General features: G+C 63.0%; 56 protein-coding genes and 1 pseudogene (2 of these 57 only partly in view). 31 read left to right on the top strand and 26 right to left on the bottom strand.

Annotation, left to right across the window (positions count from 1 at the left end; genetic code table 11):
- From AQ611_RS22305 to AQ611_RS22235, 14 genes are all read left to right on the top strand, one after another.
- Nucleotides 1-128, top strand: the final stretch of a protein-coding gene (locus tag AQ611_RS22305; protein ID WP_069236089.1) for a phage structural protein. The gene continues 316 nt to the left of window position 1, outside the view; only the last 128 of its 444 coding nucleotides appear in the window; the start codon falls outside the window, past its left edge; its stop codon occupies nucleotides 126-128.
- Nucleotides 129-130: 2 nt separating this feature from the next.
- Nucleotides 131-604 (top strand): phage tail assembly chaperone, encoded by a 474-nt coding sequence (locus AQ611_RS22300; protein WP_069236088.1) that lies wholly within the window; start codon nucleotides 131-133, stop codon nucleotides 602-604.
- 14 nt (nucleotides 605-618) lie between these two features.
- Nucleotides 619-795, top strand: coding sequence for a DUF6889 family protein (locus AQ611_RS25905; protein WP_156789238.1), 177 nt, complete (start codon nucleotides 619-621; stop codon nucleotides 793-795).
- Entirely contained in the window at nucleotides 788-2509 is a 1722-nt protein-coding gene (locus AQ611_RS22295) for a lysozyme family protein (RefSeq protein WP_069236087.1), read from the top strand. The genes AQ611_RS25905 and AQ611_RS22295 overlap by 8 nt, the downstream gene beginning before the upstream one ends.
- Entirely contained in the window at nucleotides 2506-3381 is an 876-nt protein-coding gene (locus tag AQ611_RS26810; RefSeq protein ID WP_374755074.1) for a phage baseplate plug family protein, read from the top strand. Before AQ611_RS22295 ends, AQ611_RS26810 begins: the two co-directional genes overlap by 4 nt.
- A gap of 51 nt (nucleotides 3382-3432) precedes the next feature.
- The gene (locus tag AQ611_RS22280; RefSeq protein ID WP_059520153.1) at nucleotides 3433-4395 is read left to right on the top strand and encodes a phage protein; all 963 of its coding nucleotides are present in this window, start codon (nucleotides 3433-3435) and stop codon (nucleotides 4393-4395) included.
- 234 nt (nucleotides 4396-4629) lie between these two features.
- Nucleotides 4630-5337 (top strand): Gp138 family membrane-puncturing spike protein, encoded by a 708-nt coding sequence (locus tag AQ611_RS22275; RefSeq protein WP_059520154.1) that lies wholly within the window; start codon nucleotides 4630-4632, stop codon nucleotides 5335-5337.
- Nucleotides 5338-5345: 8 nt separating this feature from the next.
- A complete protein-coding gene (locus AQ611_RS22270) occupies nucleotides 5346-5699 on the top strand; it encodes a contractile injection system sheath initiator (protein WP_069236086.1) in 354 nt (117 codons plus the stop codon).
- Entirely contained in the window at nucleotides 5696-6877 is a 1182-nt protein-coding gene (locus AQ611_RS22265; protein WP_069236085.1) for a baseplate J/gp47 family protein, read from the top strand. Before AQ611_RS22270 ends, AQ611_RS22265 begins: the two co-directional genes overlap by 4 nt.
- Nucleotides 6877-7542 (top strand): DUF2612 domain-containing protein, encoded by a 666-nt coding sequence (locus tag AQ611_RS22260; protein ID WP_069236084.1) that lies wholly within the window; start codon nucleotides 6877-6879, stop codon nucleotides 7540-7542. The genes AQ611_RS22265 and AQ611_RS22260 overlap by 1 nt, the downstream gene beginning before the upstream one ends.
- 79 nt (nucleotides 7543-7621) lie before the next feature.
- A complete protein-coding gene (locus tag AQ611_RS26220) occupies nucleotides 7622-8587 on the top strand; it encodes a glycine-rich domain-containing protein (protein WP_069236083.1) in 966 nt (321 codons plus the stop codon).
- A 254-nt stretch (nucleotides 8588-8841) separates the two neighbouring features.
- Nucleotides 8842-9990 (top strand): acyltransferase family protein, encoded by a 1149-nt coding sequence (locus tag AQ611_RS22245; RefSeq protein WP_069236081.1) that lies wholly within the window; start codon nucleotides 8842-8844, stop codon nucleotides 9988-9990.
- Between the two features lie 70 nt (nucleotides 9991-10060).
- A complete protein-coding gene (locus AQ611_RS22240; RefSeq protein WP_059520159.1) occupies nucleotides 10061-10249 on the top strand; it encodes a hypothetical protein in 189 nt (62 codons plus the stop codon).
- Complete coding sequence (locus AQ611_RS22235) at nucleotides 10242-10739, top strand: lysozyme (protein WP_069236080.1); 498 nt, start codon at nucleotides 10242-10244, stop codon at nucleotides 10737-10739. The genes AQ611_RS22240 and AQ611_RS22235 overlap by 8 nt, the downstream gene beginning before the upstream one ends.
- Before the next feature lie 253 nt (nucleotides 10740-10992).
- Here the strand turns inward: AQ611_RS22235 and AQ611_RS22230 are convergent, their stop codons facing one another.
- On the bottom strand, nucleotides 10993-12117 hold the full coding sequence (locus AQ611_RS22230; protein ID WP_180978136.1) for an acyltransferase family protein: 1125 nt from the start codon (nucleotides 12115-12117) through the stop codon (nucleotides 10993-10995).
- Nucleotides 12118-12291: 174 nt separating this feature from the next.
- Between AQ611_RS22230 and AQ611_RS22225 the strand changes: the two are divergent.
- Nucleotides 12292-12779, top strand: a pseudogene (locus AQ611_RS22225) (DUF2514 family protein).
- Nucleotides 12780-12952: 173 nt separating this feature from the next.
- The gene (locus AQ611_RS22220) at nucleotides 12953-13312 is read left to right on the top strand and encodes an alginate lyase family protein (RefSeq protein WP_231936044.1); all 360 of its coding nucleotides are present in this window, start codon (nucleotides 12953-12955) and stop codon (nucleotides 13310-13312) included.
- A gap of 148 nt (nucleotides 13313-13460) precedes the next feature.
- Here the strand turns inward: AQ611_RS22220 and AQ611_RS22215 are convergent, their stop codons facing one another.
- The 4 genes from AQ611_RS22215 to AQ611_RS22200 all read right to left on the bottom strand — a co-directional run bounded on the left by AQ611_RS22215 (nucleotide 13461) and on the right by AQ611_RS22200 (nucleotide 17178).
- Complete coding sequence (locus AQ611_RS22215; protein ID WP_069236078.1) at nucleotides 13461-13916, bottom strand: carboxymuconolactone decarboxylase family protein; 456 nt, start codon at nucleotides 13914-13916, stop codon at nucleotides 13461-13463.
- Nucleotides 13917-14046: 130 nt separating this feature from the next.
- The gene (locus tag AQ611_RS25895; RefSeq protein WP_102720144.1) at nucleotides 14047-14331 is read right to left on the bottom strand and encodes a cupin domain-containing protein; all 285 of its coding nucleotides are present in this window, start codon (nucleotides 14329-14331) and stop codon (nucleotides 14047-14049) included.
- A 115-nt stretch (nucleotides 14332-14446) separates the two neighbouring features.
- Complete coding sequence (locus AQ611_RS22205; RefSeq protein WP_069236076.1) at nucleotides 14447-15835, bottom strand: nucleobase:cation symporter-2 family protein; 1389 nt, start codon at nucleotides 15833-15835, stop codon at nucleotides 14447-14449.
- 533 nt (nucleotides 15836-16368) lie between these two features.
- Nucleotides 16369-17178, bottom strand: coding sequence for a hypothetical protein (locus tag AQ611_RS22200; protein WP_059520165.1), 810 nt, complete (start codon nucleotides 17176-17178; stop codon nucleotides 16369-16371).
- A gap of 79 nt (nucleotides 17179-17257) precedes the next feature.
- Here AQ611_RS22200 and AQ611_RS22195 point away from each other — a divergent pair, with 79 nt between their 5' ends.
- Entirely contained in the window at nucleotides 17258-17608 is a 351-nt protein-coding gene (locus AQ611_RS22195) for a helix-turn-helix domain-containing protein (RefSeq protein WP_069236467.1), read from the top strand.
- Nucleotides 17609-17718: 110 nt separating this feature from the next.
- Here the strand turns inward: AQ611_RS22195 and AQ611_RS22190 are convergent, their stop codons facing one another.
- Both AQ611_RS22190 and speB read right to left on the bottom strand, forming a co-directional pair.
- The gene (locus AQ611_RS22190; protein WP_069236075.1) at nucleotides 17719-19206 is read right to left on the bottom strand and encodes a purine-cytosine permease family protein; all 1488 of its coding nucleotides are present in this window, start codon (nucleotides 19204-19206) and stop codon (nucleotides 17719-17721) included.
- An 80-nt stretch (nucleotides 19207-19286) separates the two neighbouring features.
- Nucleotides 19287-20246, bottom strand: coding sequence for an agmatinase (gene speB / locus AQ611_RS22185; protein ID WP_374755075.1), 960 nt, complete (start codon nucleotides 20244-20246; stop codon nucleotides 19287-19289).
- Nucleotides 20247-20393: 147 nt separating this feature from the next.
- Between speB and AQ611_RS22180 the strand changes: the two genes are divergently transcribed.
- The gene (locus AQ611_RS22180; RefSeq protein WP_069236074.1) at nucleotides 20394-21311 is read left to right on the top strand and encodes a LysR family transcriptional regulator; all 918 of its coding nucleotides are present in this window, start codon (nucleotides 20394-20396) and stop codon (nucleotides 21309-21311) included.
- Between the two features lie 56 nt (nucleotides 21312-21367).
- Nucleotides 21368-21646 carry a hypothetical protein gene (locus tag AQ611_RS22175; RefSeq protein WP_069236073.1) on the top strand — a complete coding sequence of 93 codons (279 nt, stop codon included), beginning with the start codon at nucleotides 21368-21370 and terminating at the stop codon, nucleotides 21644-21646.
- Here AQ611_RS22175 and AQ611_RS22170 read toward each other — a convergent pair.
- The 3 genes from AQ611_RS22170 to AQ611_RS22160 all read right to left on the bottom strand — a co-directional run bounded on the left by AQ611_RS22170 (nucleotide 21615) and on the right by AQ611_RS22160 (nucleotide 24724).
- Nucleotides 21615-22943, bottom strand: coding sequence for an NADH:flavin oxidoreductase/NADH oxidase family protein (locus AQ611_RS22170; RefSeq protein WP_069236072.1), 1329 nt, complete (start codon nucleotides 22941-22943; stop codon nucleotides 21615-21617). The genes AQ611_RS22175 and AQ611_RS22170 overlap by 32 nt on opposite strands.
- A 268-nt stretch (nucleotides 22944-23211) precedes the next feature.
- A complete protein-coding gene (locus AQ611_RS22165; protein ID WP_069236071.1) occupies nucleotides 23212-23850 on the bottom strand; it encodes an acyl-homoserine-lactone synthase in 639 nt (212 codons plus the stop codon).
- A 97-nt stretch (nucleotides 23851-23947) separates the two neighbouring features.
- Nucleotides 23948-24724, bottom strand: a complete 777-nt coding sequence (locus AQ611_RS22160) for a LuxR family transcriptional regulator (protein ID WP_269465977.1) — start codon at nucleotides 24722-24724, stop codon at nucleotides 23948-23950.
- Between the two features lie 494 nt (nucleotides 24725-25218).
- Between AQ611_RS22160 and AQ611_RS25890 the strand changes: the two genes are divergently transcribed.
- Together AQ611_RS25890 and AQ611_RS22150 are read left to right on the top strand one after the other, a co-directional pair.
- A complete protein-coding gene (locus AQ611_RS25890; protein ID WP_125910527.1) occupies nucleotides 25219-25797 on the top strand; it encodes a DUF6875 domain-containing protein in 579 nt (192 codons plus the stop codon).
- On the top strand, nucleotides 25794-26504 hold the full coding sequence (locus AQ611_RS22150; RefSeq protein ID WP_069236070.1) for an oxygen-binding di-iron domain-containing protein: 711 nt from the start codon (nucleotides 25794-25796) through the stop codon (nucleotides 26502-26504). The genes AQ611_RS25890 and AQ611_RS22150 overlap by 4 nt, the downstream gene beginning before the upstream one ends.
- 73 nt (nucleotides 26505-26577) lie before the next feature.
- Here the strand turns inward: AQ611_RS22150 and AQ611_RS22145 are convergent, their stop codons facing one another.
- From AQ611_RS22145 to AQ611_RS22120, 5 genes are all read right to left on the bottom strand, one after another.
- Nucleotides 26578-28161, bottom strand: a complete 1584-nt coding sequence (locus tag AQ611_RS22145) for an acyl-CoA ligase (AMP-forming), exosortase A system-associated (RefSeq protein ID WP_069236069.1) — start codon at nucleotides 28159-28161, stop codon at nucleotides 26578-26580.
- A gap of 283 nt (nucleotides 28162-28444) precedes the next feature.
- Nucleotides 28445-29182 (bottom strand): 2OG-Fe(II) oxygenase, encoded by a 738-nt coding sequence (locus tag AQ611_RS22140; RefSeq protein WP_069236465.1) that lies wholly within the window; start codon nucleotides 29180-29182, stop codon nucleotides 28445-28447.
- A gap of 134 nt (nucleotides 29183-29316) precedes the next feature.
- Nucleotides 29317-30906 carry an inorganic phosphate transporter gene (locus AQ611_RS22135; protein WP_069236068.1) on the bottom strand — a complete coding sequence of 530 codons (1590 nt, stop codon included), beginning with the start codon at nucleotides 30904-30906 and terminating at the stop codon, nucleotides 29317-29319.
- An 87-nt stretch (nucleotides 30907-30993) separates the two neighbouring features.
- Nucleotides 30994-31398, bottom strand: a complete 405-nt coding sequence (locus AQ611_RS22130; RefSeq protein WP_059520175.1) for an SRPBCC family protein — start codon at nucleotides 31396-31398, stop codon at nucleotides 30994-30996.
- A gap of 303 nt (nucleotides 31399-31701) precedes the next feature.
- On the bottom strand, nucleotides 31702-32169 hold the full coding sequence (locus tag AQ611_RS22120; protein ID WP_059520176.1) for an Lrp/AsnC family transcriptional regulator: 468 nt from the start codon (nucleotides 32167-32169) through the stop codon (nucleotides 31702-31704).
- 133 nt (nucleotides 32170-32302) lie between these two features.
- Here AQ611_RS22120 and AQ611_RS22115 point away from each other — a divergent pair, with 133 nt between their 5' ends.
- The 3 genes from AQ611_RS22115 (at nucleotide 32303) to AQ611_RS22105 (ending at nucleotide 36639) form a co-directional block, all read left to right on the top strand.
- Nucleotides 32303-32929, top strand: coding sequence for a LysE family translocator (locus tag AQ611_RS22115; RefSeq protein WP_069236066.1), 627 nt, complete (start codon nucleotides 32303-32305; stop codon nucleotides 32927-32929).
- Between the two features lie 198 nt (nucleotides 32930-33127).
- A complete protein-coding gene (locus AQ611_RS22110) occupies nucleotides 33128-34726 on the top strand; it encodes a S53 family peptidase (protein ID WP_069236065.1) in 1599 nt (532 codons plus the stop codon).
- 251 nt (nucleotides 34727-34977) lie between these two features.
- Nucleotides 34978-36639, top strand: coding sequence for a S10 family peptidase (locus tag AQ611_RS22105; RefSeq protein ID WP_069236064.1), 1662 nt, complete (start codon nucleotides 34978-34980; stop codon nucleotides 36637-36639).
- Nucleotides 36640-36831: 192 nt separating this feature from the next.
- On the opposite strand, the gene AQ611_RS22100 is transcribed toward AQ611_RS22105, so the two are convergent.
- Genes AQ611_RS22100 through AQ611_RS22090 form a run of 3 tightly spaced genes read right to left on the bottom strand, consistent with a single transcriptional unit; the run spans nucleotide 36832 to nucleotide 39378 of the window.
- Nucleotides 36832-37272, bottom strand: a complete 441-nt coding sequence (locus AQ611_RS22100; protein ID WP_069236063.1) for an SRPBCC family protein — start codon at nucleotides 37270-37272, stop codon at nucleotides 36832-36834.
- A gap of 31 nt (nucleotides 37273-37303) precedes the next feature.
- Nucleotides 37304-38146 (bottom strand): phosphoenolpyruvate hydrolase family protein, encoded by an 843-nt coding sequence (locus AQ611_RS22095; RefSeq protein ID WP_069236062.1) that lies wholly within the window; start codon nucleotides 38144-38146, stop codon nucleotides 37304-37306.
- Nucleotides 38147-38148: 2 nt separating this feature from the next.
- Nucleotides 38149-39378, bottom strand: coding sequence for a Tm-1-like ATP-binding domain-containing protein (locus AQ611_RS22090; protein ID WP_059520182.1), 1230 nt, complete (start codon nucleotides 39376-39378; stop codon nucleotides 38149-38151).
- Nucleotides 39379-39545: 167 nt separating this feature from the next.
- Here AQ611_RS22090 and AQ611_RS22085 point away from each other — a divergent pair, with 167 nt between their 5' ends.
- Nucleotides 39546-40361 (top strand): TetR/AcrR family transcriptional regulator, encoded by an 816-nt coding sequence (locus AQ611_RS22085; protein ID WP_231936043.1) that lies wholly within the window; start codon nucleotides 39546-39548, stop codon nucleotides 40359-40361.
- 97 nt (nucleotides 40362-40458) lie between these two features.
- Here AQ611_RS22085 and AQ611_RS22080 read toward each other — a convergent pair whose 3' ends face one another.
- From AQ611_RS22080 to AQ611_RS22070, 3 genes are all read right to left on the bottom strand, one after another.
- Nucleotides 40459-41088, bottom strand: coding sequence for a LysE family translocator (locus AQ611_RS22080; protein ID WP_069236061.1), 630 nt, complete (start codon nucleotides 41086-41088; stop codon nucleotides 40459-40461).
- 659 nt (nucleotides 41089-41747) lie between these two features.
- Nucleotides 41748-42620 (bottom strand): DMT family transporter, encoded by an 873-nt coding sequence (locus AQ611_RS22075; RefSeq protein ID WP_069236060.1) that lies wholly within the window; start codon nucleotides 42618-42620, stop codon nucleotides 41748-41750.
- A gap of 130 nt (nucleotides 42621-42750) precedes the next feature.
- Nucleotides 42751-42942, bottom strand: a complete 192-nt coding sequence (locus AQ611_RS22070; protein ID WP_059520185.1) for a hypothetical protein — start codon at nucleotides 42940-42942, stop codon at nucleotides 42751-42753.
- 232 nt (nucleotides 42943-43174) lie between these two features.
- Between AQ611_RS22070 and AQ611_RS22065 the strand changes: the two genes are divergently transcribed.
- Nucleotides 43175-43930, top strand: coding sequence for a DeoR/GlpR family DNA-binding transcription regulator (locus AQ611_RS22065; RefSeq protein ID WP_059520318.1), 756 nt, complete (start codon nucleotides 43175-43177; stop codon nucleotides 43928-43930).
- A 220-nt stretch (nucleotides 43931-44150) separates the two neighbouring features.
- The gene (locus tag AQ611_RS22060; protein WP_083237510.1) at nucleotides 44151-46031 is read left to right on the top strand and encodes a phospholipase D-like domain-containing protein; all 1881 of its coding nucleotides are present in this window, start codon (nucleotides 44151-44153) and stop codon (nucleotides 46029-46031) included.
- Here the strand turns inward: AQ611_RS22060 and AQ611_RS22055 are convergent.
- The 4 genes from AQ611_RS22055 to AQ611_RS22040 form a co-directional block, all read right to left on the bottom strand.
- Nucleotides 46005-46730 carry a TetR/AcrR family transcriptional regulator gene (locus AQ611_RS22055; RefSeq protein ID WP_059520186.1) on the bottom strand — a complete coding sequence of 242 codons (726 nt, stop codon included), beginning with the start codon at nucleotides 46728-46730 and terminating at the stop codon, nucleotides 46005-46007. The genes AQ611_RS22060 and AQ611_RS22055 overlap by 27 nt on opposite strands.
- Nucleotides 46731-46778: 48 nt before the next feature.
- A complete protein-coding gene (locus AQ611_RS22050; protein WP_069236059.1) occupies nucleotides 46779-48083 on the bottom strand; it encodes an NAD(P)/FAD-dependent oxidoreductase in 1305 nt (434 codons plus the stop codon).
- Nucleotides 48084-48378: 295 nt separating this feature from the next.
- A complete protein-coding gene (locus AQ611_RS25165) occupies nucleotides 48379-48690 on the bottom strand; it encodes a type II toxin-antitoxin system Phd/YefM family antitoxin (protein WP_083237509.1) in 312 nt (103 codons plus the stop codon).
- A gap of 101 nt (nucleotides 48691-48791) precedes the next feature.
- Nucleotides 48792-49700, bottom strand: coding sequence for a LysR substrate-binding domain-containing protein (locus AQ611_RS22040; RefSeq protein WP_059520188.1), 909 nt, complete (start codon nucleotides 49698-49700; stop codon nucleotides 48792-48794).
- A gap of 195 nt (nucleotides 49701-49895) precedes the next feature.
- Here AQ611_RS22040 and AQ611_RS22035 point away from each other — a divergent pair, with 195 nt between their 5' ends.
- From AQ611_RS22035 to amaB, 3 genes are all read left to right on the top strand, one after another.
- The gene (locus AQ611_RS22035; protein WP_069236058.1) at nucleotides 49896-50915 is read left to right on the top strand and encodes a DUF1338 domain-containing protein; all 1020 of its coding nucleotides are present in this window, start codon (nucleotides 49896-49898) and stop codon (nucleotides 50913-50915) included.
- Between the two features lie 110 nt (nucleotides 50916-51025).
- Entirely contained in the window at nucleotides 51026-52297 is a 1272-nt protein-coding gene (locus AQ611_RS22030) for an aminotransferase-like domain-containing protein (protein WP_374755078.1), read from the top strand.
- 167 nt (nucleotides 52298-52464) lie between these two features.
- On the top strand, nucleotides 52465-53976 hold the full coding sequence (amaB, locus tag AQ611_RS22025; protein ID WP_069236463.1) for an L-piperidine-6-carboxylate dehydrogenase: 1512 nt from the start codon (nucleotides 52465-52467) through the stop codon (nucleotides 53974-53976).
- A 446-nt stretch (nucleotides 53977-54422) separates the two neighbouring features.
- Here the strand turns inward: amaB and AQ611_RS22020 are convergent, their stop codons facing one another.
- The gene (locus AQ611_RS22020; protein ID WP_059520191.1) at nucleotides 54423-55424 is read right to left on the bottom strand and encodes a LacI family DNA-binding transcriptional regulator; all 1002 of its coding nucleotides are present in this window, start codon (nucleotides 55422-55424) and stop codon (nucleotides 54423-54425) included.
- A 234-nt stretch (nucleotides 55425-55658) separates the two neighbouring features.
- Between AQ611_RS22020 and ptsP the strand changes: the two genes are divergently transcribed.
- A protein-coding gene (ptsP, locus tag AQ611_RS22015; protein WP_069236057.1) for a phosphoenolpyruvate--protein phosphotransferase crosses the window boundary here: on the top strand, nucleotides 55659-56257 show its 5' portion. The gene runs 1915 nt beyond the window's last position; the window shows 599 of its 2514 coding nt (coding positions 1-599); the start codon lies at nucleotides 55659-55661; its stop codon lies off the right edge, out of view.

Below are 56257 nucleotides of genomic sequence, written 5' to 3'. Positions count from 1 at the left end.
GTGATGTCACGGCGTGCCGGAGCTGTGCGTTCAAGAAAAAGCCGGAGATCGGCTACAAGAAAGATGGCGACGTGGTGGAGTGGGTGTTCGATGTCGCGAAAATCGATTCGGTTCTCGGGAGCTATTGAAGATGACAACCGAAATTGAACTGAACGGGGCGCGATACGCGATCGGCAAGCTGAGCGCGATGCAGCAGTTCCACGTGTCGAGGCGCATCGCGCCGATCATCCCGCCGATGATCCCGGTGCTGCTGAAGCTCTGTGCGGACCTGGACGGCACAGAGTCGTCGTCGGCCGGAGAAAGGCAGGACGTGTTTGCGTTCGTGGAGTCGATCGCCCCGGCGCTTCAGCCGTTTGCTGATGCACTTGCCGGCCTGAAGGACGACGATGCGGAATATGTATTCGGCACTTGCCTGTCTTCCGTCGAGCGGCGGCAGGACTACGGTTGGGCGCGCATTTGGTCGTTGGGGCAGAAGGCGGCGATGTTCGACGACATCGGTATCGACGTCATGCTGCCGCTCGTGGTGCGCGTCGTAGTGGCGAACCTGGGGCCTTTTATCGGCGGTCTCCTTACCAGCCAAGCGAGCAGCACGGCGGAGACCTAAGTTGGGCTCGTACTTTGCCTGACGGTGAGGACTGGCTGCTCGCGCCAGTCCATGCACAAATGTGCCGCTATGAATCCCTGATCGACGGGACGCTCGGCTTGGCCGACATTGCGCTCATGAACGATTTCCTCGCCGTTCGGGCGGATAACGAAGCGGCCATGCGCCGCAAGCTGAGAAAAGAAAATGGTTGAATCCGCCGTCACTCGCCAAATGTTGACAGCATTCGGTTTTCATATCGACGAAAAAAACGCGAAGAGTTTCAGGGACAGTATCGAGAGTGTGGCCAAGAGCGTCGCCGACTTGATCGATACGGTTCACGGTGCGATGCAGAAAGCCGCTGCGGGCATCTTGGCCATCGCGTCCAAGTTCGAGCAACTTTATCTCGAGGCTCGGCGTACAAGCCCAGTCGAAACGGGGCTCGGATCGCCCGGATTGGCCGCTCTTAGCTTGGGCGTACCGTCCGAGCATGTGAGCGGCGTGGTCGAGAGCCTGATACGTAGGCTTCGGAACAACCCCGCAAGCGATGGCCTCCTTCGGAGGTCGGGCGTTCAGACGCGGAATGCCAGCGGTAACCTGCATGGTTCGTTCGATATGCTGATGGATTTCGGCGCTTGGCTTGCCAAGCTGGCGCAGCCGGAAGCGATCAAGCAAGCCGCAGTTTTCGGGATCGGCGAAGACTTGCTTTTTCCTATGCTCAATAGGGTCTTCCGGGCTAACGTTAAGCAACACCGTGACATACCGAGATCGATGGGGATGGACCGTGCTTCCGATAGCACTCGCGCGTTCACGATGCCGTTTCGTGAACTCGGAACGGCATCCAAGAAGCTCGGCATTCGTGCCGAGAACGCGATGCTCGACAAAATCGGCCTCCCACTCACTCATATGCGAAATTGGATGAACGAGCGCGGCGAAAAGATCGCCAATCGCGTCGCCGGCAGTGCGAATGCTTTTTGGGCGTCGGCCGCCGGTAAGACGGTTGGCGACGCGACGTTGCTGGGTCGGCTCTTGCCGTTCACTACCGGCCTGAGTGCGGGGGGGGGGCAACTGCCCGATAGCAAGGTTCTCGACAAGGGGACGCGCAACATGCTGGTGCGCTATTGGCCCAAACAGCGGCAATATGTTCCGGGCGAGTTCAATCCGGCAGCCGAACCGAAAGAGCGTTTGACGACGCTTGAGGTTCATCGTTTGAGGAATTTGGCCGACACCGCTTTCGGCAAGCTGATTGCGCGGGGTGAAGGAGACTACAACTCGGTTAATCGCGGAAAGGCAGGTAACTACAAGTCAGGCAAGGAAGATCTGGAGGGGATGACCGTATCGGAAGTTCTCGCGGCACAGCAGGCTCAGCGTTTCAACGCTGCAGGCCGATACCAGATCACTAAGCACACGCTTATCGAGGCGATTCGTTCCATGCGCCTGAAAGGCGATGAAAAGTTCGATCGGAACATGCAGGATCGGATCTTCGAAGAATTCCTCGCAGACAATAAGCGCCGGGCCATTGCCGATTATCTGACCGGTCGAAGCAATCAAAGCGGTGCCGCGCTTTATGCAATCGCAAAGGAGTGGGCTAGCGTTGCCGTGCCGAAGGGGATGAAGACCGAGTCTGGGAGAATTTCCGATGGCACGATCACGTACTACGATCGATCAGGACAAAATCGCGCATCGATCCCGGCAGCCGAAATGCTGCAGGCGCTGCAGAACACGAGAGCAATGTATCAGCAGACGCCTGCTCTCCCGGTGCCGTCGACCGATGGGGAGAGCGCTCCTCGTTCAGTCGAAATCATGCAGAACATTCGGATCGAGATAAATGGCGTGAGCGATCCTAAAGAGGCAGGTCGTGAAGTGGCTCGGCAGCAGTCGCGAGTTGCGAACGACATGGTCCGTGAAATGGATGGGGTGATGACGTGATCCTGGACAAGATCCTTGTTTCGGAAAAGGCGATCGGAGACATCAAGATAGCCGTGTCAATCGAAGAGCGGCACAACGACGAGTTGACGATCACCGAGCATCCCGTCGAGCGTGGGGCTCAGATAGTCGATCACGCATTTCGTAAGCCATCCGAAGTGACTATTCAGTGCGGCTGGTCGAACTCGGACTATGCGGCGCTTCGCGGAACATTTCAGGCTTTTTTCGATGGCGGATTGCCTACCACCGATTACGTCGGCAATGTGTACTCGCAATTACTTGCTCTTCAGCAATCATGCAAGCCTTTTAACGTCACGACGAGCCGGCGCCTGTACAAGAACATGTTGATTGTCGGTCTTGCTGTTACGACGGATGCGAAGACAAGCGCCGCGCTCATCGTGACGGCGACATTGCGCGAGCTGCGCTTGGTCGAGAACAGCGTGGCGAAGCTGCCGCCCACGTTGAATCAAGCAGACCCTTCGTCGACGGCTGAAGTGCAGAACATGGGCACGAAGCGATTGGCGGCAGGAGCGCCGTCGCCCGGCGGCACTGTACGCGGGATAACTGGAATGCAGAGCTACGAAATTCCGCTTGTGGCCGAGGCGCAGAAATTAAAAATCTCATTGAGCGGAGCGGTTTGTCAACTCACGCTGGTTTATCGAGGACCGGCTGGCTGGGTAGTGGATATCGGCAATGATAGTGGCACGCCGATCGTATCTGGCATTCCGCTCGTGACAGGCGCCGATCTGCTGGCGCAGTATCGGCATTTGGGGATCGACGGGCGCCTGTGGGTGCAAGGTGACGCACATCCCGACGACATTCCGACGTTCGGTGATCTCGGTATCGGAAGTAAGGTGTATTGGATCGCCCACTAAGCAAAATTCTCGAGAGGCCCAGCTTCGACGGTTCTTTATCGTGAGACAAGAATGACAAAGCAATATCTGCGTAAGGCCTCGCTGGTTGTCGGAAACGACAGCGATGCTCTCGATTTCTCCAACCTTCGGTTCAGCTTCGAGGTTCGGCGTGGTGACATCCAGACACCAAACAATGCGCGTATCCGGATTTTCAATGTTTCCGACGATACTGCTCATCGAATTCAAGACGAATTCACGCGGATCGTACTTCAAGCCGGTTACGAAGATGGTCCATATGGCTTGTTGTTCGACGGAACGGTAAAACAAGTCCAGCGTGGGCGGTATGGCCCGACGGAAACCATCGTCGATATCACGGCGGCGAGTGCGGATGCATGGTACAACCACGCAGTCGTGGGTACTACATTGGCGGCTGGCTCTACGTCCGTCGATCATATTCGTACGGCAATCGCGACGATGAAGCCATACGGGCTTACAGTAGGTTATCTGCCGGAATTCGATGCTAAGCCATTGCCCCGAGGAAAAGTCATTTTCCGGATGGCGCGCGACGTATTTCGAAACGCAGCTCAGAATCTCGATGCGGACTGGTCGATTCAGGACACGCAATTCCAGATGGTTCCGCAGAACAGCTATATTCCGGGCGAGGCCATGGTTCTGACAGCGGAAACCGGATTAATTGGCTTGCCGACTCGAGACCAGAACGGCATCACGATCAAGTGCTTGTTAAATCCGAATGCGCGAATCTCCGGATTGGTCACGATAGATAACAAAAGTATCCAGCAGAATGAGGAATCGAGGACAAGGCGTGATAGCGATGCAAATTCGAATGCGGATGATGCACAGTCCGATGTTATGAAGCGCGATGGAACATACAAAATCCTGTTGGCCGAGCACGAGGGCGATACACGCGACGCACCGTGGTACACGACATTGACTTGCATCGACGTGGACCTTTCGATGAATTCGGCTCAGCCCGTGGAGGCTGACGCTGCTGGTCCTGTCAAACCTTATGGTTGATGTCCAAGGACAGACCGATTTTTTGTGCCGAGTCTGCGTGATGGAGCGCTATGCCATTGGCGTGACGCATTTATCATGGTGAAGTTGGCTGCACGTTCAGCTTTTGGTTTAGGCCAGATTCGATAGAGATCACATCTGTTTTTTCAGGGCATCTTTGATACCGATGTCTGGACCAGTTTCGCATATGCCGTGCATGCCGCTGCTATTGCGACTGGTTTTCTTATTCTTCCCCCGATGAACAAACTGCAAAAGTACGGCGATCCGATAGCGGCGCTGAGCATTGCCATGCGTGCAACTCGCGCCGATTTTTGGACGGCTATGCCTGGCATCATCCAGTCATTCGAAAGCGCCGCCGACAGGCCGCCGACATGCAGCGTGCAGCCTGCGATCAAGGCCCAGGTGCGCGGTATAGATGGTTCGGTCACGAGCGTTGCGTTGCCGTTACTGGTCGACTGCCCCGTGCAGTTTCCGGCCGGCGGAAACTGCACACTGACCTTTCCGGTGGCGCCTGGCGACGAATGTCTCATCGTGTTCGCCTCACGATGTATCGATGCGTGGTGGCAATCGGGCGGTGTTCAGGAGCAGGCTGAACTACGCATGCACGACCTGTCGGACGGATTCGTGCTGCTCGGCTTTCGATCGAGGCCGCGTGCGCTGGCCGGCGTGAGTGGCAACTCGACTCAACTGCGCAGCGACGATGGGGCCACGTACATCGAACTCGTGCCGGCATCGGGGGTAGTGAATATTGTCGCACCGGGCGGGTTCAATGTGATGGCGCCGCAGGTCACGTTCAGTGCGGCAGTGGCGATCAAGGGGTTGCTTTCATATCTGGCCGGCCTCGTCGGCAACGGCGTCGCGACAATGAACGGCAAACGCATGGATGACATGCATACGCATAGCGGTGTGCAGCCGGGCATCGGAAAGAGTGGTTCGGTTAACTAAGGATTCTCATGCGATATAGACGATTGGACGTCGATAACGACTATGCTTTTGGCGCAGGCGTCGCCGACTTTCTCGTGAATACGCCGGAAACGGTTGCGCAGGCCGTCTTGACGCGCTTGCGCTTGATACAGGGTGAATGGTTTCTTGACGTGATGGCCGGTATGCCGTGGGCGACGGACGTTCTCGGTAAGTACACGGACGGCACGGCGGATACCGCTATTCGGCAATGCATCCTCGGCACGCAGGGCGTGACCGAACTGACGAACTATTCGAGCTCGATCGATCCGCAGACGCGCGCGCTGAAGGTTACCGCGACGATCAACACCTTCTACGGCACCACCACGGTACAGGTGACATTGTGATTCTTACTACCCTTGCACCCACCATCGACGCGAACGGCATCACCGCGCCGACATACGCAGACGTGTTTGCGTCTTTGCAGGATCAGTACCGATCAATCTACGGTGCCGACACGTACCTGGAGCCCGATAGCCAAGATGGCCAACTGCTCGCAGTATTCGCGAAGGTAATCAGCGACGTGAACTCGGTCGCGATCGCGATCTATCGATCGTTCAGCCCGGCGACCGCGCAGGGCGACGCGCTGTCGAGCAACGTCAAGATCAATGGGATTGCGCGCAAGGTGGCGTCATACTCGAGCGCGGATCTGGTTCTCGTCGGGCAAGCTGGCGCGACTATCACGAACGGCGCGGCGAAGGACGCCAACGGCGTGCAATGGATGCTGCCCGCGACGGTGACGATTCCGCCTAGCGGCACGATCACGGTCACGGCGACGTGCGCGACGATCGGCGACGTGTCGGCGCGCGCCGGCACGATCAACCAGATCGCGACGCCCGCGCTCGGCTGGCAATCGGTGATGAACCCGGCGGACGCGGCCGCGGGCGCGCCGGTCGAGAAAGACGCTGCCTTGCGGCAACGGCAGACCGTGTCGACCGCGCTGCCTTCGCTCACGGTGCTCGACGGCATTATCGGCGCCGTGGCGAACGTTCCCGGCGTCACGCGGTACGTCGCCTACGAAAACGACACCAGCGCAACCGACGCGAACGGCATCCCGTCGCATTCGATCTCGCTCGTCGTCGAGGGAGGAGACGCGACGGCGATCGCGAATGCTATCGCCGCGAAGAAGACGCCGGGCGCGGGGACATATGGCACGACCGCGGTCGTCGTCATTGACATCTACGGCCGGCCGATCACGATCAAATTCTTCCGGCCGGTGGCCGCGCCGATCACGGCGACGGTCGCATTGAAGGCGCTCACCGGCTATACGAGCCAGACAGGGCAGCAGATCCAGCAAGCGGTGTCGGACTATATCAACGGCGTGCAGATCGGCGGCGGCTTGTCCGGCAGCGTCGAATGGGGCGATGCGCTGACGGCGGCGAACGGCGTCGGCGGTGGCACTACTTTCAAGCTGTCCGGGCTGACGCTGAGCGGCCCGCGCGGTGCCGGCGCGCCGGACGTCGCGCTGCTGTTCAACGAAGCGGCGTCGTGCACGCCCGCGAACGTGACGCTGGTGGTGACCTGATGGCCGCTTCTCTTTCCAATTACACCGTGCTGATCACGTCCGAGCATCGCGACAAGCCGCGGTTCATGGCGACCGTCGGCGTGCTCGTGCAGCCGCTCGTCGACCAAATCAACCTGCTGCAGCGCATGCCGGACAAGTTCGATCTCGACCATGCGGTCGGCGTGCAGCTGGATGACGTCGGGCGGTGGGTCGGCGTGTCGCGAAAGATTCGCACGCCGCTCAGCGGAATCTATTTCTCGTTCGACATGGATGGACTCGGCTTTGATCAGGGAGCTTGGAAAGGACCGTTCGATCCCGACACGGGCCTGACCGTCCTCGACGACGACACCTACCGGCTGGTTATCCGCGCGAAGATCGGCGCGAACCACTGGGACGGAACGCTCGCCTCCAGCGCGGCGATCCTGAACCACATCTTCGGCTCGGACACGCACGTATTCATCGAAGACCACCAAGACATGTCGATGACGATCGGGATTGCCGGAAAAGTGTCGTCAGCGGTGTTTTTAGCGCTGCTGGCGGGTGGATATATCCCGCTCAAGCCCGAGGGTGTGCGGGTGAACTACACGATCGTGACAACCGTGGATAGCTCGCCGCTGTTTGGGTTCGACATGAACAATCAATTCGTCACCGGATTTGATGCCGGCGCGTGGGGAAGGCCGGTCTGATTCCCGACGCGCATTCGATATTCCCTTTCCCGAGCCGCCTTCATCAGGTCGGGCGGCCTTTTTGTGACTCGGAGCATAAATGGCAAACAATGACTTTCTTCCGTTCGGCGCGGCGGGCAGCGCGAACGTCATCGATCAGGCGACGTATACCGCATTGTCGGAGCGAATGTTTGGATTCAAATCCGGTATCGCGCAGTCCGCGCAACTCAATAAGGTTTGGCGCCAGAGTTCGATCATGGCGGCGGTGCTGGCGCAGTTCATTGTCGATCAGACGGGACGGGATGCTATCGACGATGGCACGACCGCTACGCTTGAAGCCAATTTGCTTGCGGGGATCAGAAAGGCTGCTGCAGGGCGTTTGCTGCGAACGTCGATCTATATTTTTAATGCTGGTCAGCAGAAAGTAATTATCGACGGGGCTCCCGCTACAACGACAGGTGCGACGTCGTTCACCGCGTTACCGGCGACCAGCTTCGTCGAAATTGAATGCCAAGGTGGCGGCGGCGGTGGCGGCGGCGTGCTTGCGAACGGCACTCAGCCGGCAGCGGCCAGCGGTGGCGGAGGGGGATCCTACGGCTTCGGGAGATACTCGTCCGGTTTCTCGAATCTCGCCATCACCATAGGCCAAGGCGGTGCGGGTGGTGCCGCGGGAAACAACGCTGGGGCAAATGGCGGGACGTCGAGCGCAGGCAGCCTGATCTCGGCTCCGGGAGGATTCGGTGGGGTTGGCGGTGCGCCTACCAGTCCTCCATTCTTCAATGGAGGCACACAGCAAGGGCAAGCGCCTTCGGGACATACATATCTGCCTGTCTATGGTGGCGTCGGTGGGATTGGCATGGCGATGGGGAACCTCAACGTGGCCGGCGGAGCCGGAGGCGCGAGCTATTTTGGTCCTGGAGCGCAGCCTTTTTCGAATTCGGGGGGATTGGGCGGGATCAATATGGGATCAGGTGGCGGCGGTGCGGCCATTTCCGCTCCCAGTGCACTAAGTGCACCAGGCGGAGCCGGGCAAGGTGGCATGGTTATTATTAGGGAGTATGCATAATGTCCGTATATGCGCGCATTTATGAAGGAATTGTCGTCGAGATAATTTACCCGATGCTTGACGACGAGGGGCGGGAGATTCCCATTGGAGAGCGCTATACGGCAGAATTTGTTGCCGACATGGTTGACGTCACCGATACCAGTCCACGACCGGCCCAGCGATGGGTCACTGAAAAAGTCGATGGGACGTGGAGGTTTACACCTCCGAACTAGGTGTGGGTGTCCCGTTGCGTTATAAAATGCGGCTCGTTCGGCATGGCGCCGATTTGGTTGCAAGCAAGGGAGACGAGATTGAAGAGTATCGGGGAAGTGCTTGATGAAAGTGGTGGGATCGGCCGTGGATTCGGATTTCTTCGGATCGCATTGGCCGTTTCTATTATTGGCTGGCACAGCTTGGTGATTACTCAGGGCGATCGAAATTACTTCGACGAACATTATCTATGGGCGTTGAATTATTGCTTGCTCCCAATGTTTTTTGGGTTAAGCGGCTTTTTAATCGCTGGAAGTGCCCAGCGTCTAAGTATGTCGGATTTTTACATTAATAGGATTGCTAGAATATTTCCGGCATTGGTCGTCGAAACGATCATCTCTGGGGTTGTAATCGGTGCGGCAATCACCGCTCTGCCATTGAGTGAATATTACACGCATCCGAAGTTTTTGGAATATTTTAAAAATATGTATGGTGCGGTAGTTTACGTGCTGCCTGGCGTGATATTTTCTCCGCCATACCACGAGATCGTGAATGGGGTGATTTGGACTGTTCCCATAGAGCTTGGCTGCTATGTCGTCATGGGAATTTTGATTTTCACCGGCCTGCAGTTCTTTTCTTTGTTAATCATACTTGTTGGAATCGGCTTACTTTCAGTCCCGCACTTGATAGATTTCTTCGGTATGCAACAATTGGGGGCTGCTCTTACAAGCTCACATCACTTGAGTTTTCTCAATAGTTTTCGTGGTAAAACATTACTGCCGTCGTTTCTGTTCGGGGTTGCGGCATACAATCTTCGATATTCGATTCCGTTTAGTAAGGTTGTCGCGGGAGGGGCAGTAGCTGCAATTCTCGTACTCAGTGTAATTGGGAATGCTGCAGCGGTGTTCTCTCATTTTATCGGCGCACTGGTTCTATGCGTCGCGTCGATCATGATGATGCTGCAAATTGGTTGCTCAGATCTGGAGAAATTTTCTCCGAAAGGTGATTACTCATATGGTTTGTATATTTATTGCTTTCCGTTTCAACAAATCATAAACAAAGAAATGGCAATCGGTGGTGTATTCGGGTTTTGTGCCAATTTTCCGCTTAGCCTAATGGTGGCTTTCTTTTTTGCAATGTTTTCATGGAACTATGTCGAGAAGCCAATTCTTAAATTCAGAAAACAATTCGGTATTGTAAAAAAGCAAACGTAACTTAATAGTTGCGAAAGCGTTGTTGGCCAGCAGTCCTAATTCTGGTGGCTTTTTTATTTCTGGGGGCTCGATGAAAAGTGAAATCGCAGCGAGCGCCGTCAAGGTTGCGCCTGCTGTGGGCAGCAATTTTTGGTTATGGCTGAGCAGCCACGACATCAACTGGTGGGTAGCGCTTGCGACGCTCGGGTACATCGGGTTGCAGGCGTACTACCTCATTCGCAACAAGGGAAAGCGAGGCGGAGAGTTGCTCGATGGCTGATTTACCGAAGAAGACACTCGTGAGTGTGGTTGGGGCTGCTGCGGCAGCCCTTCTTTTTTCCATCGTCCCGAAGTTCGAGGGCGAAGTGCTGGTCGCGCGCGCAGACCCGATCGGGATCATCACGGCTTGCTACGGCGATACGAAGGACGTGCATGCCGGGCAGCGCTTCACGTCGAACGAGTGTCGCACGCGTCTCGAACAGCGGTTGATCCAGCATGCCGAGCCGGTGCTGAGGTGCACACCCAGCCTGAAGGGGCATGCATACCAGTTTGCGGCCGCAGTGAGCTTTGCTTACAACGTCGGTTCGGCCGCGTACTGCGGTAGCACGGCGGCGAAACGTTTCAACGTGGGTGACTGGCGCGGGGCATGCCGTGCGTTGAACGAGTCCGACAACGGTCGTCCGCAATGGGTAACGGCCGGAGGGCATGTGCTTCCCGGTCTGGTGAAGCGTCGCGCTGAAGAGCGAGAGCTTTGTGAAAGGGGGTTGTGATGCTTGACCTGGTACCAGCAAACCGGGCTAGTCAAAAATGACTTTGCTAGAAGCTCGTTGGCCTTACTGAAGGCGGCAGGTCATATCCACGGGCACGCCTGCGATGTGGAACTGATCAAATACATTGCACGCGACGCAGCCTACTAACTCGTTTTTGAGGATGGAAAGGAAGTTTATAGTAGCAATGCCGCTAGCAGTAAGATCATCGTTTCCCAATATAAATAATTGGTACCGCAACATTGTTGCGCGATCGTCAGATGTTCGCAATTACTCTCTGCTCAGTAGACGTGATTCGCTTCGCTTTTGCGGAACCTTTTCGGCGAAGAGGCTCCTCAATAAAGCGAAAGTTGAGTTCGGCTAAAATCAATATCATTGGGATCGCGGTAAACAAGAATTTCAGCGTAAAACTATCATTGAATTGTGTTCCAGTTGGTCCGATGTGAAGCCAGATTTCGCGTGTGGTCCAATACACAGGATTGTGAATTAGATAAATAGCGTAAGAGCGGGTTCCGATCCAGGAGAGAGCCTTTCGAGCAATGCCATCGCGCATGAAGTAGCCTTTGTCATATGAGCATATCCAGACGATGACTGCGCTGATTAAAGCAACAATTCCGGTATAGAAACTGACGATGCCATACCGCGCTGCGCCAATAAGGCAAAAAATAAGCAGTGGCGGAATCACGAATCGGAATTTGGAAAGAGTCAGCTTTGGATCAAGAGCTTTGTAGACATTTGTTTCTGAAAAAATCGCGAGTAGAACGCCTAGCAGGATCGCATCGGTGCGGACGAACGCGAGGAGATTGCCCCATTGCGGACGGTTGAAGAAAAACTGCGCGACGACCAGTGTTACGAGCACCGGGACAAGCCGATGGCCACTGAGAAGCACAATGAATGGTAACAATAGATAAAATTGCTCCTCAAGCGATAGTGTCCAATAGGTTGCGAAATCGCCGCACGGGCCAATACCGATCGAGCATTGATATGCGTGAAAGTTTTGTACGTGGAAAGCAATGGAGATTGCGTCAGCGAGATTGCCACTGGTGAACTGCCCGCTTCCGACTGTCTTCAGAAGGAATGGTCCGATCACCATAGGGAGTGCAACCCAAAGCCACGCCGATGGAGTGATGCGATACAGGCGACGAAGCCAAAATGCCCCTGTTTCACGCCAAAAATCGACACCTTCTTTATCCCGTATGCGTGGATAAAGGCCCTTCGCGATAACGTAGCCGGAAACGCAGAAGAAAAGATCTACGCCAACCCACATGCCACCTCCAATTTCCTCCCATTTTTGAGGGGCCCAGAAAAAGAGTCCCACCGCGTGATGTGCGACCACGATTAAGATCGCGATTGCCCGCAGAACTTGGATTTCCTGGTTCATTTTTTCTTTCATATTTAGTGCATTATGCATGCCTGGGGAGAAAGGAGTTTATATTAATCTCGGTCATGGTGAGGTTTTTCTGACTGTTAATCCAACGATCTACTTTTGGCGCGTAAATTGGTGAATTGCCGGCCTGGTGAAGTATTGTATCGCATTATGCGAAAAGGGATTGTGATGCCGAAAATCATCTGGCCGTATCTGCTGACCACTACTATCGGCGCCGCGGCTGGCGTTTATGTCGAGTACCTGGTCAGCGCGCGCCGGCTCGCCAATATCCAGAAGGATGCCGCCACGACGCAAATTAGAGCTGTGGAAACAGCTCGCGCTGAAGAACAACGCCGCACCGCGGCCCAACAGGAGATTGCTGAAGATGCTGCGAACCAACGTGACCGGGCGCGCGCTGCCGCTGCCGCCGCTGCTTCTGCTGCTGACGGCCTGCGCAAGCAAGTCGCCGTGCTTGTCGGGCGCGCGCGCCATTCCGCCGTTGCCACCGGAAGCGCGCCAGCCGGCGACCCCATCGGTGTGCTTGCCGACGTGCTCGGCAGCATTGACGACCGCGCGGGCGAATTGGCGGAATATGCTGATCGCGCCCGCATCGCAGGCAGCAGTGCGAACGCGACTATGGCGCATTGACGCGGGACGCACAAATCGATCAGCCATGATAGGAATAGCATAAGCGCACTTTTCTGAATCACCGACGGCCGAGCCTACGGTTTTGATGATACGCAGTCCGCCGAAGCGCATTATCGAGGTATTTCCGATCTTTTTCGGGAGCGACTGGAGCAGCGGGCCGGATATTCGCGACATTGGGCCTGACGGCGCACTCGCACGCGAAGTGAAGCGTGGCAACCATGCGCTGCACTATCACACGTTCGCGCTGATTCCGCTGGTGTTCGCGGCGGAACTGGCACGCAGACGCAATATCGATCTGTATCGGGAGAACGGTGGCGCGATCGGCCGTCCCGCCAATCCTGTGATCGACATAGTAGAGAACACTGCAAGTTTCACGAAGATCACGCCGATCAAACAGGATCTCTTTCCGTGGACTTTGCACGATGAGCTGTGCTGGGTCGAACCGTACTATGCGCGCTTCAGAGACAGCCGTTTGCCGGCCATCATCGCGCCCCGCAGACCGTTCAGCGAATGGCGCGTTGGTGGGAACGTCACGGCGGTCTGGGGCGTTCCTCTGCCGTAGGCGCGGCCGGCGCGCTGCGCAGGCGCCCGATCGCCGTCACTCGACGCATGCTGCGGCATCTGCCATTGCGTTCGCAACGAAAACTTTCTTCCCCCCTTTCCATACCGCGACAGTTCGTCTCGGTCCGTTCGAGCCGCACGTTGGCTCGTCATAGTTCCTTCACGGCCTGAGGCGTGTTTCGGAAGCTGATCGCCATGCGGTTATACGTGTTCATCAGGCCGATTGCGATGGTGAGATCCACAAGTTCGCGTTCATCGAAAACGGCGCGTGCCGAATCGTATGCGGCATCGGGCACGCCCGTCTGCGCTACGCGAGTGACCGATTCAGCCCATGCGAGCGCGGCGCGCTCGCGCGCATCGAAGAGGTCGCCCGCTTCAGCCCACGCCTGCAACAGCGCAAGTTTTTCGACTTTAACGCCTTTCTTCAGCAAATCGCGCGTGTGCATATCGAGGCAAAACGCACAATTGTTGATTTGCGAGACGCGCAGATATACCAGTTCAACGAGAACGGGGGAAAGCCCGCTTTGCATCACGTAGCCGTAGACGCCGCCAAGCGCCTTGGCGCCCGCCGGCGCGATCTGGTTGTAGTCGAGACGCATGCTCATACGTTGGCTCCTGCAGAGGGTGGATTGATTTGACCGACGTGGCCGGAGTCGCATTGCCGATATCCGCGGTGAGTACGGCAGGCCACTTTGCGGGCTCGATGCCGTTCATATTGCGGTTCACGAGAGGGATTCAGCCCGGCTCTTCAAAGAAACGTTTGCCGGCGCGGTGGACGGGCTTCGGGCCGTCGTTCACCGGTGACTCGATGGTGCCCGAGGCGGCGTGCGCACGGGCCAAGGCGATCGGGCGCGTATGGATACGCGATGCCGTGCCGGGGGCTTCGCTGACCGCCGTGGCGGTCGGCGGCTTGCCGGTGGCCGTGATGATGTGCCGGAAATTGAGCGTGACGATTTCACTTGTGCCATGCGTGGCGGTGACGTCTGCACAGGCAGTGCTGAAGGCGGGTCGAATGTCCATGGACGGCGGGTTTTCGTTGGTCGCACTGCATTGTGCGTCTGCGCTGGACTATAAAAAAGAACCAAGAATGAACATTTTCGATGGTCCATGAAGGGATCGCCCCGCCATCGGCACGTTATTTCTTGTCCGGCAGAAACCAATTCATCACGAGCGCGCAGATACCGCCCGTGGCGACGCCCGATTCCAATACGTTTTTAAGCGCCTGCGGCAGGCTGGTCAGGATTTCCGGCACCTGCGACACGCCCAGCCCCAGAGCTAACGACACGGCGATGATCAGCAGCGCGCGCCGGTCCAGCCGGATGCCGGCAAGAATGTTGATACCGGAGGCGGCCACCGCGCCGAACATCACCATTGCCGCGCCGCCGAGCACGGGCTCGGGTACGGCTTGCAGGATGCCGGCGACCACGGGGAACAGGCCAAGCAGCACCAGCATGCCCGCGATCCAGACGCCCACGTGCCGGCTGGCGATGCCGGTGAGCTGAATCACGCCGTTGTTCTGTGCGAAGACGGAACTGGGGAAGGTATTGAAGAAACCGGCGAGCAGCGAGTTCGCGCCGTTGACGAGCACGCCGCCCTTGATGCGTTGCATCCACAGGGGGCCTTCGACGGGTTGCCTGGAGATTTTGCTCGTCGCGGTGACGTCGCCGATCGCTTCGAGCGATGTGACAAGGTAGATGATCAGCATCGGCACGAAGAGCGCCCATGAGAAACCGAGTCCGAAATGCAACGGAGTCGGAATTTGGAACAGCGCGGCCTCGCGCACGCCGGTAAAGTCCAGCCGCCCCATCGCGGCGGCTGCGACGTAGCCGAGCGCGAGCGCGATGACGAGCGCGGTGCTGCGCACCCAGACGATGGGCACCCGGTTGAGCACGATGATCGCGCCGAGCACCAGGCCGGAGAGGGTCAGGTTTTCGGCGCTGGCGAAATTGCCTTTGGCCATGGCGCTGTAGCCGCCGCCCATGCTGATGAGGCCGACCTTGATGAGCGTCAGGCCGATCAGCAGAACCACGATGCCGGTGACGAGCGGCGTGATCAGGCGCTTGATGAAGGGCAGGATGCGGGAGACGCTCATCTCGACGAACGAGCCGGCAATGACCACGCCGAAGATGGCGCCCATCACGGTTTCGACCGGCGTGCCTTGCTTGACCATCAGGCTGCCGCCGGCGATGAGCGGGCCGACGAAGTTGAAGCTCGTGCCCTGAACGATCAGCAGGCCGGCGCCGAGTGGGCCAAAGCGTTTGCATTGGACGAAAGTGGCGATGCCGGAGATCGCGAGCGACATCGACACGATCAGCGTGGTGTCGCGGCTGGCCACGCCCAGCGCTTGGCAGATCAGCAGGCCGGGCGTGACGATCGGCACCAGAATGGCGAGCAGGTGCTGCAGTGCGGCGACGAAGGCGATTGCCGGGGCGGGCCGCTCGTCGGGACCGTAGACCAGATCGCGGGCCGCTTCGGCGTGATCGGCGTCGTGCGCGGCGGGTTGAGCTTGGGAGGCGGGGTGCATGACGGAAGAGTCGGTAAAGAGGGGGCAAGTGCGGGATTTTAGCGGGAAGATCCGGCCGTGTCGGAAAACCGCCGAGCGCGGCGCATGGCGGCCGAATTAGGCGAACGTCGGGCCTGCTTGCCGACGTATCGTTGGGCCGCACCGCGATCGAGGGACGTGCCAGGTCTTCGCGTTTCGTCACGCCGTGACGTGTATCGCGTGAGGAGAATCAGGCAGGCGTGGCCGGTTGGAGGGCAGGTGCTGCTCGAGCCGATCATGCGTTGCCCGACTGGCGATCCTGTGCGCGAATTCGTCCTCGGCGCAGATCGGCCGGGAATATTGCCGGCGTGCATTCGACGGCCTGCGTCACATGTCGCGCATCGCGCTGAACGAAGTGAGATGCACACTCGATATTCCCGCGCATGTCGGAGAAACGTTGTGTTGCGTTGGCAGGCCTCGAATGGCGTGCGGGCGGTGCGGATGCCGCTCTTCTTGTCGAACCCGTCAGTCGCGCGTGCGTGCTCCTCCGCCTCACGAACCGGCGGGGTCAGCCGTCACCACGCATGGCTGGCGTGGAGGTGAGTGGCGGCGCTGAATGGCATACCGGCATCGGACGCCGGTAAATCGAACAGATCTCGCGTGAAACCGCGCACGTGCTCGGTAACGGTTCGATTACGCAACCGCATGACCTGTTCGGCAAATGTTTCGAAGTCTCCGTCGCGCGACGCCTTGGTGACCTCCGCTAGATCCCGTGCCTTCAATAGGCTCGGCTGCGCGAGCCGCACGAAATACGGTGCTTCAAGTTCGACCGACAGCGCGAGCGGATAGCTTTTACCGAGAGCTTCTGCAAACGCGCGCTCGACGCAGTCGACGACCGCCGTGCTCTGTGCGGCGCCGAGCGTTTTGCCGGTACCCACGTGGCGCAACCGATCAGGATGGATTCGCAAGCGCGTGCCGACGCTGAGTTCAGTCGGCGACGAACACACGAGTGCGTAGTAATGCGTTCTGCGTTGACCGGAGGGCAGCGTCGCGCTGCTCGTAATGAACGCATGACGCGGCAGTTCGCGAACTTGGCCGTTCGTGTCGATCCATGCGTTCCATAGCAGCGAGCCTTCGTGATTTTTACCGGCCGGACATGGTCTTGGTTTGCTCGACGCCGGCGAAAACAGCGCGATCAGCGAGCCCGTTCGGTGCGCGGCAATTTGCGCGCTGTTGCCAAGCGGCTGGCCGATGCCCCACAAAAACCGTCCGCCTCCGAGCCGGCGCTCCCATTCCTTTCTCAGCACGATAGTCGGGAGTTCTTCGCCGGACTCGTGACCGATCTTGGTCCAGCAAAACGTCGGGGGGAGATGTTTCAGTGTCATCAGCTTTCTCGAAATGCGTGCGGCCGCCCGATTTCGGCGGCCATTCATTAGGCGTTAATGTATAGGTATAATGCATATGATGGAAGCCCCCAACACCTCTTTTTCTGTTCAGGCGCTGCTGAGCCGATTATTGGCGGATACCCGTTCATCCAGCGAAATTGCCAGGCTTTCGGGCGTCAGCCAGCCGACCGTTTCGCGGCTTCGGTTGTCGAACGGACGTCGGCTGCGCAGAAGCGCGTCATTCAATAAGCTATGCAGTTTCTATGGCGTCGAGCCGCGACAGAGGCGGCCCACGGGCCGCCTTGCGGCCAGCTATAACGAATTGCTGCGTGACGCGATCGTGGATGCATGGGACGGCTCGGAAGAGCACGGCCGTGCGCTGCTCGGCGTGATCGAAGGTTTGAAGGCGTTGAGCGGCAAGCCGGGATAAATGCGCGGCAGTGCGTATTCGCGGGCCGGACGGGCAGCCGGAGCGCGAGAGGCGTGCTGGGGCGAGCCGAGACGGCTCGCGTCAGTTGAAGATGCCCTGATGGTGTTGCTTCAGCGCGGTTGAACAGTCGGCTTGAGCGGCGCGGCGTTGGTGATCGCCCGTTGCTCGGCATGCAGATCGAGCGAGCGGCTCAGCACGTAATAGGTCGCGCCGGATACGGCCAGGCCGATGAGCCATGCAATATCGACCCCATGCAGCCAATGCGCGACGTAGCCGACGAAAATCTCCCGGTCGGACGCCGTATCGACGATATTGAAAAACGGAATCATCGCGCCGAAGCCGATCAGATAAGCCGCGATACCGCGAGCCTGCCACGCGCCATAGATACCGTGGGGGGTGAAGAAATGGGCGATCGCGTAGCGTCCTTTGCGAACGAAGAAATAGTCGACGAGATTCACGGCGGTCCACGGTACGAGGAAGTACAAAAGCAGCACGAGGAACGTGTTCAGCAGCGCGATGCCATGACCTTTGAGCAGCAGCGCGCATGCGAGCAGCACGCTGCTGATTGCCGCGATCGCGATCACGCGCGCGCGGCGGGTGGGCGCGACCGGGCGGAACGAATCGACACCCGTGAGCAGCGTCAACATCGCGCTGTACGTATTGAGCGCGACGATCGGCAGAAAGCCCGCGACGGACACGACGACAAGCACATGACCGAAGCCGGGCAGCAGCGCCGAGCCGATCTGGTTCAGCGCGACGAGCGCATCCGATGCATGAAGCCGTGCGGCAAGCCACGCGCCGATGCCGATCATCCACGAGCCGGACAGTGACGCGCCGGCGAAGATCGCGGCAATCAGCTTCGCGCGGCTCGTCTGCTTCGGCAGATAGCGCGTGTAGTCCGATACGTATGGCGCATACGAAATGTTGTAGCTCGCGCCGATCGCGAATTGCGTGACGAATGCGATCCAGTTGAAGCCGAGCGCGGATGGTGCGGATGACGCGGCGGCGGGCGCGCTGTCGCCGAGGCCGGCCATCAGTGCGGCGGTGACGATCGCGTAGAGCGGCAGCGTTGCCATCAGCGCCCACTTGAATGCCTTATGCATCAGATCGTGCCCGTAGATCGCGAGCAAGCCGCCCAATACGGATGCGGCGAGCGCGACGATCGTCGGGCTCAGGCCGAACACGTTCCTGAGGCCGTCCATGACCAGCGATACGTTGACGACATTGAAGCCGACGAAGACAAACAGCGTCGCGAGCAGTGCAAGCACCACCCCGCGATAGCCGAATTGCGCGCGTGACTGGATCATCTGCGGCAAACCCATCTCTGGGCCCTGCGAGCCGTGAAAAGCCATGAAGATCGTGCCGAACATGATGCCGAGCGTGCCCGCGAACGTCGTCCACGCAGCAGACAAGCCCATGCCGGGGCCGACGAAGCCGATCGAGATCGTGAAGAAGTGAAAGTTGCCGAGGAACCAGAACGGTGCCTGGCTGTGCAGCTTCGCGTGACGCTCGCTCTCCGGAATGTAATCGATCGACCGGCTCTCGATGCCGAATCCCTGCGCGGCGCTTTCAGCGCTTGCGGTTTGCGGTGCGTTCATGATGAATCGGTCTCCTGATTGAATCGATTCCCTGGCGGGGCGGGTCGTGATGCGCGTGCGTTGCGTCGTGCCGTGCTCGATCAATTCCGGCGCTTGACGCCGGGCAGCACGCACAGCATCTCGTAGGCGAGATTCGCGCCGAGCAGCGCAGTGGTGCCGAACGGGTCGTAAGGCGGCGCGACTTCGACGAGATCGGCGCCGACGATGTCGAGGCCCCACGCGCCGCGAACGATCTCGAGACCTTGCGCAACCGTCAGCCCGGCGATTTCGGGCGTGCCGGTGCCGGGCGCGTAAGCGGGATCGATGCCGTCGATGTCGAAGCTTAGATACACCGGGCCGCCGCGCAGACGCGCGCGGACTTCGTCCATCAGCGGCGCGAGCGAGCGGTTCCAGCATGCGTCGGCCTGCACGACGCGAAAACCTTGCTGGCTACACCAGTCGAAATCTTCCGCGGCGTAGCCGGTGCCGCGCAGGCCGATTTGTACGACGCGTTCGCCATCGAGCAATCCTTCCTCGACCGCGCGGCGAAACGGCGTGCCGTGAGCGATCTTTTCTCCGAACATCGTGTCGTTGACGTCCGCGTGCGCGTCCACGTGAATGAGGCCGAGCCGGCCGTAGCGGCGGTGGAGCGCGCGCAGGATCGGCAGCGTGATGGTGTGATCGCCGCCGAGCGTGATCGGGCGGCACCCGTGCGTGATGATCGCGTCGTAAGCAGTTTCGATGCGCGCGATCGAATCGGCGAGGTTGTACGGGTTGGTCGCGACATCGCCGATATCGGCAACGCGCAGCGAATCGAACGGCGCGGCGCGCGTTGCCATGTTATATGGGCGCAGCAGCACGGATTCGGCGCGAATCTGACGGGGGCCGAAGCGCGCGCCAGTCCGATTCGATGTGCCGAGGTCGAACGGCACGCCGACGAAGCACGCGTCGAGCCCCGCCGCGCCGGCAGCCTGCGGCAGCCGCATCATCGTCGCGATGCCGCCGAAGCGGGGCATCGCGTTGCCGCTTTGCGGCTGAGGATAGTCGTGATCCGAGATCATTTTTTTACCTGTATTGGTTGCGCCGTATCATTCAACGAGTGCGGCAGATGGGGTTGTACGTCGCCAAAATGCAAATTTGAATGACGATGATTCAACGTTCACATTGATGATTTCGTATGTATCGCCGACGGGCATCGCGGAGGAAATATGTTCGGTAACCTGACGGATCTGGATCTGCGTTTGATTCGGGTATTCATCGCGGTGGCGGATGCGGGCGGTGTGAGCGTCGCGCAATCGACGTTGAACGTCAGCCAGCCGACGATCAGCACTCAGCTCTCGACACTCGAGACGCGCGTTGGTTTTCGTCTGTGCGAGCGCGGCCGCAGCGGATTTCGTCTAACGACCAAGGGCGAGCGCTTCTACGCGCTCGCGAAGAAGCTCTATGAAGCCGTCGATGCGTTCAGCAGCGAGGCGCGGCATATGGACAAGACGCTCGTCGGCACGCTGTCGGTGGGGCTTATCGGTCACACGCCGGTTAGCCAGAACGCGCGGATCAGCGATGCGATCGCGCGGTTCAGGCGGCGCGACGAAGCCGTGCGTTTCGTGATTTCGGTCAGGCCGCCCGGCGAGCTGGAAGAACGTTTGCTGAGCGGCAACGTGCAGATCGCGGTTGGTTATTTCTGGCATCGCGTACCGACGCTCGAATACACGCCGCTCTTCATCGAGCGGCAGGTGGCTTATTGCGGGCGAGGGCATCCGTTATTCCGGCGCGCCGGGCGGATCGACCCGTCCGGCGTCGCGGATTTCGAGTGGGCGTGGCGCACTTATCCGCTGCCGGAAGTGGAACTGTCGACAACACCGTCGAAAGTCACCGCGCAGGCCGACAATATGGAGGCAGTCGCGCTGCTGATTTTGTCAGGCCATCATCTGGGTTATTTGCCGGAGCATTTCGCAGCGCCCTATGTGAAGCAGGGATTGCTCAAGGCGCTGAATCCCGCCGTGCTGCGCTACGACGTGACGTTTCATGTGGTCACGCAGCGGCGCAACCGGCGCGATCCGATCGTGCAGGCATTTCTCGAGGATTTGAAGGACGCGCATCTGGTGGGCGACAGCACGCCGGAGTGAGCGGCTGTCGCGTTCGGCCCGCGCTTTCGCCACGTCATGTGCCATGCGGATACCGGTTGCAGCGCATCGATTCGGAAAATCCGCGATGCAGCCGCGCGTTGGGCAAGCGTGCGCGCTATGGGCCGACGAAGTTCGAGAACGATATGAGCGGGATTGCCTGCGTCGGCACTTTCACTGGGTCACTGGCGGTTCCGCATCTGCGGGCCGTTGCCTGCTGCTTCGGGACGGTGGTGGGCAACGGCCGCCATTGCAACCTGGGGCGTGCACATGAACGTTGCCGAAAGAAGAATCGGCTCGCGCGGCTCAATGTGCGTCGTGCGATCGGCTGGTCATGATCGGTGTTCCCGAAGGCGCGCGTGCGGCAGATGATTCGGATGACGAAGCACGCAGGCGCCGTGCTTTGAAAATTGCGAAGCCTTTCGACGACAGATCGAGCAGGAACGATTTCAGCGCGTTCTCGTTGGGAATCGGGTTGCGGCCGTTGCCGAGCCGATGAAGCTGCCGCGTGTACCAAGTGACTTCGAGCGAACCGAGGTTGTCGAAATACCGGACGCCGGTGCTGAGCGGTTTGATCTGATGGCGGGTTTGCTCGCCGCGCAGCAGGCGCGCCGGCGCATCCGGCTCGATTGCGAGAATGCGGCCGAGGCCGATCATGTCAAGCGCGCCGTCGCGCAACGGCGCTTCCATGCCGGCCAGACTGCGAAACCCGCCGGTGACCATCAGCGGCACCTGGATTTCAGCGCGCACTTTCTCGGCAAACTCGAGAAAATACGCTTCGCGTGCGGCCGTCGACGCGCTACGGTGCCCGCGCTGCATCACGGGTTCTTCGTAGGTGCCGCCGGAAATCTCGATCAAATCGATGCCGGCTTGCGCAAGCGCGCGGATTGCATCCAGCGATTCTTCTTCGGTGAAGCCGCCGCGCTGAAAATCCGCGGAGTTGAGCTTGATGCCGATCGGGAAATCCGCACCGACGCGGCTGCGCACTGCCTCGTACACCGCCAGCACGAAGCGGCGGCGTTTCTCGGCACTGCCGCCCCAGTGGTCGTCGCGCTGGTTATGGTGCGGTGACAGGAACTGGTTGATCAGATAGCCGTGCGCGCCATGCAATTGCACGCCGGTGAAGCCGGCTTTTTGCGCGATCGCGGCGGCTGTCGCATAGCGTTGAATCAGTGTTTCGATTTCTTCATGCGTCAGCGCGCGCGGTACCAGGAAGTACGGCGCGAGCTTCGGTCCGAAGCCGATCGCGGACGGCGCGACCGTTTCCACGTTGAGCCCGCGCAGCGCCTGCTTGCCCGGATGGTTGAGCTGCATCCAGAATTCGCTGCCGCCCGACTTGCCGGCGGCGGCCCATTCGCGCAGGCGCGGCAGATCGCGCTCGTCCTCGAGCACGAGGTTGCCCGGCTCGCCGAGCGCATTGCGGTCGATCATCACGTTGCCGGTGATCAGCAGCGCCGCGCCGGATTCCGACCACCGCCGGTACAGCTCGATCAACTGCGGGCTCACGCGTCCGTCGCGGCCGCACAGGGCTTCGCTAAGCGCCGATTTCGCCAGGCGGTTTCTGAACGTGGTGCCGTTCGGCAGTGTGAGCGGCCGGGCGAGCCACGCGCCAGCGGTACGGGAGGATTCGGACATGGATGAAGACGTTCCGGTTAGGTCGATCGGCCATTTAAAATAAACCATCAATCAATGTTACATTGATTGATGGTTTGTTGCGTATCATAGATGCAAAAATGAAACCCGGTCAATGGTGCTTGTCACCAATGCCAATTGGGTTTCGATTCGAATGGCGGGACATGAGCGCAATGTTCGCCGCCAATGCTCCGCCCCGGCTTCGCGGCTCGGCGTTGCGGTTGAAAGACGCCTGCGGCGCAAGCTGTGGCGGGCACGCCGGTGCGTCGATTTAGTGCGCACCCTGTGTCGCTGATAGAGGCGCCGGCAGGCCGCTGCCGGCACGGTGCGCGATATCCGATGACGCGTTCTGTGCTCGATGCTGCAAATCGATTGCGCATGCGAGGATCCGGCCGTCCGTGGCGCTTGTCGCACTGCCCAGGCATTGCAGCGCGAGCCCCCAGTGACGGTACAGTCGCGCGATCGACGGCGACATCACGCCGATCACCTGCGTTGCGCCGAGCGAATCGGCCACCGCAAGCACCGACGCGAGGAAATTCCTGCCGTGCGGTTCGCGCACCGCCGAGCGACCGGGCCGGTATGACGCAGCGAAACGCGATATTTCCCAGACGGTCGGCGATCGCGGGGCGCGTGCCGGACCGAGCAAATACGGAAATGCGTCGCGAAGCAGATAAGGGCCGGTGGTGGGCAGCAGGCGCGCGCAACCGCATATGTTGCGCGCGTCGTCCAGCGCGACGACATGAACGGTCGACGGTCTATCGAACCGGTCCCATTCGGTCCGATCGTCCTTGCGGTGGCCCGCGATCGTCCAGCCGAGCCTGCGAACGAAAACGTCGTAGCGGTAGGCGCCGAGATCGGTTCGGATGTGCGGCGGCAACTCGGCAAACCGGCCGGCGAGGATGGAGGACATGACGCGAGGGCGTGTTCGAAGGAATGATCGGCGTGGCGCAGGGGGCGCCGGTTGCGCATCGGGCCGATGCGCAACCGGCAATGAAGCCTGACCGGACTCAGGGAAAAATCAGGCCCTGACGAGTCGCCTTGACCGCAGCGAATGTACGGCTGCGCGTATTTAGCTTCGCCATCGCATTTTCGATATGGAAATCGACTGTGTATTTTGAGATATCGAGCATATTGGCGATAACCCATGACGATTTACCGCGCGCAACCCAAGTCAGGCATAACTGCTCGCGATCCGTCAGATGCACCGAAGGCGGAATCGGGCTGCGCATGCGCATGCTTTGGAATTGCAAATGAAATTGCATGCTAAGCAAATAGGCGTTACGCCATTTTGAGTCGGCGTCGTGAGTCGGCGCGGCGCCGCATAGGCTGATCAGCAGCACACGTCCGTGCGGTTGATGCAGCGGAATACTGATGCCGTTGTCGAGACCGGCGTCTTCCGCTTCGATAAGCACATGCTGTTCACGCGAATTCGACGTTGCCAGGTCGCTCCATGCGAATGGCGTGCTGTATCGAAATGCCGCCTGGTGAACCGGATCGATATTGACATAATCGTTGCGACTGTAATGTTCGATCCATGCGGACGGATACTGCAGGGCAATGATGTGGATCGAGGCGGGGCGCAGCGCATCAGATAGCTCGACGATCGCATGATGCCGATAGCCTATCTGTAATGCGGCTTGCGAGAAACTTTCGGTCAGCGAGCGAATGTCCCGCGATTCCGGTATCGCAATGGACAGGGTAGGCGGGCCGATGCTTTTTCTCGACGACGAACCTGCGCCGTCGCTCGCGTCTGTTCGATATTCGCGTTGCAGAATCCTGCTCAATTTGGATGCCCCTGTTTATTGGAAATCGAAATTTATGAAAATATCGTGTGCCGAATTTGGGGCGCGTAACCAGTGATAATCGGGTAGCGCGGTAGTATTTATATTGTCTGTAGATAATATCAAACATAATCGTGTTTGCAAGGGCTTGCGCTGATTAATCGCCATTCGTTTGAATGGACGATAAATATTTTTGTTTTGCTACCCAGGCTGTTTTTCATGAGTCGAAATGATCTATCTCAAAAATAAAAGCCATGTAGCCGTGCGTAGGTGGGGTAACGGACAGTGCCGGACGTGGATCGGGTGCAATATTGGACGAAATCCGTTTCGCTTTTGCAACGATTCCACGCTGCACTGTCATCGTAAGAACGCAGTGTCCGCGATGTAAATGCAGATCCGTTGTCGCCGGAATGGGTAAATCATTAATTTGTGTAATCAACCCAATTATTCATTGTTTGTGGGGCAGAGCCGTGGGAAATTGTGCAGCCGGTTTCGACATGCTTTCGTTTGAAGAAGCCCGCGTACGGACGGAACTGGTTCCAATTACGCGTTGGATCGAGGATTTTTTATGCGCGCCAAATTCCTCCGTGGGCCGCTCAGGCGATGTGTGCCCCTACACGCGCGCCGCCATTCGAAAAAATGCATTTCGGTTTGCAATAAGCCGTGCCCGATCGGTGGCTGAATTCGAGGCGGAAATAAAAGAACATTTGGTGGACATCGAGCGAACCGGCGAAGCGGCGGATATTTATCGTTGCCGTTTGATCGTTCCCGTCGCGCTTGACCGTGCGGCCAACGTGATCGAGGACGTTCAGCGCGCGTTGAAGCCGCTTTTCGTCGCGCGCCGGCTGATGCTGGGCCAGTTCTATCCGGAGTGCGACGAGCGGGGCCTCTGGAACCCCGGTTTTCGGCCACTGCAATGTCCCGTTCCGTTGATCGCGATCCGGGGCATGGTGCCGACTGACGTAGCCTTCCTCTACGATAATGCCGAGTTGATGGCTGCCTATAATGCTTGCTTCAAGGAGCAGGCGGCCCGCGCCATTCGCCAGTACGAACAGCACAGAGGAATCACGCAGTGAGCACATCGTCGATTGTCGAAATCCGGCCGGGTTTATACCGGGCGAGCACTTATGTCGAGAAGTTGAAGCTGGCGTTCAGCCAATTCTTCGTGAAAGCGCCCGATGGCGGCGTGTTGTGCGTCGAAACAGGGACGCGAGGCGATTTCCCCGGCCTCGTCGAGAGCCTGGCGGGCATCGGCGTCGCGCCTGCGCAAATCGGCGACGTCGTGGTGCCGCATTTCGAGGTCGACGAAATGGGAGCGCTTCCCGATTTTGCCGCCGCCAATCCGAAGCTGACCGCGCATGGCCATCCGATTTGCACGCACGCGCTTGCCGACATCTTCGGCGTGCGGGCTAAGCCGCTCAAGGACGGCGAATGCGTTACGCTGTCCGGCACCGAGGTCGTGCCGGTCTACGTCAAGCATGTGCATCAATGGGATGCGCTCGTCGTCTATCTGCCACGCTACAAAGCGCTGCTGTCGTCGGATTTGTTCATGCGTTTTGGCCCGGTTGCCGCCACGGGCGACGATCCTGTCGATGGCATCGTCGCGTCGATCGAGCGTGCCGGCTACCTGCCGTCGATGCAGTATTTCGCGGCCGCGCTGCGCAAGCTTCAAGCGCTCGATATCGAGATCGTTCTGCCGATGCACGGGCCGGCGATCGAGCACGACGTGCCGGACGTCGTCGCCAGGCTGCTTGCCTATTGCGAGCGGTCGGCGGCAGCCTGAGGCGGGTGCGCGGCGAAGCCGGCAGGTGAATCGGCGCGGCGCCGGTATTGCAGCGGCGCGGGTTGGCGTGCCGTCATAGGGTTTCGAGCAGATTTGCCGCATCGTCGCAGAGTGCGACGCGATCGAATTTCCCGTTCGGATTGCGCGGCAGCGACGCGCGCGTGACGATCGTATGCGGCACCATATACGGCGGCAGTTGTTTCGCGCACCACGCGTGCAGCGCGTCGGCCGAGAATGCGCTATCCGTCAGCGGCACGACCACGAGCATGATCGCTTCGCCCAGTTCGTCGTGCGGCACGCCAAGCGCGACGGCTTCGGCAACGAGGCCGCTTGCGTGTGCGACGTCCTCGATTTCGTCCGGACTGATCCGGTAGCCCGAGCTTTTGATTTGCATGTCGTTACGGGCGACGAAGTAGAGAAAGCCGTCGTCGTCGCGGCGCACGAGATCGCCCGACCACACCGCGGTTTCGCGCGCCGTGCAGCCCGGCTTCGCTTCCGGCGACGGGCGATAGCGCTGCGCGGTGCGTGCGGGATCGTTCCAGTAGCCGAGCGTCACGCATGCGCCGACGTGCACGAGTTCGCCAACCTCATTCGGCGCGCAGGGCGTGCCGTCGTTTCGCACGACGAGAATCCGTGCATTGGGTACGGCCTTGCCGATCGAGCCGGGGCGGCGATCGATTTCGGCGGGGTCCAGATAGGTTGAGCGGAATGCCTCGGTCAGACCGTACATCAGATACGGCGAAGCTTGCGGAAACAATTTGCGCAACGCATCCAGCACGCGTTGCGGCATATGGCCGCCCGTGTTCGCGAAGTAGCGCAGGTGCGCGCGCGCTTCATCGGGCCACGTCGCGCGTGCGAGCTGAATCCAGAGCGGCGGCACGCCCGCGAAGCCGGTGATCTTTTCGCGTTGGCAGATGTCGACCACGTCTTTCGGCATCAGATAATTGACGAGCACCGAAGTCGCGCCGGCGGCCCATGCGGTTGTGAGCTGGCTCAAGCCCGCATCGAAGCTGAGCGGCAGCGCCCCGAGAATGCGGTCTTCCGCCGTATGGCGCAGGTAGTGTGCGACGCTCCACGCGCCTTCGAGCAGGTTGCGATGGCTCAGCATCACGCCTTTGGGGCGCCCGGTCGAGCCGGACGTATAGAGGAGCGCGGCGAGGTCGGTGTCGATCGTGTCGGCGCAACTTGGATCGTAGTTATTCGAGCGCTCGTGCGTCTGCGCTTGTTCCCACGTCAGGCGAGCGCCGGATGGCGTGGCAGAGGCCGTCGGCAGATCAGTCAGGATGACGTATGGAATGGTCGACAGCATCTCGTCGCCGAGAATCCGCGCGCGCACCGCCGACGTCACGATGCCGCGCGCGCCGCAATCGGCAAGGATATGGCCGACCTGATCCGGCTTGAGCAACGGGTTGATCGGCACGAACACGATCCCGGCGGCGGCCGCGCCGAGCATCGCGACGACTGCTTCGACGCGCTTGTCGAGAAAGATCGCGAGCCGTTCGCCGGGGGCGATTTCGAGCCTTTGCAGGCGCGCGGCGAACGACAGGCTCTGCGCGGCGAGCGCTTGATAGGTGAGCCGCATGTCATCGACGACTAGCGCCTCGGCGCCGGGGGTGCGGCGTGCCGCTTGCCCGACTAGATCGAAAAAGTTGCGCATGATGTACCCAGGTTGCAAGTCACGGATGGCGGATTTCGCGCGACGTAGCGGGACGTCAGGGCTTGTGGCCATGGTGCGCGCTATCGACTGTGACTGCCGCAAAGAGTACCGAATAGAGAATTCTTCTTGCGTGATCTTTTTCGAGTAAATTCGGGAACGGAGTGGTGCCCAACATATTCAGCGGCCGTCTGTAACAGAGTGTATTGCTCTGACAAATGGCGGCGCGCATTCGATGCGCGCGCAATCATCTGTGTTTGCATTGCGTGCCTGTCCGGCGGCAGGCTCAGCATGCGTCGTGAAAAAGAATGCCGAGCGCGTGCCGCTGACCGCTGTGCAGCCGGCTTACGCCATGCCGTAATTGGGCCCGGTATGGGCCGCGCGTACCTTGCGCGGGGCGATGACGGACGGCGAAGATGACCGCATCGCCCTGGGCGAGCGTGACCACGTTGGCGCGTGATTGCATGTGGGGCCGCTGTTCGGTGATGACGAATTCACCGCCCGTGAAATCGATGCCCGGCTGCGATAACAGAATCGTCGCTTGCAGCGCAAACACGTGCTCGCCGTACAGATCCTGATGCAGGCAGTTGTAGTCGCCTTCGCGATAACGAAGGATCAGCGGCGTCGGGCGTAATTGTCCCGCGGCATGGCAGCGTGCGACGAACGCGGCATGCTCGGCCGGAAAGCGTGTATCGATGCGCATCGATGCGTTCCAGCGATTCGCGATCGGCGCGAGATGCGCATAGAGCGCGGTGCGCAGCGCGTGGATCGCATGGGGCAGCGGATAGTCGAAGTATCGATATTCACCGCGCCCGAAACCGTGGCGCGCCATCGTCACGGTGCTGCGGAACAGCGCATCGCGTGCATAGAGTGCGGCGAGCGCTTCGCATGCGCGGCGTGTGAGCAGCCGATGAACGATCGCATGGCCGTCCCGATCGAGATCCTGTTCGATTGCCAGCCATGCGAGCGACTCGATGCGCTGTATGAGCGCTGCTGCGCCCGGCGTTTGCGCCGGGCCGTGCATGCGTGTAGCGGTGGGCTCGTGCGGTGCGGCTATCGGGTTCATCGGCGTTTCCTCGCTGCATCATCGAATCAGGATGCAGCGAGTCTAGCGATGCATGCGGGCCGGCGCGCTCCGAGTCTTGCGCGGTAATTCGCTCAGGTAAGCGAATGAAAGCACCAGTAAAGGGCGCCCGCGAGCACGATCGATGCAGGCAGCGTCAGCACCCACGCCAGAATGAGGCTGCGCACCGTAGCCCATTGCAGCCCCGAGCCGTTCGCGGCCATCGTGCCGGCGACGCCCGACGACAGCACATGCGTAGTCGACACCGGCAGCCCGTATGCGTCGGCCGCACCGATCGTCAGCATGGCGACGACTTCGGCGGATGCGCCTTGCCCGTAAGTCAAATGCTGTTTGCCGATCTTTTCGCCCACTGTCACGACGATGCGTCGCCAGCCGACCATCGTGCCGAGGCCGAGCGCGATCGCCACGGCAACCTTGACCCAGGTCGGAATGAACTTGGTTGCGTGATCGAGTTGTGCGCGGTAGTTATCGAGCGCACGTGCGTCTTGCGGCGAGAACACCGGTTGCTGCGTCTTTTTCATCAGCCGCAGCGCTTCCGACACAAGGTACATCGTGTTGCGCACGTTGTCCGCTTCTCCGCCGGGAAGCGCTGCGATCGAGCCGGTCGCGCCGACTTCTTGCGCGAGCGAATCGGACAACTGACGAACCGCCGGCAGCGTGGCGGCGTTGAGGCGGCGCGACTGCACGTAGGCCTCGACATCGCGACGCGGCTCGGCCGACGGCGGCGCGTCGCCGGCATAACGCGCGAGCGTCGCCGACGCTTGATGCGCGACCGCGATGAACGTCTGCGACTCACCGGCCGTGACCGCCTTGTTGAGCGCATAGGCAGTGGGCACCGTGCCGATCAGGATCAGCATGATGAGCCCCATGCCTTTCTGGCCGTCGTTCGAGCCGTGCGCGAACGATACGCCGGTGCAGGTCAGGATCAGCAGGCAGCGGACCCAGAACGGCGGTGGCTCGTTATTCTTAGGCTCGCTATAGAGCGCGGGCACGCGCACCAGCGCCTTGAGCACGACGAGCAGGAGTCCCGCGCACAGGAAACCGACGATCGGCGAGAACAACAGCGATTTGCCGACGCCCATCGCCTGCGCCCAATCGACGCCGCTCGTGCCCGACGCGCCGTGCATCAATTGATTCGCGAGCCCGACGCCGATGATCGAGCCGATCAGCGTGTGCGAGCTGGACGACGGCAACCCGAAGTACCAGGTCGCGAGATTCCATACGATTGCCGCGATCAGCAGCGCGAACACCATCGCGAATCCCGCGCCGTGGCCGACCTGCAGAATCAACTCGACGGGCAGCAGTTGCAGAATGCCGAACGCGACTGCGCCCGTCGAGGCCATCACGCCGAGAAAATTCCAGATGCCGGACCAGATGACCGCGACGTTCGGCGTGAGCGAATGCGTGTAGATCACGGTCGCCACCGCGTTGGCGGTGTCGTGGAAGCCGTTGACGAACTCGAAGCCGAGCGCGATCGCAAGCGCGATGCCGAGCAGCAGATACGGGAAGAGCGAATGCCCGCCGATAGGCGGGAGATCCGCGAGCAGATGGACGAGTACGTAAGCGGCGCCGCTTGCAAGCAGCGCCACGAGCAGCGCGAGGCCCAGATGCCGGGTGCGATCGGTGCGTTCTTCCGTGGCGGGGGCGAACAGGGGGCGGTTCATAACGGTCCTCTACGAGAAAACCGTTCGATGCTAGCGGCGCCGATCAGGCAGTTTGATGACAATTGGGCAATTCGATGACAGCGCCCGTCATGTCGTGATCGCCTGCTCGATGCGGGCGAGCACGGTCGGCCAGCCGCGTTTCATGCCTTCATAGGCGGTTTTGCCTGGCTGGGTGTCGAGATTGAAACCGGCATGCTCGAGGAATACGCGTGTGCCGTCGCGCTCGGGCTCGAGGCGCCACGAGATCGTCGTGTCGAGCACGTTTTGTGCGAACACGATCGCGAATAAGCGTCCGGGCTCGACCGCCGTCACCTCGCAATGCTGTCGCCCCCACGAACCCATGTCGAGCGTGAAACGATGGCCGACGACGGGGCTCACGTCGCCCGCAGCCCACCAGCGCGCGAAGGTTGCCGGTTCGGTGAGCGCCGCCCATACCCGGGTAGGCGAATGGGCAACGAATTGGTCGACGCGGATCGGTTCGGCTTCGGTCATCGTGAGGTCCGTCGGAGTGGGAGCGGGCACCCATCATAGTGGAACGTCACAAAGCGTGCCGCGAGCAGCCGTCGTCGCGCGGCGGGCGTGCCCGCCGTGTCGCGTATTGCGTGGCTATTGCAAGTCGAACGCAACCCGAACGCAAGCCGGCCGTCAGCCCGGCGGCGGCGGGCATGCATGCGGCCGCAGTGCGCGCGTCCGGCTGCTTCGCTTGTTCGGCAGCTACGTTCTCATCTGATCGCGTGGCAGGGCGGCCTTTGTGCGTCGCGCGCGTGCCGGGCGAGCGAACGGGCGCACGGCAGGTCAGGGAATCGGCAATTCCGCCTCGCGCTTGACTTCGCGTAGCGACAGCGCCGACTCGATCGACGTGACGCCCGGCAGCACGCGCAGCGTCTCGCGCAGGAACGTGCCGTAATCGTCGAGATCGTGCGCGACGACTTGCAGCAGGTAATCGGCGGAGCCCGACACGTTATGGCAAGACAGGATGCGCGGAATGCCGAGCACCTCGCGCTCGAAGTGATTCGCGATGTTTTTGTCGTGAACCGAGCAGCGCAGCAGTACGAACGCGATGACGCCGAAGCCGAGCGCGTTGCGCGACAGCTGCGCGCGATAGCGTTCGATGTAGCCGTCGCTTTCGAGCCGCTTCAGGCGGCGCGCGCATGGCGTTTCGCTCAGTCCCACCGAATCGGCGAGCCGCGCGACCGGGATGCGGCCGTCGATCTGCACGGCGGAGAGGATGGCGCGGTCGGTTTTATCGAGATCAATCGTCATTGGTGGATTGCTCTAAAAATTAAGTTTTTGATAGTGTATTCCAATAAAATTGGCGGGCAATCCTGGGAAATTAGCCAATAAGCCCTCTCCGAACGAGAGCATCATGGAGCCTTTTCCAAACTGGGGCTCGACCATGATTTCCACGCACGTGTTGACTGCTTATCTGGCAACCGTCGTCGCCATCTATGCGGTTCCCGGGCCTGATATGGCGTTCGTCCTGCAAACGGGAATCGCCCGCGGCGCACGGCACGGCATGGCCGCCGCCGCGGGGCTCGGGCTCGCACGCGCCGTGCACGTGACGCTGTCCGCGTGCGGCGTTGCCGCGCTGCTCAAGCATGCGCCGTGGCTCTACGAGACCGTGCGTTACGGCGGCGCGCTGTATCTCGGATACGTCGCCGTGCAGATCGTGCGTTCGCCGGCGTTCGCGTTGACCGACGACGGCGCGCGGCCGCCCGCGTCGCCGCTGCGGCAGACGTTCGCCAAAGGACTCCTCACCAATCTGCTCAATCCGAAGGCGCTCCTGTTCTGCTCGGTGCTGCTGCCGCAATTCGTCCAGCCGGACGGCGCGCCGGCACTGGCACAGATGGCCGTGCTCGGCGCCGTGCTCGTGCTCGCGGGCGTCGGCTTCGATCTCGCATGCGTGGCGGGTGCGGCACGCATCGCCCGGTGGCTGCGCGCTCATCCGCTCGCGCAGACCGCGCAGCGCTGGACGTTCTCGGCCGTGCTGCTCGCCTTTGCACTGAGGCTGTCGATCGACTGACTTTCGCGGCCGGCCTGGATAAGGCGGTTGGCCCCGGCGCAGGACTGTCGCGCCTGCTTTACACTTCGGATACCGTACTGTCGCATGGCCCTGCCCACGGCGTTTGTGCGCCGTCCGACATTGCGCACGGAGGAACTGCGCGTGCTTGCCGGGGTCCGATGAAGGCAGCCCCGTTTATGGCTTCTGGAGAATCCGAATATGGCAAGGCACCTTCATGCAGGCAACGAACCCCCGATCGTCTCCGAATCCACCTGCGTCGGCCCGTGCGATCCGGCCGAGACGATTCAGGTGATGGTGATGTTGCGGCGACAGGAAGAACAGCATCTCGATGCTTTGCTAAAAGGTCTGGCGAGCGGGGATCCGAACGCGAAGCCCATGTCGCGCGAGGCATTTGCGCAGCGCTTCAGCGCGCATCCAGACGCTATCCGGAAAATTGAGATATTCGCGCAGAAGCATCAGCTCACGGTTGTCCGGGTCGATCCGGCCGAGAGTCTCGTCGTGCTGGCCGGCACGATTGCGCAGTTCGAGGCGGCGTTCGGCGTGAAGCTGCAACGCTTCGAGCACCATAGCGCGGGCCAGTATCGCGGACGCACCGGCGACATCGCGCTGCCGGACGATTTGCACGATGACGTGACCGCTGTGCTCGGCCTGGACAATCGCCCGCAAGCCCGGCCGCATTTCCGGCTGCGGCCGACCCCGGCTTTCAAGCCCGCGCGCGCGGCCGCCGCGACGTCGTTTACGCCGCTGCAACTCGCGACGCTCTACGATTTCCCTCCGGGCGACGGCGCGGGCCAATGCATCGCGATCATCGAACTCGGCGGCGGCTACCGGGCGGCCGATATACAACGGTATTTCCGGGGCCTGGGGCTCGCGTCGCAGCCGAAGCTCGTCGACGTGAGCGTCAACGGCGGCCGCAATGCGCCGACGGGCGAGCCGAGCGGGCCGGACGGCGAGGTGTCGCTCGACATCGAAGTGGCGGGGGCGATCGCGCCCGGTGCGACGCTTGCGATCTATTTCGCGCCGAACAGCGACGCGGGCTTCATTCAAGCGGTCAATCAGGCCGTGCACGACACGGCCAACAAGCCATCGATCGTATCGATCAGCTGGGGCGGCCCGGAAAGCGCATGGACGTCGCAATCGCTACAGGCGTTCAACCGCGTGCTGCAGTCGGCCGCGGCGCTCGGCGTGACCGTGTGCGCGGCGGCCGGCGACAACGGTTCGAGCGACGGCGTGCAGGATGGGACGAACCACGTCGATTTTCCCGCGTCGAGCCCTTATGTGCTGGCTTGCGGCGGCACGCATCTGGACGCTCAGCCGGGGCAGGGCATCGCCGGCGAGACCGTTTGGAACGACGATGCGGCGGGCGGCGGCGCGACGGGCGGCGGGGTCAGCGGCGTGTTCGACCTGCCCGAATGGCAACAGGGCTTGAGCGCGACGCTTGCGCAGGACGGCAGCGCGACACCGCTCGCCAAGCGCGGCGTGCCCGACGTTGCGGGCGACGCGTCGCCGACGACGGGCTACGAGGTGTCGATCGACGGCACGTCGACGGTGATCGGCGGAACGAGCGCGGTTGCGCCGCTATGGGCCGCGCTGATTGCGCGGATCAACGCGGCCTCGGGGGGCGCGGCGGGCTGGATCAACCCGAAGCTGTACCGCAATGCCGCCGCGTTGCGCGATATCACCACCGGCAATAACGGCGCGTATGCGGCTTCGGCCGGCTGGGATGCGTGCACGGGGCTCGGCAGCCCGGACGGCGTGAAGGTTGCGGCGGCCCTCAAGGGCAGTGCAACGAGCTGATGAACGGCGCGCCATGCGCATGTTTGGCAGCCCGATTGAATATCGAGATGGTTCGACGGCGGCCGGAGGCCGCCGGAATGGGAGAGCCGGGCCGAAGCTGAGCGGCCTGGCCGCGGCGGGCGCCGCGCGCGCCCGCGGCGCCGCTTGTCTTGCCAGTGCCGGCGGGACGGGCGGCGGCAGGCAATACCGGTTTGGCACGATTGACGATTCGTTCATGCACCACCTAATAGAAATCCGAAGGAGCAAGCACGATGAGCATCGATTCGATTTCCTCCGACGAAGCGGGGCATCATGAGCCGCACAGATCCATGCCGGCTTTCGCGTCGAGGGCTGCCGCGTCGGCCGGCCGCGACCAGCCGCTGTTCGATCCGCTCGCCTATGGCAACGGCCCCGACGACTCGGTGACGGACACCACCGAGGCCGCCGCGCTCACGCACCACACCGCGAAGATAGGCGGGCGTTCGATCGCTTATACGGCGACGGCCGGCCATCTGGTGACCGTCGATCCGAGCAGCTCGCAGCCCAACGCGAAGCTTTTTTACGTGGCATTCACGCAGGACGGCGCGAAGGAGGAGGAGCGGCCGGTCACGTTTTTTTATAACGGCGGGCCGGGCTCGTCGTCGGTGTTCGTGTTGCTCGGCTCGTTTGCGCCGCGGCGCATCAGGACGTCGATGCCGGGTTTCACACCGCCCGCGCCGTACCAGATGGAGGACAATCCGGACAGCCTGCTGGACAAGAGCGACCTGGTGTTCGTCAATCCGGTCGGCACGGGCTATTCGGCGGCGGTCGCCCCTTATAAGAACCGCGATTTTTGGGGCGTCGATCAGGATGCGAACTCGCTGAAGCAATTCATCAAGCGCTATCTGACGAAGAACAACCGCTGGAATTCGCCGAAATTCCTGTTCGGCGAATCGTATGGCACCGCGCGGAGCTGCGTACTCGCGTACAAGCTGCACGAGGATGGCGTCGATTTGAACGGAATCACGTTGCAATCGTCGATTCTCGACTACCGGCAGGCGGGCAATCCGGTCGGCGTGCTGCCGACCGCGGCGGCCGACGCGTGGTATCACAAGCGGCTTGGCGTCGCGCCGACGCCGGCCGATCTCGGCGCGTTTGCCGAGGAGGTTGCCCAGTTCGCCCGCACCGACTATCTCGACGCGTTGCGCAAGTTCCCCCAGACCGACGCGGCACTCGTCAAGAAGCTGTCCGACTATACCGGCATCGATACGACGACGCTGCTGTCGTGGAGCCTCGATATTGCGAGCTACGATGCGCGCGGCAATTCGCTGTTCCTGACCACGCTGCTCAAGCCGCGCGGCCTCGCGCTCGGCGCCTATGACGGCCGCGTGACGGCGATCGAGACCGGCATCGCGGGGAAGATCGACCCGAACTCCGGCGGCAACGATCCGACGATGACGGCGGTTTCGGGCGTCTATACGGCGATGTGGAATACGTATCTGAACGAGCAGTTGAAGTACACGTCGAATTCGTCGTTCACCGATCTGAACGATCAGGCGTTCAAGTACTGGGACTTCGGCCACATCGATCCGACCGGCGCGCAACAGGGCGTGGACGACAAGGGCAATGTGATTCTGTACACGGCGGGCGACCTTGCCGCGGTAATGGCGCTCAATGTCGATCTGAAGGTGCTGTCGGCGAACGGTTTCTACGATTTCGTCACGCCGTTCTACCAGACGGTGCTCGATTTGCAGCAGATGCCGCTCGACGATCCGAAAGTACGGCAGAACCTGTCGGCGCGCTTCTATCCGTCAGGGCACATGGTTTATCTGGACGGCGGCTCGCGCACCGCGCTCAAGCACGATCTCGCGCAGATGTACGACTCCACGGTGCGAGACACGGGTGCTGTCGCGCGGATTCGCGCGCTGCAGGCGAAAAAGCGCGACCGTGCATGAGCGCATGGCAAAAAAGAACGCCCGCGCCACGGTGAGCGGCGCGGGCCGGGCATAGAAAGAGGCCGACCGTAGACGGTCGGCCTAAAAAGGTTCCGGCGTTTATCCGAGGGCCACTCTGCCAGAACCTGAGAAGCCGTTTTGACGGCCGAAAAACGGCCGCCGAATTCAGTACATCGATGCGTCAGCGCGCCGTCATTGCGCGCGCAGCCGCTCGGCGAGCGCGTGAAAGCCCGCCGCGAACACATGCTGGCTGACCGATGCCGCGACCGCCGCCAGATCGGCGCCTTCGGTCGTGAAGTCCGCCCACCATTGCCCGAAGGTCTTGCCGGAATCCGTGACCGTCACGAGCTGCACGCCGGCGACGTAATTGCGCATCGGCAGCGATGTGTCGAGGATCGAATACTCGAGCGTGTAATTCGGCTCGTCGAGCTTCAACAGCTTTTCGCGGACATAGCCGTTCGACAGCGTCAAATATCGGATCGCGCCCACCGTATAGGCGTCGGGGCCCGGTTCGAGCCGGCTCTCGACGACGGCCGGGTGAAACGACTGCAATCCGTTGAAATCGCGAAAAAATGCCCAGACGCGCTCGATCGGCGCATCGATGACACTGCTGGCAAAAGCGGTATGGCTCATGATCGGTCAGCTCCTCGTAAGCGGTTGCGCGTCATGATTTGGCGCGCCGGTCGATCAGCTTGAAGCGTTTGGTCATCTCGGTCAACGCGGTTTCGGCGGGCAGGCGCTCCATCGAGCTTGCGCCGTAGAAACCGTGGCATTGCGGGCACTCGCGCAGAATGTACGCGGCATCGTCGGGCGTCGCGATCGGGCCGCCGTGGCACAGCACGATCACGTCGTCGCGTACCGATTTCGCCGCGTCCGCCCAGCGCCGCACGAGCGGCGCGCAATCGGCGAGCGTGCGCGCGGTGGCCGCGCCGATGCTGCCGCCCGTCGTCAAGCCCATGTGCGCGACGACGATATCGGCGCCTGCCTCGGTCATCGCAATCGCATCGGCCTCGCTGAACACGTAGGGCGTCGTCAGCAGCCCTTTCTGATGCGCGAGGCGGATCATGTCGACTTCGAGCGCGTAGCCCATCCCGGTTTCCTCGAGATTCGCGCGGAAATTGCCGTCGATGAGCCCGACGGTCGGGAAGTTCTGCACGCCCGCGAAGCCGAGCCGGGCCAACTCGTCGAGAAACGCGTCGAAATTGCAGAACGGATCGGTGCCGTTCACGCCCGCGATCACGGGCGTCGAGCGCACGACGGGCAGCACCTCGCGCGCCATGTCGACGACGATCTCGTTCGCGTTGCCGTAGGCGAGCAGCCCCGCGAGCGAGCCGCGTCCGGCCATCCGGTAGCGGCCCGAGTTGTAGATCACAATCAGGTCGATGCCGCCGGCTTCCTCGCATTTCGCGGACAATCCCGTCCCCGCGCCGCCGCCGATGATCGGCTCGCCGCGGGCGATCGCCGCTCGCAGTTTGTCGAGAATCTCGGCGCGTGTCAGTTTCTTCATCGTTAATTCCGGTGTGCGGCGGTGGCTGGGTAGATCGACAGAAAATGCTCGACGGCGGCCGCCGCGAACAGCGGATCGTTGATGTGCGCGGGCACGCGCACCAGGCGGCGCTGCCCGGTCTGCTTCACGGTTGCCTCGAGCGCGGCGAACAGCGCGGCGTCGGCCTCCGGGTGCCAGAACGGCTGGCCCGGCGCGTCGAGCGCCGATACTCCCCCCTCGGGGATCAGAAAGCGCACCGGCCCGTCGCATGCGTTGAGCTTCGTGCCGATCCACTCGCCGATGCGGCGGTTTTCGTCGGGCGTCGTGCGCATCAGCGTGATCTGCGGGTTGTGCCGGTACAGCAGGCGGTCCGCATAGCGGGGCGGCACGGTTTCGATGCGCGCGAAGTTCACCATGTCGAGCGCGCCGCACGCGCCCACATATGGCACTTGGCTGCGCGCGATCGCGTCGAAGCGATCTTCGCCGCATGCGAGGATGCCGCCCATCAGCAGATCGCAGACTTCGGTCGTCGTCAGATCGAGCACGCCATCGAGCAGGCGGCTGTCCGCGAGCTTCTCCATCGAGCGGCCCCCGCTGCCGGTCGCGTGGAATACGAGGCAGTCGAAGCGCGCGTCGAGTTGCGCCGTCACCGCTTGGATGCACGGCGTTGTCACGCCGAACATCGTCAGGCCGACGGCGGGCTTCAGATCGGCCGACGGCGGCTGCAAGTCGCGCACCGCGCCCGCGATCATGTGCGCGCCGTTCGCGAGCACCTGCCGCGAGATCCGGTTCAGCCCGGCGACGTCCGTCACCGAATAAAGCATCGCGATATCGGATGCGCCGACGTATTGCGACACGTCGCCCGAGGCCATCGTCGAGATCATCAGCTTCGGCACGCCGACCGGCAGCGCCTGCAACGCCGGCGCGATGAGCGCCGTGCCGCCCGAGCCGCCGATGCCGATCAGCGCGGCCACGTCATCGCGGCTTGCAATATAGCGCTCGAACGCGACGGCCATCGCCGCGATCGCCCTGCCGCGGTCGCCGCAGAATACGGCGGCCGTGCCGTCAGGATGGTGCGCGGCGAGCGTTTCGGCGCTGACGTCGGCCGCGAGCCCCGGCAAACCGCGCGTGGACAGGTCGACCACTTGCGCGGCCAGCCCGGCCTCGGCGATCCGCGATTTGACGAAATGCGCTTCCGCGCCCTTTGTGTCAACGGTCGCCGCAACGTAGATCAGCTTACGGTGGGTTACCATCTGGTCTCCTTCGCCAAGTTCGTCTGTCGCACGATCCAACGCGAATCAATGAGGCAGAACTTTAACACATATGAGACAACCGTCTCACCCGTTGTCGATAAGTGACTATGACAAATACACCCGAGTCTGCGGAGGCCGAGCCTATGCCGGCCGCGCCCGCGTCAGAGATGCTATCCGAAGCCCGTGCGCAAACCCACGATTTGCTGTTGCAAACCGCGATGTCGATGCTCGACCAGGGCTGGTTTCCGTCGGTGACCGAGCTGGCGAATGCCGCCGGCGTGTCGCGTGCGACGGCTTATCGCTATTTTCCGTCACAGGCGGCGCTGGTCAGTACGGTCGTCGACGAGGTGCTCGGGCCGGTGCTGCAATGGCAGCCGACGTCGTCGTCGGCCGAGACGCGCGTGCATGAACTGCTCGACTTCGCCTATCCGCGGATGGACCAGCACGAGGGCGCGTTGCGCGCGGCGTTGCAGGTCGCGTTGCAGCAGTGGGCGAACGAGCGTGCGCGGCGCGCGCAGGACGAGCCGAAGTACCGGCGCGGCAATCGTAAGCGGCTGCTGTCGCTCGCGGTCGAGCCTGTGCTGCAGGCGGGTGTCGAGCCGGCGGCCGCCGCGCGGCTTGCGCAATCGTTGTCGCTGCTTTACGGCACCGAGGCGATGGTCGTGCTGAAGGACTTCTGGGGGCTCGATTTCCGGCAGTTCATGGACGTCGTCAAATGGACGAGCGCCGCGCTCGTGCGCGCGACGCTGGCCGAGGCCGGAGCGGCTGGCGCATCGGGGCAGCCGGGTGCGGCGGGCAGCGCGGGCAGCAGTGCATATTCCGGCGGAGCGGGCAGCGCGGGCGCGGGTGGTGAAGCCGGGCACGTGACGGGCGCGGACGACGCGAGCGCACGCCATGCCGGTGGCACCGGTGGCGCGGGTGCCGTAGAGCGTTCCGGCAATGCCGGCGGCGCGAGCGCAAGCGACGCGGGTAATAACGGATAACCCGCGCCGCCGGCGGCGGCACGATGCATCACGCGTCGCCCGCCGCACCGGTCATGCGCGATCGCGCGCGCCTGGCGATCGCGCGGGCCGCGGGCGCTCAGCGCAGCAACTGCCGCACGCCGAGTGCGACGATCAAGCCGCCGCAGAGCCGGTCGACGGCTGCGCGGCTGCGGCGGTAGGCCGCCGAGACGTCGGCCTGTGACAGGGCAAGCGCCACGAAGCCATACCAGCTTGCGGAGACCGACGCGATCATCGCGAGCATTGCCGCGAAAGTCGGCCAACCGACGTGCGCAGGCACGGCCGACGCAAATACAGCGGCATAGAAGGCGATCGATTTCGGATTCGTCAGATTGGTCATCAGGCCCTGCGCGAACGCGTCGCGGAAGCGGACGCCGGCGATGCGCGCGGCAGCCGGGTCGCGATTGAGCGCCGCTGCTTTGGCGTGCCGGATCAGGCGCAGCCCGAACCCGATCAGATACGCGGCCCCCGCGATCTTGATCGCGAGCGCGAGCCAGGGAAACGCGGCGAATACGATGCCCACGCCGAGAATCGCGCAGGACGCCCAGAACAGATTGACGAGCACGATGCCGCCGACCAGCGCGAGCGCATCGCGCCGGCTCGCGGACACCGCCTTGTGCGCGACCGCGACAAAATTCGGGCCGGGAATCACTACGCTCGCGAGATACAGTGGAAATACCGTGAGAACGGTGGTCGAATCGATTTGCATGGGCAATTCCGAGGTATCGCTGACTGAGGGCCGCCGTGGCGACGCGCGTATGTGCCGATCCGGTTTCGCGGTATGTCGAGCCGTATCGTGACCGGATGATTTGCGCCGTCGCCGCCTCGTATCGAATTCGACGAACGAGGCGCGTTCATGTGCGCCGGGCGTGCGTGCTACGCGACGATTGTTCGAACGGTTGCCGCGCACAGTATATTGCGGCCGGCGTATCTCGGTGATGTGCGATTCGCTGTAGGCGGCCAGCGTGCCTGACCCACGCAAACGTCATGGGTTGAAATTGCTGCTGGCAAATGCGGCAGGCGGCAATTTCGACGAATGAGTCGCGGACGGTGCGCAACGCGTGCTGGCCGGATCGGTGGAAGTCCCAAAGCGGCGCGGCCGCGCCGGCATGCGCGTGACGGTTTGGCGGGTCTTTTCGAAACGGACGGGCTATGTCCCGTCGGCGAAGCGATGAACAGGCGAACAGCATGCGATTGGGGCCAACGGCTTCATTCGCTCATTTTGTTCGGGTTCCCAGGAGACGGCGCGTATTCCGCCTGCTCGTCTGATGTTCGGCGAATGCATGCTGGATTGCCTCGGTGACGAACGTGGCGAAGGGCGCGAGCGCGGCGGTTTGCGCTTTCGGCTTTCAGTTCGGTATTGCAGATTCAGCCGCGCCGCCGGGCAAGCGTGACGCCCGCGAGCGCGAGGGCGAATCCGGCGATCTGCGCGGGCGCAAGCGTTTCGCCAAAAAATGCGTAGCCTTGCAGCGCGGCGAGCGGCGGCGCGAGAAACAGCAGCGAGGTCGCGCGCGCCGCTTCGCCGTGGCGCAGCATCGCCATCAGCAGCATCACGGCGACGCCGGACAGCATCGCGATGCCCCACGCGAGCGAAAGCCATAGCGCGGGCGCGCCGTGCCAACGGGTTTCGCCGAGCGCGAGCGCCGCCGTGCCCGCGACGAGCGCCGCGCCAAGATTCTGAACGGCAACGGCGGCGCGCAGATCGGTCTGCGACAGCGAGCTTTTCTGATAGAGCGAGCCGGCGGTGATCGATGCGACCGCCGCGATCGCGATCGTGACGACGGCCCAGGCCGGGGCGCCGCCGGTGGCCGTCGGCGCGGCGTGCAGCTTTGGCGCGAGCACGAGCGCGACGCCTGCGACACCGAGCGCCATGCCGGCCCAGCCGCGCGCGGGCAGCCGCTCGTTGAACAGCGGCGCGGCGAGCGCGGCGGTGGCAAGCGGCTGCAGCGCGCCGAGCAGCGCCATCACGCCGGCGTTGAGCCCTTGTGCGACGGCCCAATAGCTCGCGCCGAGATAAATGCCTTGCAACAGCGCGCCCGCCAGCAGATGGCGCCCCCATTCGCGTGCGGCGGGCCACGGCGCGCGCACGGCCCGCGCGACGCATGCGTAGACGAGCGCCGTGCCCGCGAAGCGGGCGAGCAGATACAGATTGGGATCGGCGTAAGGCTTGATCGCGCGGGCGACGATGAAGCCGGTGGACCAAAGCGCGACGAACGCGGCGGCGGTAACGGAGACGGGCATGCGAAACGGAGCGGGTACGCTCGCTGTGGCGGCGAAGCGCCCAGTATCGGGCGCGGCCGTGCGGCTGTCTTGTCGAAACCTGCAGTGCTCGCGGATATCGACGATATCGCCGATGCGGCGTGGCGGCGAATCAGTCGATCGAGAACGTGTCGAGCGGCTGATTCGCGCTTGCGGCTTCGTCGCTGGCAAAGCGCGCGCTGAGTTGCCGGTGCAGGCGGCGCGCCTCGTCGAGCGTCAGATCGATCCAGTACGGATCGCCCGCAGCATCGTTGAGCCGCTGCGGCGGAAATTGGATTTCGAGAACGACGCCTTTGCGATACATCGATATACCTCTGGTCAGTTATGCGGTCGGCCTGCGGCCAAGCCGCGAGTGTAGCAATCCGCCGCCGGTGGCGGCCGGCGCGATTGCCCGCTGTCTCGAAATTCTGAATTTCGGCATGGCCACGGAACGCGACATGGGCGCGCGCGGCGTATCGGCAGGCCGTTCTAAAATGGCCCGCCATCTTTATCCGACCATCGCCCATTCGATGCCCGGCCACGCCGCGCCGCATGTCATGCTGATTGAACAACGTCATCGCTATATTCTGAACGAACTCGCTCGAACAGGCGCGCTGTCCGTCGCACAGCTCGTGCGTGCGCTCAACGTGTCGCGCGAGACTGTTCGCCGCGATCTGAACGCGCTCGCCGCGCGGGGCCTCGTGATCATGACGCACGGCGGCGCGCTGGCGGCCGAGCCGCGCGAATCGGGCGCCGCCGCACGCGATGCGGCGCATGCCGACGCCAAGCGGGCGATCGGGCGGCGCGCGGCGGAGTTCGTGCCCGACGGCGCGTCGGTGCTGCTCGACTCGGAAAGCACCGTGCATGCGGTCGCGGCCGCGCTCGCCGATCGGCATCGGCTCGTCGTCTATACAAACGACTGGCGCATTGCCAGCATCCTCGGCCGCCGCAACGGCAACCGCGTGACGCTCCTCGGCGGCGAATTGTCCGCAGACGAAGACGCGACGTTCGGCATCGACACCATCCAGCAGCTCGCGCAATACCATGTCGACTTTGCGTTCGTCGGCGCGGGCGGCATTACGCAGGACGGCATGCTGACCGACCCTTCGCGGCTCACTGCCGAAGTGCGCAGCCGAATGATCGCGGCGGCGGCGGCGGCGGTGATCGTCGCCGATCTGTCGAAATTCGGCTGCGTGCTGCCGGTGCGGGTCAGTAGCGAGAACGCGCGCTACCTGGTGACCGAGCGCCGGCCCGACAATGCGTTCGCGAGCGCGCTTGCATTGCGCGGCATCGAACTTGTCGTATGTGGATGAGCGTGGCTTCGCGTGCGCCGTTCGCGGCTGAGCGCGACGGCGCGCTTGCGCATTGACGGCGCGGCGCGGCCAGCACAAGCGTTTCCGTGGGCCGCACCGCGTGTGATGCCCTGCTCGCAACCGCGACACGCAAACTTCATCGAAGCGTCATACCGGTGGCAAACCGCCATTGAATACTCGTCAGTTCGGTTTTCATCACGATCAGACGAGGAGGGCGGCGATGTCCGTCAGCGTGCGCAGCTATCTTTCCCCGACGCTGGTTTTGCTCGCATTCGATTGGCCTGGCGCGCAGCGGCACGACGATTTTCTCGGCTTTGCGATCAGACGCACGCCCGGCTTCTGGTCGGCGCACGGCAAGAGCCGCGCGATGACGAGCTGGCTGCCGAACCGGCTGACGTTCGACGCCCCCGCCTCCGATACCCACGGCGATGCGCCGACCGATCAGGCGCCGATCCAAAAATTCATGTGGTGGGATGCGCGGATCGATCCGCCGGATCGGGGCCGCACCTTTCGCTACGAGGTCTATCCGGTCGTCGGCACGCCGGAGTCGCTGCGTGTGCTCGATGCCGAAGCGGGAGTGTGCAACGTCACGTTGCCCGCGCATATCGAGGACGGTATCGGCACATGGTTCAACCGCGCGGTGGTGAGTTCGCAGGCGTTCGCCAGGCAGGTGGGCGCGCTGCATCTCGGGCCCGGTGAGACACCTTCGCCCGATGCCGCGCTGAAGTTGCGCACGTGGCTGGCAAACGACTTGCAGGAAACCTTCGGCCTGATGCTCGGCGCGGCGGCGCGCCGCGCGGTGTCTGCGGTCTACCACCTGACTGACCGGCTATGGGCGATTCCCGCGTTCGAAGCGTTCGGCCGCGCGCACGGCGCCGACGCGCTCGCGATCGTCTACGACGCGCACGCGACGAAGCGCGGCCGCGGCGAGCCGCCGCTGCCGTCGCCGAACCAGCCGGCCGTCGATCAGTTGAAGAATGCCGCGACGTTCGCGCCACGCGACAAGACGCGGATCATGCATGACAAATTCATCGTCGCGGGCGACGAGGCCGGGCCGGCGCGTGTGTTGACCGGCTCGGCGAATTTCACGACGGAGGGCATCACCGAGCAGGCGAACGTGCTGCATTTGTTCGAGTCGGCGGCGCTCGCCGAGCTGTACAACGCGCGCGCGCATGCGCTCGCGTCCAATCCGGGCATCGCGCAGACGGCGCGGCTCGCACCTGGCTGGTCGGAGCCGGTGAGCGTGGGCACGGCGCGCGTGCGGGTGTCGTTTTCGCCGGAGCCGCGCGGCGCGCGCACGCAGATCGACACGATCGTCGAGGCGATTCGCGCCGCGCAGCATTCGGTCCTGTTCTGCCTGTTCATGCCGACCGACGCCGCGTTGCGCGACGCATGCTTTGCCGCAGGCGACCGGGGGCTGATGATGTTCGGGCTCGTCAACGAGATTAGCGCGCGCAGCGCGCAGCAAGCGCAAGCGGACGAGCAAGCCGGCAAGACGCCCGATGCGGCGCGGCTCGCCAATCTCGAGCTGTATCACCGCAGCCGGTCGCAGCGCGACGTGATCGGCGCGGCTTATTTTTCGCCCGCAACGGTGCCGGCCGGCTTCGAGCCGGAATTGCGGCTCTTTCCCGGCGATGCGCCGCCGGCTTATCCGCCTGTCGTCGTTCATCACAAGTTCATCGTGATCGATGCGGAAGGCGCCAATCCGGTGGTGTACAGCGGCTCGGCGAATATGAGCGAGAACTCGGAGCACTATAACGACGAGAATCTGCTCGAAATTCGCGATGCGCGCGTGGCGGCAATCTATCTTGCGGAAGGTCTGCGTCTTTACGAGCACTACCGCGCGCGGGCGCTGTGGATCGCCGCGCAGCGCGACTCGCACGCCGGTTCGGACGCACGGCGCAAGCTCGTGTTGCAGCCGGACGCGCGTTGGGCGAAGAAATATTTCGTCGCGGGCAGCCCGGAAGAAAAGGCGCGGATCGCGTTGGCCGCGCCGCCCCGGGCGCAAGCCGATGGCGGCATGCGGACAGGCGAGGGAGCAGCGTTACGCGGCGCCCGTGCGTTCACTTATGCGTCAGCGCGCGACGAAGCGCAGTACTGAGTCGGCGATCATCGCGCGGTGACGCGAGCGCTGACGCGGCGAAGACGGATCGCGGCCGAACGCCGCGCCGAACGTGTAGCGGTTCGAGACGCGATGAAAGCAGAACGAACTGATCAGCAGATGCAGGTCGATCGGGTCGATGTCGTCGCGAAACACGCCGTTTTCGATGCCGTGCGCAAGCAGCGTTTCGAGCGTCTTGATGATGCTGACGTTGCTGTTCTTGAACGACTTGATTTGTTCCAGATATTTCGCGCCGTGAATATTCTCGATCGACACGAGACGGACGAAATCGCGATGCTTGTCGTGATAGTCGAACGTGAATTCGACGAGCCGCCGTAACCCTTCTTCGGGCTCCAGTTCGCCGACGTTCAGTTCGAGTTCGAGCGCGCGAATGTCGCCGTAGACTTTCTCCAGCACTGCCTCGTACAGCCCTTCCTTGCTGCCGAAATAGTAGTAGAGCATCCGCTTCGTCGTGTTCGTGCGCTCGGCGATCGCATCGACGCGCGCGCCCGCGAGCCCCATTGCTGAGAACTCTTCGGTGGCGACGTCGAGAATATTGCGCTTGGTTTGCTCGGGATCGTATTTGCGGCGCCCGTCGTCTCGGCGCGTCCGGGCAGCGTGCGCATTCGCGCGGGTTTCGACTGCTGCGGCCTTGTTTGTCGCTTGTTTCATATGGCTGGATCGGGCGGGCGGCGGCATGAACGGCGCATTCTAGCATGCACCCAGACGAGTCCCGGCTCGGGCGAGCTACAGGCCGCGCGCGTTTGCCGCGCGGCTGGCGGGCGGCGGGCAGCGCGCGGCGAGTGCATCGCGCACCTCGTATGCGCAATAGGTGAGCTGGGCTGCGGCCAGTCCGGCCACGCCGAACGTGCGCGTGAGGCCGAATGCGTCGAAGCCGCCCGGCACGGGCCGTCCTTCGGCGAGCGCGGCCGCGAGCACTTCGCCCGCGACGGTCGTCGGCGCCATGCCGTGGCCGCCGAAGCCGATCGCGTGCCATACGCCGCTTGCGTCGCAGCCGATCTGCGGCATTTTATGGCGTGCATAGCTCATCAGGCCGCCCCATGCGAACTGCACGGCGACGTCGCGCAATTGCGGATAGACGCGTACGAGATCGCGCCTGAGCAGCCGCGCGATCGCATCCGGCCCGCGATCGAGGATCGAGATGCGGCCGCCCCACAGGATGCGCGTATCGGCAAGCGGCCGATAATAGTCGAACGCGAAACGCGTGTCGTAGACAGCCGACGCGCAGTTGATCGAGTCGGCCAGGCGCGCGCCGAGCGGCTCGGTTGCGATCACATAAGTCGCGATCGGCAGCACTGCGCGCTCGATGCGCGGATAGACGCCGCGCGCGTAGCCGCCGCCCGCGAACACGACGTGCCGGGCATGCACGGCGCCGTTTCTGGTCGCGACGACAAAGCCCGCGCCGTCGCGGCGGATCGAGCGCGCCGCCGAATGTTCGTAGATGCGCACACCGCGGCTCGCGGCGGCGGTGGCGATTCCGAGCACGTACTTGAGCGGGTGGAAATGAAACGCGTTGCGCTCGAACAGGCCGCCGTGATAGCGATCGGTCTTTAGGCGCTCGCGCAGCGCGCGCGCATCGAGCGGTTCCCAGTCGACGCCGAACGCGTTTTTCATCAGCTTGCGCGGCGCGTCGAGCCGGGATGGATCGTCGAACCAGTTGGCGAGGATCACGCCGCCGTCGACACGCTCGCAATCGATGCCGTAGCGCGTGCAGCGGGCGCGGATCAGGTCGACCGCATCGAGCGTCAGTTGGTAGAGCGCGCGGGCTGACGCGGGGCCGAGCGTGCGCAGCAGGTCTGCGTTGTCGAGGCTGTAGCCGCCGAACACGAAGCCGCCGTTGCGGCCCGACGCGCCGAATCCGACCGTCTTCGCCTCCAGCACGACGGCGTCGCGCATGCCGCGCTCGACCAGGCCTAGCGCGGTCGACAAGCCGGCCAGCCCGCCGCCGACGATGCAGACGTCGGTGTCGATGCGGGCGTCGAGCGTGGGATAGGGGGTGCGGGTCGCGGTGGCTTCGTAGAAATTCGGCATGCGCAGCGTGGGTCGTGGAGACGGGGCGGTGCGAGGTTGGCGGTGCGGGCTATCGTAACCGTTTGAGCCCGGCGTGCGAAGGGCCGGCAGCGCAGCGGGGGCGGATGGTTGGCGCGGTCATTGTCAGGCGTGCGACCGCCGACGGGGCGGTGCGGCACGGCCGTCGGCCGCGTGAGGGCGTGCGCAGCAGGGGCGGCTGACCGCCGACGCAGCGTTCGCCGCACGCCGCGCCGGTTGCGCGAATTTTTCGGATATCCGGGTAGGTTTGGATCGGTGCATGCGCATATCGGCGTGTTCAGCGTGTGCCGTGCCGCTTCGGCTCGGGCGATGGTTCGGGTTCGGGCGCGACGCTGGCTGTTTGACGGGTTTCGGTGTTCGTAACATCGCGGTGCTCCGGCGCATCGGTCTGCGCCACGGACGGCCAGCGCGCGCAATCGCATTCGAGCCGGTGGTAGCGCTCGAGCCGCCGGGCATCGATCAGCGCGACATAGGCGGCGCCGTTTTTCGTGATGATCTTCTCGGCGCCGTTGCGCACTTCGTCGGCCAGCTCGGAAAAGTGGGCGCGGGCGATGGACAGCGGCACGATATCGCCGATGCGAATGGTCATGATCGGTCTCGCGTGGCCGGCGGTCGGCCGGCCGGTGAACGGACAAGCGGATAAGTAAAGGCCGGCGATTAAAAGGCCAGCGATCGAACAGGATCGTGACGTCAGCTTATCGGCCGCGACGGCGCGACGGAACCTAGCCATTCGGCCAGCGCAACGAATGGCTCGCTGTCGGCGGCGTCGTCGGGGGCGACGAGGTAATAGCCCGCATCGCTCGGCAGACGCAGCTCGAGCGGCGCGCGCAGACGCCCCGACGCCAGCTCGTCGGCAACGAGCAGTTCGGGCATCAGCGCGACGCCCATTCCCGCGTGAGCGGCCGCCGTGAGCATCGTGAAGAGTTCATAGCGCGGCCCGCGCACCGCGCGCAGATCGTTGTCTATGCCGTGAGCGCGGAACCAGTCGCGCCACGCATCGGCGCGCGTCGACAGATGCAGCAGCGGCAGCTCGAGCAGCGCGTCCAGTGAGACCGGCTTGCCGGGCGCGGGCAGCAGCGCGGGGCTGCACACCGGCAGCATGCCGCCTTCGCGGAACAGCAGCCGCCCTTGCGTGCCGGGCCAGAGTGCATGGCCGAAATAGATTGCCGCGTCGAACGGCGAATCGCTGAACAGGAACGGCTCGGTGCGCACCGACAGGTTGACCGTGATATCGGGCCGCCGCGCACGGAATTGCGGCAGGCGCGGAATCAGCCACTGGCTCGCGAACGTCGGCACGACCGCAAGCTCCAGCGTCGCGCCGATGCCGCGCTGCGCCATCAGCTCGAGCGTGTCGCGCTCGATGCGCTCGAGGTTGCGGCGCACGAGCGCCGCGTAATGGCGGCCGTGCGGCGTCAGCACGACCCGCTTCTTGATCCGCAGGAACAGCGCGACACCGAGCCGCGCCTCGAGCGCGGTGATCTGGCGGCTGACCGCGCTTTGCGTGAGCGCGAGTTCGTCCGCCGCGCGCGTAAAGCTGGCGTGGCGGGCCGCCGCTTCGAACACCTGTAGCGCGGCAAGATTCGGAATGCCTTTTCGCATCGAGGGCTGGCTGATCGAAAGATCAATAGTTGATGAGTTTTAGGAATGAAGTGGTGAGTTTATATCAGTTGCCGCAAGCATGGCGCATGCCGACAATCAACTTCCGAATCCGTCCGGTGCGGCAGCCGATGTTGCGCACGAATTCCGCTGTACCGCGACGCATTGCCGACATCCTCCGAACTCGTTAAAAATCCGATGAACGCGAATCTCGCCGCTTTGCTCGCCACCGTCCTCCCTTCATCGACGATCGATGAGTTGATGCAATTGATGCATGTTCCGAGCTGCGTTGAGCGTTGCGAGCCGGGCGTGGTGACGCGCGCGGAGCTTGCGCAGGCGCTCAATATGGCGTTGTTCGCGGATCTGCTCGAGCGGGTGCCGACCGGCCGTGCGTACACGCGCGACGTCGCCCGCGACGGCGGCCGGGTGACGTTCGATCACGGCGCGTTGCGCACGGTGCGCTGGCCGTCGTGCGGCGCGTTGCCGCCGGGGGAAGCGGCGTTCACGCGAATCCTGCGGCCGCTCGGCTACCGGCTGAACGGCACTTATGCGCTCGAACGCCTGAACATGACCGGCCGCTCATACGCGCATCTCGACGCGCCCGATCAAATCGCGCAGTTTTTCGTGAGCGAGCTGCATCCGGAGCGCTTCAGCGCCGCATTCCAGCAAGCAGTGACGAACGTGGTCGGCACGTCGGCCGATCCGCTCACGCCGCGCTCGTTCGCCGCGCTGGCCGAGCTGGAGCGCGACGCATCGCTGCCGCTTGCCGACGCGTGCGCGCTGCTGCCCGTGCTGGTGAGCTGTTTCGGCCGCCAGCATGCGACGCCGAAGCTGGCCGATTACGAGACGCTGCTTGCCGAATCGGCGGAGATGGCGTGGATCGCGACCGAGGGCAACGCGTTCAACCATGCGACCGACCGCGTGCCGGACGTCGACGCGCTCGCCGCCGCGCAACGCGCGCTCGGCCGGCCGATCAAGCCGGCCGTCGAGGTGTCGCGTTCGGGGCGCGTGCGTCAGACCGCGTTTCGCGCGGACCCGGTGGTGCGCGCGTTCGTCGACGCGTCGGGTGCGCATATCGAGCGCGAGGTGCCGGGGTCGTTCTACGAATTCATCACGCGTGACACGCTCGCCGATGCGGCCACCGGGCGTGCGACGCTCGATCTGAGCTTCGATGCAGGCAATGCGACCGGCATCTTCAAGATGACGGCCGCGGCGTAGCGTCAGCGGCGCGGTTTGCACCGTTTGTTGAAGCCCGCGTCCGCCTCCATCGCTGTCGATTTCCACCCTTGCCGGAGCTTGTGATGACGACTGCCGCCGATTTCCGCCGCATGCCGAAGCCGGCCGCGCCGAGCGTCGACACGTTTGCGCGAGCCGTGCCGCCGCCCGGCGCGTTGCCCGCAACCGCTTATCCATTCGCCGCGCCGTTTGCCGATCCACAGGGCTCGCCGATCCGCGAGCTGTTCAAGCACGTCGGCAAGCCGGGGATGATTTCGTTCGCGGGCGGCTATCCGTCCGCCGATCTGTTCGACCGCGAAGGCGTGGCGGCGGCGCTTGCCGATGCGTGCCGCGACGATCCCGTCGCGTGCCTGCAGTACGGCGATACAGCGGGCCAGCCTGGTTTGCGCCGCGCGCTTGCGCATTGGATGGCGAGCGCGCGCGGCGTGCATTGCGACGCGTCGCGCATCCTGGTGACGACCGGCTCGCAGCAAGGGTTCGACCTGCTCGTGCGCACGCTGATCGAGCCGGGCGACGTCGCGCTCGTCGAAGTGCCGGCGTATCCGGCCGCGCTGCAGGCGCTGCGGCTCGCGGGGGCGAGACTCGTGGCGGTGCGCACCGACGGCGATGGCGTCGATCCCGACGCGCTCGCCGCGCAGCTTGCCGCTTGGCCCGCCGCCGAGCGCCGCCCGAAGCTGTTGTATACGGTGCCGACGTTCGCGAACCCGACCGGCGCGACTTTGCCGCCGGCGCGGCGGGCCGCGCTCGCCACGCTGGCCGCGCGCGAGCGGATCGTGCTCGTCGAGGACGATCCGTATGCCGATCTGCGTTTTACCGGCGAGCCTGTCGCACCCATCCTCGGCTGCGACGGCGCGCAGGATTGGACCGTCTATCTCGGCAGCTTGTCGAAGATCGTCGCGCCGGGGCTGCGGATCGGCTGGGCGGTGGCGCCCGAGGCAATCGCCCGCCGGATGACGGTCGCGAAGCAGACGAGCGATTTGTGCACCGCGCCGCTTGCTCAGGAAGCCATCCGGCGCTATCTGGACAGCGGCCGGCTTGTCGCGCATCTGCGCACGATCGCGCGGACTTACGGCGATCGCTGCCGCGCTCTGATCAGCGCGCTGCGTCAATTCGTGCCGGATGACGTCGAGTGGCGCGAGCCTGCGGGCGGCATGTTCGTCTGGGCGCGGCTCACGCGCGGCCGCGACGCGACGGCGCTGCTCAAGCACGCGCTCGAGCATAACGTGATGTACGTGCCGGGTGCGGCGTTCTATGCGAGCGCTGCGGATACCGCGAGCTTGCGGCTGTCGTTCGCGGCGCCGGACGAGGCGGAAATTTTCGAGGGCGTGCGCCGGTTGCGAGCCGCGCTCGCGGCCGGCCGCTGACGCTTGCCCGAGCTGGCGGCGGCCACGCGCGGGCTGTCCGCGAGCGCCGCGTGCCGGTTCGCGGCGCCTGGCCGAATGGCCGGGGCGCTTGCATGCGGCCCGCGAACGCGGTCCAATCGATTCATTCACCGATCAACCTGTTGTCATTCCGAACTGAAGAGGAAGCGATGCAATTCAACGACATTCTCGCCGCGCTGGACGTCGATCTCGCCCACTGGCAAGGCGCCGCGCTGACGGCACGCTCGCCGGTGGACGGCGCGACCCTCGCGACGCTCGCCGTGGACAGCCCGGCCGACGTCGAGCGCAAGATCGATGCCGCGCATCGCGCGTTCGCCGCTTGGCGCACGGTGCCCGCGCCCGTGCGCGGCGAGCTGGTGCGCGTGTTCGGCAACGTGCTGCGCGAGCACAAGGCCGCGCTCGGCGCGCTCGTCACGCTCGAAGCGGGCAAGATCGCGTCCGAAGGGCTGGGCGAAGTGCAGGAAATGATCGACATTTGCGATTTCGCGGTAGGTTTGTCGCGGCAGCTATACGGCCTCACGATCGCGTCCGAGCGGCCCGGCCACCGGATGATGGAAACCTGGCATCCGCTTGGCGTGTGCGGCGTGATCTCCGCGTTCAATTTCCCGGTTGCCGTGTGGGCGTGGAATGCGGCGCTGGCGCTCGTGTGCGGCGATCCGGTCGTCTGGAAGCCGTCCGAGAAAACGCCGCTTACGGCCATCGCGTGTCATGGGCTGTTTGCGAAGGCAGTGCGCGAATTCGAGCGCACACATCCGGGCGTGGTGCCGCAAGGGCTGACGCAGCTCGTACTGGGAGCGCGTGATGTCGGCGAGGCGCTTGCCGCATCGCCGAAGGTGCCGCTCATCAGCGCGACGGGCAGCGTGCGTATGGGTATCGAGGTCGCACAGGTGCTGAGCCGGCGCCTTGCGCGCAGCATTCTCGAGCTTGGCGGCAACAACGGGATGATCGTCGCGCCGAGCGCGGATCTCGATCTCGTGGTGCGCGCGGTTACGTTCGCTGCGGTCGGCACCGCCGGTCAGCGCTGCACGACGCTGCGCCGGCTGATCGTGCATCGCAGCGTTGCCGATCAGTTGCTGCCGCGGCTGGAGAAGGCATTCGCATCGGTGACGATCGGCAATCCGCTCGATGCCGGCACGCTGATCGGTCCGCTGATCGACCGCGCGTCGTTCGATGCGATGCAAAAGGCGCTTGCCGATGCGCGCGAGCAGGGGGGGGACGTGAAGGGCGGCGAGCGTGTCGACGTCGGGCATCCGGATGCGTATTACGTGCGCCCGGCGCTCGTGCGCATGCCGAAGCAGACGGCTGTCGTGACGCGCGAGACGTTCGCGCCGATCCTCTATGTGCTCGTCTACGACGAACTCGACGAAGCGCTTGCGATTCATAACGGCGTGCCGCAAGGGCTGTCGTCGTCGATCTTCACGAACGACATGCGTGAGGCCGAGTGGTTCATGTCGGCGGCGGGCAGCGATTGCGGGATCGTCAACGTCAATATCGGCACGAGCGGCGCGGAGATCGGCGGCGCATTCGGCGGCGAGAAGGAGACGGGGGGCGGACGGGAGTCGGGCTCCGATGCCTGGAAGAGCTATATGCGCCGCGCGACCAACACGATCAACTATAGCCGCGAACTGCCGCTGGCGCAGGGAGTGAAGTTCGACGTGTGAGCCGCGCAGCCGTTCGGCGCGCGATTTCCCGGCCTCGGGCATGCTCGCCGCAACACGCGGCGTTGCCGAGTGCGGGCGTGGCGAGGGGCGGGCATTGAGGGGCGGCGCGATTGCCGGCGGGCGGGCAGTTGCTGCCGGTGGCGGACGCCATCGCCGGGTTTTGGGCGAAACGGGCGTCCGCCGATGGCCGCGCGGGCGTTGCCGGTTACCCGTCCGGCGGCCGATGTTTTCGTGACAGCTGGCGTGTTGCGATTGCGTGCGCCTGCCGTGCGTTCGGCACCGGCTCAAGCCCGCATCATTTGCTTATGTTTGCCTGGCCTTGCGCTAAATATCCGCTAAACATCGATTAAACATCGGCTAATCGTCCGCATGTCAGCCGATCGCGCGAGGCTGCCTGTTTGAGTCCGACGGCTGCCGTCAACCTGCCCGCACCCGCTCAGGCACGCTCACGCCCGCTGCCGCTGCGCTGTCGAGCCCCGGACGATCAGCTCTCCCGGCAGCACCAGCGTCCGGGTCGACATCTTCGGCTCCGCTAGCCGCTGCGTGAGCAGTTGCATCGCATTCCTGCCGATCTCGTAGACGGGCTGTGCAATGACCGTCACGCCGGGCGTGACCAGATCGGTCCACGCATCGTTGTCGAAGCCGGCGAGTGCGACATCGTCGGGCACGCGCGCGCCGCGTTCGCGCAGCGCGCGATACGCGCCGAGCAGCAGCAGCCCGTTGCTGGCGACGATCGCGTCGGGGCGCGCCGCCGCGTCGCCCGACAGCCACGCCGACACGTGCGCCTGCGCGGCGTGCGGATTCGGATCGACGAATTCCGTTTCGGCGGACAGCCCATGGCCGCGCAGCGCGTCGACGAGCGCCGCGTGCCGTTCGCGCCCCGTCGTGCTCGCATTGCCGAACAGGCCCGCGATGCGCCGGTAGCCGCGCGCAATCAGGTGCTCGACGAGTTGCGTCGCGGCGTCGCGGTTATCCAGCGTGACCGCGTCGGCCGTGCCCGCCGGGCCCGCGCGGTCGATCATCACGACCGGAAACGCATGCGCGAGCGCATCGAAGCGCCGTGCGGCATCGTAAGTGGGGGAATAGATCACGCCCGTTACGCGCTCGCTCGCCATCAGCCGCAGATACATCGCTTCCTTTTCCGGATCTTCGTCGGTGTTGCAGAGGATCACGCGCATGCCATGTTCGTATGCGGCGTCTTCGACGGCGCGGCTCACTTCGGTAAAAAATGGATTGCGCACGTCCGACACGATCAGGCCGATCGTTGCGGTATCGCCCGAACGCAGCCGCCGCGCGGCGGCGTTCGGCCGGTAGTCGAGCTGTTCGATCACTGCCAGCACGCGCTGCCGCACGGCATCGCGTACCGGACCGTTGTTCGACAGCACGCGCGAAACCGTCGTGACCGACACGCCGGCGGCTTGTGCGACATCCTTGATTCGTAGCGCCATACGACTGAAATGACTGAAATCGATTTCTCTTCTGGTCGGTATTTACCCTGATTCCAGGTGGCGGAATGCTAGGTGATTCATCACGCATCCGCCCGTCGTGGACAGGCCGTTTGCCTATTCTATATGGGGTTGCTGCGCATTTCACCCAGTTTTCGGAAATCGGGGAACGCTTGACGATTGAAGTGGTATCGATTCCAATACGTGCATCTAGAACGACTGAATTCAGGAGACGCGATGCCGCCGTTGCTTACTGCGGAGTTGGTCCGGCTCGGTGCCGGCGCCGACTCGAAACACGATGCGATCCGTCAGGCGGGCGCGCTGCTCGCGGCGGCAGGCGTCATCGAGCCCGGCTATGTCGATAGCCTGCTTGGCCGCGAGCAGGTATCGAATACATATTTGGGCAGCGGCGTTGCGATTCCGCACGGATTGCAGGAGGATCGTCACCTGATCCGGCGCACGGGCGTCGCGGTGCTGCAAGTGCCGGCCGGCGTCGAGTGGCAGGGCGGCGAGCGCGCGAAGCTAGTGGTGGCGATCGCCGCGCAGTCCGACGAGCACATTGCGCTGTTGCAGCGTCTGACCCGGTTGATCGGCGATCCGGCGCAGCTCGAACGGTTGCTCGAGGCGCGCGACACTCAGGTGATCGTCGATGCGCTAAACGGCGGCAGCAACGGCAGCGCGGCCGTGGTCGCGGCGACGCCGGCCGATTACGAGCATCGCATCGAATTGATCCTCGACTATCCGCACGGCCTGCATGCGCGGCCCGCGAGCGCATGGGTTGCGACCGCCAAGCGCTATCAGTCGGCGCTGCGCGTGCGTCACGGCAACGTGGCGGC

Source organism: Burkholderia singularis, from assembly GCF_001718875.1.
Taxonomy (GTDB): domain Bacteria; phylum Pseudomonadota; class Gammaproteobacteria; order Burkholderiales; family Burkholderiaceae; genus Burkholderia; species Burkholderia singularis.
Note: the sequence above shows the minus strand (reverse complement) of the source record. Positions and strands in the feature narration are given on the sequence as shown.

Bases quoted from the DNA above. Each gene is read 5' to 3' on its own strand.
- AQ611_RS22270 (WP_069236086.1), top strand. From the start codon at position 5,346: ATGCGATATAGACGATTGGACGTCGATAACGACTATGCTTTTGGCGCA.
- AQ611_RS22140 (WP_069236465.1), bottom strand. From the start codon at position 29,182: ATGCACGGCCCGGCGCAAACGCCGGGCGCAGCAGCGCTCATACAGCGC.
- AQ611_RS22245 (WP_069236081.1), top strand. From the start codon at position 8,842: ATGGCGCCGATTTGGTTGCAAGCAAGGGAGACGAGATTGAAGAGTATC.
- AQ611_RS22105 (WP_069236064.1), top strand. From the start codon at position 34,978: ATGAGCATCGATTCGATTTCCTCCGACGAAGCGGGGCATCATGAGCCG.
- AQ611_RS22065 (WP_059520318.1), top strand. From the start codon at position 43,175: ATGCTGATTGAACAACGTCATCGCTATATTCTGAACGAACTCGCTCGA.
- AQ611_RS22040 (WP_059520188.1), bottom strand. From the start codon at position 49,700: ATGCGAAAAGGCATTCCGAATCTTGCCGCGCTACAGGTGTTCGAAGCG.
- AQ611_RS26220 (WP_069236083.1), top strand. From the start codon at position 7,622: ATGGCAAACAATGACTTTCTTCCGTTCGGCGCGGCGGGCAGCGCGAAC.
- AQ611_RS22115 (WP_069236066.1), top strand. From the start codon at position 32,303: ATGATTTCCACGCACGTGTTGACTGCTTATCTGGCAACCGTCGTCGCC.
- AQ611_RS22120 (WP_059520176.1), bottom strand. From the start codon at position 32,169: ATGACGATTGATCTCGATAAAACCGACCGCGCCATCCTCTCCGCCGTG.
- AQ611_RS22020 (WP_059520191.1), bottom strand. From the start codon at position 55,424: ATGGCGCTACGAATCAAGGATGTCGCACAAGCCGCCGGCGTGTCGGTC.
- AQ611_RS22275 (WP_059520154.1), top strand. From the start codon at position 4,630: ATGAACAAACTGCAAAAGTACGGCGATCCGATAGCGGCGCTGAGCATT.
- AQ611_RS22110 (WP_069236065.1), top strand. From the start codon at position 33,128: ATGGCAAGGCACCTTCATGCAGGCAACGAACCCCCGATCGTCTCCGAA.
- AQ611_RS22030 (WP_374755078.1), top strand. From the start codon at position 51,026: ATGCCGAAGCCGGCCGCGCCGAGCGTCGACACGTTTGCGCGAGCCGTG.
- AQ611_RS22230 (WP_180978136.1), bottom strand. From the start codon at position 12,117: ATGAACCAGGAAATCCAAGTTCTGCGGGCAATCGCGATCTTAATCGTG.
- AQ611_RS22060 (WP_083237510.1), top strand. From the start codon at position 44,151: ATGTCCGTCAGCGTGCGCAGCTATCTTTCCCCGACGCTGGTTTTGCTC.
- AQ611_RS22235 (WP_069236080.1), top strand. From the start codon at position 10,242: ATGGCTGATTTACCGAAGAAGACACTCGTGAGTGTGGTTGGGGCTGCT.
- AQ611_RS22070 (WP_059520185.1), bottom strand. From the start codon at position 42,942: ATGTATCGCAAAGGCGTCGTTCTCGAAATCCAATTTCCGCCGCAGCGG.
- AQ611_RS25165 (WP_083237509.1), bottom strand. From the start codon at position 48,690: ATGACCATTCGCATCGGCGATATCGTGCCGCTGTCCATCGCCCGCGCC.
- AQ611_RS25895 (WP_102720144.1), bottom strand. From the start codon at position 14,331: ATGGACATTCGACCCGCCTTCAGCACTGCCTGTGCAGACGTCACCGCC.
- AQ611_RS22200 (WP_059520165.1), bottom strand. From the start codon at position 17,178: ATGACACTGAAACATCTCCCCCCGACGTTTTGCTGGACCAAGATCGGT.
- AQ611_RS22090 (WP_059520182.1), bottom strand. From the start codon at position 39,378: ATGGTAACCCACCGTAAGCTGATCTACGTTGCGGCGACCGTTGACACA.
- AQ611_RS22295 (WP_069236087.1), top strand. From the start codon at position 788: ATGGTTGAATCCGCCGTCACTCGCCAAATGTTGACAGCATTCGGTTTT.
- AQ611_RS22135 (WP_069236068.1), bottom strand. From the start codon at position 30,906: ATGAACCGCCCCCTGTTCGCCCCCGCCACGGAAGAACGCACCGATCGC.
- AQ611_RS22085 (WP_231936043.1), top strand. From the start codon at position 39,546: ATGCTATCCGAAGCCCGTGCGCAAACCCACGATTTGCTGTTGCAAACC.
- AQ611_RS22055 (WP_059520186.1), bottom strand. From the start codon at position 46,730: ATGCCGCCGCCCGCCCGATCCAGCCATATGAAACAAGCGACAAACAAG.
- AQ611_RS22145 (WP_069236069.1), bottom strand. From the start codon at position 28,161: ATGCGCAACTTTTTCGATCTAGTCGGGCAAGCGGCACGCCGCACCCCC.
- AQ611_RS22075 (WP_069236060.1), bottom strand. From the start codon at position 42,620: ATGCCCGTCTCCGTTACCGCCGCCGCGTTCGTCGCGCTTTGGTCCACC.
- AQ611_RS22080 (WP_069236061.1), bottom strand. From the start codon at position 41,088: ATGCAAATCGATTCGACCACCGTTCTCACGGTATTTCCACTGTATCTC.
- AQ611_RS22205 (WP_069236076.1), bottom strand. From the start codon at position 15,835: ATGCACCCCGCCTCCCAAGCTCAACCCGCCGCGCACGACGCCGATCAC.
- AQ611_RS22165 (WP_069236071.1), bottom strand. From the start codon at position 23,850: ATGTCCTCCATCCTCGCCGGCCGGTTTGCCGAGTTGCCGCCGCACATC.
- AQ611_RS22095 (WP_069236062.1), bottom strand. From the start codon at position 38,146: ATGAAGAAACTGACACGCGCCGAGATTCTCGACAAACTGCGAGCGGCG.
- AQ611_RS22300 (WP_069236088.1), top strand. From the start codon at position 131: ATGACAACCGAAATTGAACTGAACGGGGCGCGATACGCGATCGGCAAG.
- AQ611_RS22180 (WP_069236074.1), top strand. From the start codon at position 20,394: ATGTTCGGTAACCTGACGGATCTGGATCTGCGTTTGATTCGGGTATTC.
- speB (WP_374755075.1), bottom strand. From the start codon at position 20,246: ATGATCTCGGATCACGACTATCCTCAGCCGCAAAGCGGCAACGCGATG.
- AQ611_RS22035 (WP_069236058.1), top strand. From the start codon at position 49,896: ATGAACGCGAATCTCGCCGCTTTGCTCGCCACCGTCCTCCCTTCATCG.
- AQ611_RS22190 (WP_069236075.1), bottom strand. From the start codon at position 19,206: ATGAACGCACCGCAAACCGCAAGCGCTGAAAGCGCCGCGCAGGGATTC.
- AQ611_RS22130 (WP_059520175.1), bottom strand. From the start codon at position 31,398: ATGACCGAAGCCGAACCGATCCGCGTCGACCAATTCGTTGCCCATTCG.
- AQ611_RS22100 (WP_069236063.1), bottom strand. From the start codon at position 37,272: ATGAGCCATACCGCTTTTGCCAGCAGTGTCATCGATGCGCCGATCGAG.
- AQ611_RS22050 (WP_069236059.1), bottom strand. From the start codon at position 48,083: ATGCCGAATTTCTACGAAGCCACCGCGACCCGCACCCCCTATCCCACG.
- AQ611_RS25890 (WP_125910527.1), top strand. From the start codon at position 25,219: ATGCTTTCGTTTGAAGAAGCCCGCGTACGGACGGAACTGGTTCCAATT.
- AQ611_RS22195 (WP_069236467.1), top strand. From the start codon at position 17,258: ATGGAAGCCCCCAACACCTCTTTTTCTGTTCAGGCGCTGCTGAGCCGA.
- AQ611_RS22280 (WP_059520153.1), top strand. From the start codon at position 3,433: ATGACAAAGCAATATCTGCGTAAGGCCTCGCTGGTTGTCGGAAACGAC.
- AQ611_RS22260 (WP_069236084.1), top strand. From the start codon at position 6,877: ATGGCCGCTTCTCTTTCCAATTACACCGTGCTGATCACGTCCGAGCAT.
- amaB (WP_069236463.1), top strand. From the start codon at position 52,465: ATGCAATTCAACGACATTCTCGCCGCGCTGGACGTCGATCTCGCCCAC.
- AQ611_RS22170 (WP_069236072.1), bottom strand. From the start codon at position 22,943: ATGTCCGAATCCTCCCGTACCGCTGGCGCGTGGCTCGCCCGGCCGCTC.
- AQ611_RS22240 (WP_059520159.1), top strand. From the start codon at position 10,061: ATGAAAAGTGAAATCGCAGCGAGCGCCGTCAAGGTTGCGCCTGCTGTG.
- AQ611_RS22215 (WP_069236078.1), bottom strand. From the start codon at position 13,916: ATGAGCATGCGTCTCGACTACAACCAGATCGCGCCGGCGGGCGCCAAG.